The sequence below is a fragment of the uncultured Bacteroides sp. genome (assembly GCF_902491285.1).
Classification (GTDB): domain Bacteria; phylum Bacteroidota; class Bacteroidia; order Bacteroidales; family Bacteroidaceae; genus Bacteroides.
In genome coordinates this window covers 1-45043 of sequence record NZ_CABUHK010000049.1, presented here as the reverse complement: position 1 = coordinate 45043, position 45043 = coordinate 1, and the positions used below count along the sequence as shown (strand labels likewise).

Sequence of the window (45043 nt, the reverse complement as noted above, 5' to 3'; positions counted from 1 at the left end):
ATAAGAATATGGAAGAAGATTATCCGACCCTTTTTGGTGAGCATGATATGAGACGGTAATTGATAATTAAGGATTAAAAATAAAGGCTGGGATGCTGGACGATACTTATTTCATGAAACAAGCTTTGATAGAGGCGCGTAAGGCTGCCGAGCGGGGAGAAGTGCCCGTGGGAGCTGTCGTGGTTTGTAAAGAGCGGATTATCGCACGTGCCCACAATCTCACGGAAACATTGAATGATGTAACGGCACACGCTGAAATGCAGGCGATTACTGCCGCAGCCAATGTGCTTGGCGGTAAATATCTCAATGAATGTACCTTGTATGTTACGGTTGAACCTTGTGTGATGTGTGCCGGAGCTATTGCCTGGGCACAAACAGGCAAACTTGTGTTTGGCGCCGAAGATGAGAAACGCGGTTATCAGAAATATGCCGGTTCGGCCCTGCACCCTAAAACAGTTGTTGTTAAAGGTCTGATGGCTGACGAGTGCGCCACGCTCATGAAAGAGTTCTTTGCCGCTAAACGGAGATAGCCGTTATTCTTTTATTTCTTCAAAGTCCACATATTCACCGTCATCCTGCGTGAATATTTTCTTGTGTCTTCTTCCCGATACATTCTCCGAGTATATTTCCTCTTCATTATCCGCCGTATCCTGAGCGTTTTGACCGTAGCTTTGTTGCCCCGTGGCAGTACGCCCGGACTCTGTCTGGTTCGGGCGCGATGATGACGACGACGAACGGCGGCCTATCCCGAAAATGGTTCTTAACAGGAAACCTACAATAGAAAGGCCAAATACGACAATGGCAATAATAAAGATAAGTATAAATAAAAGTATATGCATCGGGCTATGATTTTTATATTGTAACTTTGATAAAACTCATAGTACAACAAACGTGCCAAGAGATTGTTTATTTACTTTTTCTTGTAAAAAGTGAAAGTAAAATATACCATACAATGATGGCTGCAAAGCTACTGATTCCCAGAAAAACAAGGAAAGGAATACAAATAATCAAGAAAATAAAACTGACTTTATTGTCACCCCATGTCAGGTTTTTGAATTTCAATGAAAACATAGGTATCTCTGATACCAGCAGCCATGAAAACAGGCAAACCAATATAAAAAGATAGACAGGATGGCAGCCTTCGGAAACCAGCAAGTCATGTGCCCCTGCCACCAAAGACCCCCAGAATAAAGCGTTGGCGGGAACTGGAAGACCGACGAATGAGCTTGTCTGCCGGGTATCATTATTGAACTTGGCCAGACGCAAAGCGGAGAATACGGAAATCAAAAATGCTGCGTAAGGCAGATAAGGAGCTATAAATTCCATACTTGCGGGATAGTACATCTCTTTAAACAAAGAGAATACAATCAGCGAAGGTGCAACGCCGAAACTGACATCATCAGCCAACGAATCCAAATCTTTTCCAATGATGGAATGGGCATTGAGCGCACGGGCCAACAGACCGTCGAAAAAATCAAAAATAGCGCTTAAGATAATGAAAAGCAGTGCCAGTTCGTATTTTGCTTCAAAAGCCATGACGCAAGCGATACAACCGGAGAAAAGGTTCAGGCAGGTTACGGTATTCGGAATACTGTTTTTAATAACGTTTGTCATTGTGACAGAATTATTTGAGTTTGGCGATAACCGTTTGGTTACCGGTCGTTAATTGACCCATGCTGACACAGACTTCCGTACCAATGGGTAAATATACATCCACGCGGGAACCGAATTTGATGAATCCCATGTGCTCGTCGATATAACATTCTTCACCTGCTTCGGCGTAGGTTACGATACGGCGTGCCACAGCACCGGCAATCTGGCGTGTAAGTATTTCCACACCTTCCGGAGTCTCAATCACTACCGTAGAACGTTCGTTCTCTGTGCTGGCTTTCGGCAGCCACGCTTTCATAAAGTTGCCGTTGTGATGAGCCACCTTCTTGATGGTACCGTCTACCGGATACCAGTTGGCATGAACATTCACAATGCTCATGAAGATAGAGATCATCAGCCGGCGGTCGTGGAAATATTCGTTTTCATCGACTTCTTCGATAACGACGATTTTTCCGTCGGCAGGTGCCACGACTATTTTCTCGGTGTCCTGTCCGAAAAGACGGATCGGACAACGGAAGAAGTTCACCATTAGCAGATAGACTGCGATACTCGCTACTGCTACCACATAAAATGGTATTTTGCAATCGATTCCCCAATAAAGAGCTGCATTAATCAGTAGCAATAGCAAAAAGCTAGCCCATAATATATGTGTTCCTTCGCGGTGAATTCGTATTTTTTTCAATTTCTTTAGTCGGCCCATGAATGCTGTTTAATGATATTGTCTGCAAAAATATACTTAATTTAAAAAATCAGCAAGTAATTCAGCATAGAAATGTGAATGTTGATAACTTTTTGAGGATTATTTTTGTTTATAACGCGGGAGGTAGTAATTTTATGCCTTCAAATTAACTACTTATCATTATGCAGGATTTCGTTCATTTACATGTCCATACTCAATATTCTTTGTTGGATGGTCAGGCTGGTGTAGCTCGTCTGGTCGATAAAGCCATGAAGAATGGGATGAAGGGTATTGCCGTGACCGATCATGGAAATATGTTCGGTATCAAGGAATTTACGAATTACGTCAATAAAAAGAATAGCGGTCCGAAAGGTGAAGTCAAAGACCTGAAGAAGCGAATAGCGGGAATTGAAGCAGGCACTATAGAATGTGAGGACAAGGAAGTGGAGATTGCCGCTTGCAAGGCCAAGATAGTAGAAGCGGAAAATAAGCTCTTCAAACCCATCATCGGTTGTGAAATGTATGTGGCCCGCCGCACGATGGAGCTGAAAGAAGGAAAACTTGACCAGAGCGGTTATCACTTGATAGTGTTGGCCAAGAACGAAAAAGGGTATCATAACCTTATTAAATTGGTATCGCACGCGTGGACGCGCGGATACTATATGCGTCCGCGTACCGATCGCAGCGAGCTCGAAAAGTATCATGAAGGACTGATTGTCTGCTCGGCCTGTCTCGGTGGTGAAATACCGAAACGGATTACTGCCGGACAATTCGAAGAAGCCGAAGAAGCTATCCAATGGTATAAGAACTTGTTCGGCGATGACTTCTATCTCGAAATGCAGCGTCATAAGGCGACTGTTCCCCGTGCCAATCATGAATGTTACCCGTTGCAGGTGAATGTGAACAAGCATTTGATGGAGTATGCCCGGAAGTTCAACATCAAGCTGATTTGTACGAACGACGTTCACTTCGTGGATGAGGAAAATGCTGAAGCGCATGACCGTCTGATCTGTTTGAGTACCGGTAAAGATCTGGATGATCCTACCCGTATGCTTTACACCAAGCAGGAGTGGATGAAGACACGTGAAGAGATGAATGAACTCTTTGCCGATGTGCCCGAAGCTTTGAGCAATACACTGGAAATCCTTGATAAAGTAGAATATTACTCCATCGACCATGCGCCTATCATGCCTACTTTCGCCATTCCCGAAGATTTCGGGACAGAAGAGGAATATAGGGCTAAATATACCGAAAAAGACCTTTACGATGAGTTTACCCAGGATGAACATGGTAATGTGGTGCTGAGCGAAGAAGACGGGAAAGCGAAAATCAAACGCTTGGGCGGTTATGATAAACTTTATCGTATCAAACTCGAAGGAGACTATCTTGCCAAGCTGGCTTTCGACGGGGCGAAGAGAATATACGGCGAACCGTTGACCGAAGAAGTAAAGGAACGCATGAACTTTGAATTGTACATCATGAAGACGATGGGTTTCCCCGGATACTTCTTGATTGTGCAGGACTTTATCAATGCGGCCCGTAAGGAACTGGGCGTATCGGTAGGGCCGGGACGTGGCTCGGCTGCCGGATCGGCAGTGGCTTACTGTCTGGGAATTACGAAAATCGACCCTATCCAGTACGACTTGCTGTTCGAGCGTTTCCTGAATCCTGACCGTATCTCATTGCCTGATATTGATGTGGATTTCGATGATGACGGTCGTGGTGAAGTGTTACGTTGGGTAACCAATAAATACGGCCAGGAAAAAGTAGCTCATATCATCACTTATGGTACAATGGCTACGAAACTGGCAATTAAAGACGTTGCCCGTGTACAGAAACTTCCTCTTTCCGAATCCGACCGTCTGGCAAAATTAGTACCGGACAAGATTCCCGACAAGAAGTTGAACCTGCGCAACGCCATCGAATATGTCCCTGAGTTGCAGGCTGCTGAAGTATCTCCCGACCCATTGGTGCGGGATACGCTCAAATATGCCAAGATGCTTGAGGGCAACGTGCGTGGTACGGGTGTGCATGCCTGCGGCACGATTATCTGCCGTGATGATATTACCGATTGGGTGCCGGTCAGCACCGCCGACGATAAGGAAACGGGTGAAAAGATGCTCGTCACCCAGTATGAAGGTTCGGTAATTGAAGATACCGGACTGATTAAGATGGACTTCCTGGGACTGAAAACATTGTCCATCATTAAGGAAGCCGTCGAAAATATCCGCCTGAGCCGTAGCATCGAAGTCGATGTAGATACGATAGATATAAACGATCCTGCTACCTATAAATTATACAGTGACGGTCGTACGATTGGTACATTCCAGTTCGAATCTGCCGGTATGCAGAAGTACCTGCGCGAGTTGCAGCCTTCTACATTCGAAGATTTGATTGCCATGAATGCCCTCTACCGTCCGGGACCGATGGATTATATTCCCGATTTCATTGACCGTAAGCACGGACGTAAGCCGATTGAGTATGATATCCCGATCATGGAGAAATACCTGAAAGATACGTATGGCATTACGGTCTATCAGGAACAGGTGATGCTTTTGTCACGCTTGCTGGCGGACTTCACCCGTGGCGAGTCCGACGCCCTTCGTAAAGCGATGGGTAAGAAACTGCGTGACAAACTGGATCACATGAAACCCAAATTTATCGAAGGCGGACGGAAGAACGGACACGACCCGAAAGTGCTCGAAAAGATTTGGACTGACTGGGAAAAGTTTGCATCCTACGCGTTCAATAAATCGCATGCCACCTGTTACTCATGGGTTGCTTATCAGACGGCTTATCTGAAAGCGAACTATCCTTCCGAATATATGGCGGCTGTCATGAGCCGAAGTTTGTCGAACATTACCGATATCACAAAACTGATGGACGAATGTAAGGCGATGGGGATTCAGACTTTGGGGCCGGATGTAAATGAGAGTAACCTGAAATTCACCGTCAACCATGACGGTAATATCCGTTTCGGACTTGGCGCAGTGAAAGGGGTTGGCGAAGCCGCCGTGCAAAGTATCATGGAAGAGCGTACAAAGAACGGGCCTTTCACCGGAATTTTCGACTTTGTGCAGCGTGTCAACCTGAATGCCTGCAACAAGAAGAATATGGAATGTCTCGCACTGGCCGGTGGCTTTGATAGTTTCCCGGAACTGAAGCGCGAACAATATTTCGCTGTAAACTCTAAAGGGGAAGTGTTTTTGGAAACTCTGATGCGTTATGGAAACCGTTATCAGGCAGATAAGATGGCTGCGGTCAACTCTCTGTTCGGTGGTGAGAACGTGATTGATGTGGCAACTCCTGAAATACCTCAGGGGGTGGAACGCTGGAGCGATCTCGACCGTCTGAACCGTGAACGCGATTTGGTGGGTATCTATCTTTCCGCTCATCCGTTGGACGAGTTTTCTATCGTGTTGGAGCATGTCTGCAACACACGTATGGCGGATTTGGAAGATAAAGCCGCACTGGCCGGTCGTGAAATAACGATGGGCGGCATTGTGACCAGTGTCCGCCGTGGAATCAGCAAGAATGGAAATCCTTACGGCATCGCCAAGATAGAAGACTATTCGGGTTCTACCGAAATCCCGTTCTGGGGAAATGACTGGGTGACTTATCAAGGATATCTCAACGAAGGTACTTTCTTATATATCAAAGCCCGTTGCCAGCCAAAACAATGGCGGCAGGATGAACTGGAGGTGAAAATTACCTCTATGGAGCTTCTGCCGGACGTCAAGGAAGAACTGGTGCAGAAGATTACAATTATTATCCCGTTGTCTGTATTGAACTCTGCGCTTGTCACGGAACTTGCTACATTGACGAAAGAACATCCGGGGAATACGGAACTTTACTTCAAGGTGACAGATGATGCCGATGTGAATCATATGTCGGTCGATTTGATTTCCCGACCGATAAAGCTTTCGGTAGGACGTGATTTAATAACCTACTTAAAAGACCGTCCCGAACTGGGATTTCATATAAATTGACCGGGGATTCGTTTGAACTTGGATATGAAAACAAAAAAAGAGTATGCCTGTGTCAAGGCATACTCTTTTTCGTTATGTCATTTCTTTTTAAACTCTTATTTTCATTGTCGACAATTGGCCGCTTGCCAGAAGAAACTCATTGTTTAATGTGCTGATCACTTCTTTGACACTGCGTATCCTTTCAGAGAGAAAGGCATTGCTTCCGGCGAATGCATATCCTCTTTTCATGTTTCCTTTGGCTGCGTTATACAATGCCTTGATAATGCAATAAGGGCTCTTCTGATAGTCGCACGTCTTGATGCAGTGGAACGGACAACACTTGGGTTTTTCCTGTCCTTTTTCTACGTTGCGGATAAATTCTCCGTTGATGGCTCTTCCGGGCATTCCTACGGGGCTTTCAATGATGAGGACATCTTCCGCTTTAGAGTCGATGTACACTTCTTTGAAGGTCTGCGAAGCATCGCATTCTAATGTGGTTACAAAAATACTTCCCATCTGCACGGCTGAGGCTCCCAATTGCATGAACCTCGCAATATCTTCGCCTGTGGAGATTCCGCCGGCGGCAATAACAGGGATATTCTTTTTTTCTTTGTAGCTCGATGCAATCGTTACTACTTCCGGTATCAGTGCTTCCAGAGCATATTTCTCATCTTGCAACTGTTCCTTCTTGAAGCCCAGATGCCCGCCGGCCTTGGGGCCTTCCACTACGATGGCGTCAGGCAGATAATCGTGGTTCTTCAGCCATTTCTCACATATAATTCTGGCAGCTCTTGAAGAAGATACGATGGGAACCAGTTTCGTTTTGCTTTCTTGTGTCAGATATAAGGGTAGGTCAAGGGGTAATCCCGCTCCGGCAAAGATTACGTCTATTTTTTCGTTTATGGCAGTACGTACCATTTCGGCATAATTGGATAAGGCCACCATGATATTCACCCCGATGATTCCTTTTGATTTCTGCCGGGCTTTGCGTATTTCTTCTTTCAGTCCGCAAATGCATTTCTCGGTGTAGCTTCCTTTCCCTTTCGGGTATAGCAAGCCTAAGCCTGCACATGAAATAACACCTATGCCGCCTTCGTTGGCTACGGCTGACGCCAAGCCGGATAATGAAATTCCGACTCCCATTCCACCTTGTATGATAGGTGTTTTTATTTCTATATTTCCAATAAAAAATGGTTTCATATAATTGATATTGTGATAAGACAGTAAGAAAAAAACAAGAGCAGAAGAATAAATCTCCTACTCTTGATGGAATATACATTAATACCGTCTGGAATTATAGCCGTTGTTGTTACGGGGCCTTTCTTCGCGGGGACGGGCAACGCTTACTGCAATCGTCTTCTGGTCAAATTCGCTTCCGTTGAGTTCGTCAATTGCTTTCTGACCTTCTGTTTCGTTGGACATTTCAACAAAACCGAATCCTCTGGATCTGCCTGTTTCTCTATCCATAATAACCTTTGATGAAGATGTTTCTCCATACGCTGAGAATAATTCGTTCAAGTCAGCATCATTTGTGCCAAAGCTTAAACCTGAAATGTAAATGTTCATTTTAAAAAATAATTAATTAAATACTAAGAAAGAATGAGGGAGATAATTAAAGGAGAGGTCTGCTTAATAATAAGGATATAAAAAGAAGAACTAAGCGATAACGATTCGTAACTCAAACAGTGGCAAAGGTAATACAATAGTCGGGAACTGCAATCATTAATTCTCGATTTATTTATAAAAAGCGATAATTGTTATTTATTAGCATTCTCTCTTTTAGGTCTGTGTCTCTTAAAAAAGTCTACGGATATGACCAAATGGAATAATTTGATTATATTTGTAGCGCAGTTGAATGCGAAACTATAATTTAATAATTAATACTTAAAGAAATGGCTTTTGAAATTACAGACAGCAACTATAAAGAGGTGCTTGCAGAAGGCAAACCGGTTGTTGTAGATTTTTGGGCTCCTTGGTGCGGCCCTTGTAAAATGGTGGCTCCTATTATCGAAGAACTGGCAACAGAGTTTGAAGGACAAGTGATCATCGGCAAATGCGATGTGGACGAAAATGGTGATATGGCTGCCGAGTATGGTATCCGTAACATTCCTACCGTATTGTTTTTCAAGAATGGTGAGATTGTAGACAAGCAGGTAGGTGCTGTAGGCAAACCGGTATTTGTCGAAAAAGTAAAGAAATTACTCTAGGTGGCAAATACCTAATACTTATCACTTAATACTTAAATTATTATGGGACTGGAAGAAGATTTTTTTATGGCAGATGCTGATGACGAAAAGACCGTCGAATTTATTAAAAACTATCTGCCTCAGGAGCTGAAGGAGAAATTCGTAGATGACGAGTTGTATTATTTTATCGACTTGATCGACGAATATTATTCTGAAAGTGGTATTCTCGACGCTCAGCCCGATGAAGACGGCTACGTTAACATCGATTTGGATGAGGTTGTGGCTTACATTGTAAAAGAAGCTAAGAGTGACGGACAAGGAGAATATGATCCTGAAGAGATCCTTTTTGTGGTTCAGGGAGAGATGGAATACGGAAACTCTCTGGGGCAGGTGGATTAAACAGGAACCAGTCTCATTAGTAGATAAAATTCTGAAAAGCCTGGAAGATGCAAATCTTTCCAGGCTTTTATTTTTTTTATTATTCGTAATCTTCGAAAGGGCATTGAATGAATATCTGACTCTCAGGTTCGGCTACCATAAAGTTTGAAAAAAGAAAAAGTATCTGCCATCTGCAACAAAACCGAAATAACGGATTGATAGATAGTTGATTATGGCGTTGCAGATACCTGTTGCAGATAGGTTGCAGATACCTTTATCTGCAACACAATATAAGCCTAAAATATTTTCCCATCGGACGGTAAGTTTTGTTCCTATATCCGAAGAGATGATTTCCAGCGTTGGAACTCCCGTTTCCAAGTGTGGAAACGGGAGTTTCTGCTTATAGATACTGTAGTTTCCAGCTAGAGATACTGTAGTTTCTTAGTATGGAAACTGTGGGACTCTCGTAGCTGTTGTTTTCTTGCAAAGGAGATTTACGAGACTACCCCCAGTTATATTCCTCCACGTAACCGTCAAAGTATTCTTGTTGAATGACACCAAGCTCTTTGGCTATGGTGATAACCCGTTGTTGCTCTGTCGGAGTAAGATTCATTTCTCCTCTGCGTTTCAAATAGTAGTTCTTTCTACCCATATACTCAATCATACGATAACGAAAAGTATCTGCCGCACGAACAGTAAGCGCATTAATCGTACGCATAAAGCCACGTGCATAACGCACTTTCTTGTCGGAGCGGTAATAATCACACGTGTCTTTCATCGTTTTCAGCCGGTTGGGATTCACCATTGACAGGAAAACACGCTCTGCCGGAGCATACTCTAAGGCAATCCGCCGCAGGCAAGTTGCGGCACGCGGGCATTCTTCGGCTGCACACATGCCGAAAGTATAGGGGACTAAGGAATAATCGAACGGTTCTTTCATTGCTTTTTATCGGTTTTGTTATTTTAAAATTCCACAAATGTACGGATAAAAAGGCAAACAGAATAAAATATCGTATTTATTTGCATGAGCAAACAAATATGGCTAACTTAGCAGAATATTATTAACAAATAAAATAATGAAGATTACACAGTTAAGAGACAAGGACAAAACTACTGCGCTGACTACAATGGATATGGAAACGTGGATAGAAAAAACACGGACTGAAACTAAAATGCAGCCAGTATCGGCTTTCAGAGAAGTGCTGCGATATTCCCTGCCCGACTCACGCTGCTACGAGGCCGACAAGTTGCCAAAGATTCTTCCGGCTGCGGAATTTCGTAGGACGGAAGGTGGAAAACAAATGAAAAGTTATAACGGAATAGTTGAGCTGACAGTCGGTCCGCTATCGGGGAGATCGGAAGTTGCGCTGGTAAAACAATTGGCTTGGGAACAGCCGCAAACCTACTGTGCTTTTACCGGCTCCAGCGGGCGGACAGTGAAAATCTGGGCGAGATTTACCCGTCCCGATAATTCGCTTCCACAGAAAAGAGAGGAAGCGGAAGTGTTTCATGCACATGCTTATCGGTTGGCCGTGAAATGTTACCAGCCCCAAATCCCGTTCAATATTTTGTCAAAAGAACCTGCCCTGGAACAATATTCACGATTATCATACGATCCGGAGCTTATGTACAGACCGGATTCCGTTCCGTTTTATCTGTCGCAGCCGGGAGGGATGCCCGAAGAACTGTCTTATCGGGAAGTAGTGCATTCGGAAAAGTCTCCGTTGACACGAGCTGTGCCGGGCTATGATACAGAACGTGCCATATTCATGCTTTTTGAAGCGGCTTTGAGAAAGACGCATGAAGAAATCTACAGAGCGGAAGATGAAGGTGCTCTCCAAAGAGATACGGACTTTCAGGCTGTAGTGACACAACTGGCTGTCAATTGCTTCCACTCGGGTATCCCCGAAGAGGAAACGGTGAAACGTACTATCTTTCACTATTACTTACACCGGGAAGAAACACTTATTCGCCAGTTGGTCAAAAATGTATATAACGAACAGGAAGGCTTCGGAAAGAAAAATAGTTTAGGAAAAGAGCAGTTTCTGTCACTTCAAACAGAGGAGTTTATGAAGCGGCGTTATGAATTCCGTTACAATACCCAAGTGGGCGAAGTGGAATATCGCGAGCGGAACTCATTCCGTTTTTATTTCAACGCTATCGACAAACGGGTGCTGAACAGTATCGCGCTGGATGCGCAAGCCGAAGGTATTCCGCTATGGGACAGGGATATCAGCCGGTATATTTACTCCAACCGCATCCCTGTATTCAATCCGTTGGAAGACTTCCTTTATCATCTTCCCGCTTGGGACGGCAAAGACCGTATCCGCGGACTGGCGCAGACTGTGCCCTGCAACAACGAACATTGGGTGGAACTGTTTCACCGCTGGTTTCTCAATATGGTTGTTCACTGGCGTGGAACAGATAAAAAATACGCAAACAATGTTTCTCCCTTACTGGTAGGTGTGCAAGGTTGCCGCAAGTCGACTTTCTGCCGCAGTATCATTCCGCCTGCTATACGTGCATATTATACGGACAGCATTGACTTCTCACAGAAGAGAGATGCCGAAGTTTATCTCAATCGCTTTGCACTCATCAACATTGATGAATTTGACCAGATTAGCGCCACCCAACAAGGTTTCCTGAAGCATATCCTCCAGAAACCGATTATAAATATGCGCAAACGTTATGGCAATGCTGTATTGGAAATGCGCCGTTATGCTTCATTTATCGCAACGAGCAACCAGAAGGATTTGCTGACCGACCCTTCGGGAAGCCGTCGTTTTATCTGTATCGAAGTGAGTGGGACGATAGACACAAACAAGGCGATAGATTACGACCAACTTTATGCACAGGCTATGTATGAACTCGATCATGGTGAACGTTACTGGTTTGACCAGGCTGAAGAACGGATTATGATGGAGAATAATCGTGAGTTTGAACAAGTTTCACTTGAAGAACAGTTGTTTTACCGGTATTTTCGTCCGGTCAAGGAAGAAGAGGACGGTGAATGGCTTTCGCCGGCAGAGATTCTGGAAGATATAAAGAAAAACAGTGCCATACCGTTATCAAACAAGCGGGTGAGTGTATTCGGACGAATACTCCGCAAACACGAAATACCGTCGAAACGTGTACGTAGCGGTACTGTCTATCATGTTGCCAGGCTTTCATAAAGCAAACGGATGTGTTGCAGATACTGCATCTGCAACACATCTGCAACAGGTATCTGCAACGCTGTAATTCGTTGTGAATAAGAAGGATACGGCGGTTTTGTTGCAGATGGCAGATAATTGCCATTTATATTTTCTTGTGTAGCTCTGAACTTTTACACTTCCCGGCATTTATAACCTTTATTCCCACATATATATACTACATAGGCTCTGACCTTATAATTCGGAAATTTCCTTTTTGTGTCCGCCGTATATCCTTTTGCTTATTCCACGAGGCGGCGGTCACTGTCATAATCGTTCTGTTTTTATTCTATACGAACAAAGGTCAGGATAAAAAACGAATTATATTTCTTCCAGTGCATAATATTGATAATCCCTCAACACTGTCTGAAGGAATTTCTCCTGATTGCCGTCTCGTGGAGTAATGGAAAGGAGTGATTGCACTTTTTTTGCAAGTGCCGTAATGCGTTGTGTCCGGTTTTTTTCACCGGATTCCAAAGTCCGAGTAATCACGTTTACCTGTTCCAGCGACAAATCGGCGGATTGCGGATAGACCGGTTGATAATTTTTGGTCAGGTAATCGAACTCGTCAAGGCTGACGTGTATCTTGCGATAATTCTTCTCTTTAATTACCATAGTACCGGCTGCGAGATCGCCCAGCCGCTGACTGTTTTTGGTAAGCAGGACGACAATAATCCCTAGACCGCTTGTCAGTGGACCGTCAACTATGAAAAGAAGCCAGCGTAGCAGGTAGGAACTGACGGTAGGAGTGGAGCCGTCCACCTTGACGACACGTATATTCATCAGTTTTTTCCCGAAGCTTTGTCCATGATTGAATGTCTCACACAAAAAAGAATATCCAAGTATTGGCAAATAGATGATGCACAGAAGAAAGATAGCCTGAAATCCCGATGGTAAACGCAACTCCATTAAAAGGGCGGCTGTAGCATATACATAAAGTACAATCAGAAAATAATCAATGACTAATGCCAGAAATCGCTCGCCGATACTGGCGGGTGTTTGGCTGATACGGACGAATTGTCCGGTGATTATTGTAGATTCTGCCATTTTGGGTTAAACATTTTTAGGATTCCGTTGCAAATATATCATAATTCTCTTACTTTTGCTTCCGGTTTCGGACAAAACTTATCCGAAAACTATTGAAAGGCATGAAGGAAGTTACATTTATCCGTCGGAACATTGAAAAATGGAAAGAGACTGAGAAGGTGGTGGAGCAGGCTGCAAACCTGTCCCCCGACCAACTTGCCGATGCCTATACGGACTTGACTGCCGACCTGGCATTTTCCCAAACACATTTTCCGACATCGCGCATTACGATTTATCTGAATAATCTGGCTTCCGCGCTGCACAATGAAATTTATCGCAATAAGCGTGAGAAGTGGACACGGATTATCACTTTCTGGACACAGGAAGTTCCCTTGACCATGTATGACGCACGCCGGGAGTTGTTGGCTTCGTTCCTCATTTTTCTGGTCAGTGTCCTGATTGGCGTATTATCTGCTGCGAACGACCCGGATTTTGTTCGTCTGATTTTAGGAAACGGCTATGTGGACATGACATTGGAGAATATAGCCAATGGGGAACCGATGGCGGTGTATAACGGTTCTCCTGAAGTTCCGATGTTCTTGGGGATTACTCTCAATAACGTAATGGTATCTTTCTACTGCTTTGTAATGGGATTATTGACCAGCTTCGGAACGGGATATATGCTTCTTTCCAATGGGATTATGGTGGGAGCTTTTCAAACTTTCTTTTATCAGCACGACTTGCTTTGGGAATCCAGCCTTGCCATCTGGCTGCACGGAACGCTTGAGATTTGGGCGATTATCGTAGCCGGCGCTGCCGGACTGGCTTTGGGTAACGGATGGCTGTTTCCCGGGACATATTCAAGACTGGAATCTTTCCGGAGAGGGGCGAAACGAGGGCTGAAAATCGTAATCGGCACTGTCCCTGTATTTATCATGGCAGGTTTTATCGAAGGCTTTCTCACCCGTCACACCGAACTTCCGGATATGTTGAGGCTGGGAGTGATCCTTACTTCTCTGGCATTTATCATTTTCTACTATATTTATTTACCAAATAGAAAAAAACATGGAATCACAGAAACCTAAGATTGCGATGTACGTGAAACGTCCTTTCGGCGAAAAGTTGAACGCTTCTTTTGACTTTATAAAAGAGAATTGGAAACAGTTGTTTAAGTACTCAACGTATCTGGTACTCCCAGTTTGTTTACTCCAGGCTGCAAACTTTAGCGGACTGATGGGAGGTATGACAGACCTTACCGCCATGCAGGCATCAGGAAGTACGGGTGACAATCCTTTCGCACTTTTGGGACCTGCGTTTGTATTGAACTATGCGGGAGTTATCTTCTTTTCGTGTTTGGGGGCCTTGCTGCTGACTTCCTTGATTTATGGAATGGTTCGATTGTATAATGAGCGTGAAGAGCGTCTGAACGGTATTGTATTCAGTGACATAAAACCGTTGTTGCTTCGCAATGTCAAGAGATTGTTTCTCATGGGGGTGGCTGTCAGTTTCTTGTTCCTGTTTGTCATTGTTATCATGGTGCTATTGGCTGTATTGACTCCTTTTACATTGCTGCTCACTTTCCCGTTGTTGTTTGCATTTATGATACCTATGGCTTTGATGGCTCCTATCTATTTGTTTGAAGATATTTCGCTGATGGAGGCGTTCAAGAAGACATTCCGGCTGGGATTTGCCACTTGGGGAGGCGTTTTCCTGATTTTGATTGTGATGGGAATCATTGCCAGCGTATTGCAGGGGATTGTTTCCATACCGTGGTATGTTATTTATATCGTGAAAATGGTTTTTGCCATGAGTGACGGTGGTGAAGTCTCTTCGTCTGTCGGATTGAATTTTGCACAATATCTGTTTTCTATTCTGATGTTGTACGGCTCTTACCTGTCGGCTATATTCAGTATTGTAGGGCTGGTATATCAGTACGGGCATGCCTCGGAAGTGGTGGATAGCATTACGGTAGAAAGTGATATTGACAACTTTGATAAACTCTAAAATAAATCCCGAATAGATGAATCTCACTTCTCCGGCTGATACATTGGTGTGTGATACGGCGAAGATTGCTCTTTGGCAGTCTGATCCGGCATACGACTATAACCGTGAACTGATTACTCCGGAGCTTAATCTCTTCGAGTGGATCAGTAGACAGTTCGGAGAATTTCTGCGTAAAATATTCGGCAGCCGTTTTGCGGAAGAGTATTCGGGGCTCATCCTGATATGTATTGCCATTATTCTGCTGCTTCTGATTATCTGGTTCGTTTATAAAAAGCGTCCTGAACTGTTCATGCGTTCACCTAAGAATGCATTGCCTTATACCGTAGGGGAAGATACGATTTATGGCGTAGATTTTCCGGGAGGAATTGCCGAAGCGCTTTCCCGCCAGGATTATCGGGAAGCGGTACGTTTGCTTTATTTGCAGACATTAAAACAGCTCAGCGATGCGGAACGCATCGACTGGCAACTTTATAAAACGCCTACACAGTATCTGAATGAAGTCCGTTTGCCGGCTTTCCGCCAACTGACCAATCATTTTTTGCGGGTACGTTACGGAAATTTTGAGGCGACGGAAGAACTTTTCCGTACCATGCAAGCGTTGCAGGAGGAAATAGGGAAAGGAGGCGTCTCATGAAAGGAAGCCGCTGGTTTATAATCTTTATTGTAGCTTTTCTGCTGGTTATGTTTGCGGTAGAGTATCATTTGCCTAAAAAGTTTGTGTGGACACCTACTTTCAGCCATTACGATGAGCAGCCGCTCGGTTGTGCGGTGTTCGACAGCCTGCTGTCTTCTTCTTTGCCAAATGGCTATTCCATATCTAAGGAGACGTTCTATCAGATGGAGGGGGATACGACGGACAATGGCAATAAGGGCATACTTGTGATAGCCAACAATTTGTCTATGGTAGAGGCAGACGTGAATGCTTTATTGAAAATGGCGAAACGGGGGAATAAGATTATGCTGGTAAGCAATAACTATCCTAAGTATTTGGAAGATACTTTGCGGTTTTATTGTACATATTCTCATTTTAGTGCGGCTGCTTTCAAGAAGTACGCTTCTTCTATCTTCAGGAAAGACAGTATTTATTGGATTGCCGATTCTGTCTATTCCCGGCAGCTATACCGTTGTTATCCGCAATTCTGTAATTCCTATTTCAGGAGTTATGATTCATTGCCGGTACGGAAGTTGGCGGAGAAAGATATGGGCAGTGGTGCGCTGGCAATAGTTCGTCCGTGGGGAAAGGGAGAAATCATACTCGTCTCTACTCCTTTGTTGTTTACGAATTATGGCGCGTTGGACGGGAATAACGCAAATTATATCTTCCGTTTACTGTCGCAGATGGGGGAACTCCCTATCGTTCGTAGTGAAGGATATGTGAAAGCGACGGCACAGGTGCAACAGTCGCCTTTCCGTTATCTGCTTGCGCACCAGCCGCTCCGTTGGGCTCTGTACCTGACGATGATTACTATCCTGCTTTTTATGATATTCACGGCAAAAAGACGGCAACGTGCCATTCCTGTTGTTCGAGAGCCGGCAAACAAGTCTCTTGAATTTACAGAATTGATTGGTACTCTTTATTTCCAGAAGAAAGACCATGTTGACTTGGTTCGTAAGAAGTTTGCGTATTTGGCGGAAGTGTTGCGAAGGGAAATTCAGGTGGATATTGAAGAAGTGGCGGATGACAAGCGTTCTTTCGAGAGGATTGCCCGGAAAACGGGAATGGATGCTGAAGATATAGCGAAGTTTATCCATGAAGTCAGACCGGTGCTTTATGGTGGGCGAACTATCGACTCTGAACAAATGAAAGTGTTTGTTGATAAAATGAATGAAATAATCAATCATATCTAAAGAAGAAATTTATGGAAGAGAATACAGAACAGCGAGTGGATTTAACTCTCTTTTCCGAGAAGATACAAGAGTTGAAAGACCGGATTGCTTCCGTCATTGTCGGACAGGAACAGACGGTGGATTTGGTGCTGACAGCCATTCTGGCTAATGGTCATGTGCTGATAGAAGGAGTGCCGGGAGTGGCAAAGACACTGTTGGCACGTTTGACGGCTCGCCTGATTGATGCTGACTTCAGCCGTATCCAGTTTACGCCGGACTTGATGCCGAGTGATGTATTGGGTACGACGGTATTTAATATGAAAACCAATGGCTTTGACTTTCATCAGGGGCCGATTTTCGCGGATATCGTATTGGTGGACGAAATCAACCGTGCGCCTGCCAAAACGCAGGCTGCCTTGTTTGAGGTGATGGAAGAACGTCAAATCAGTATCGACGGAACTACACACCGGATGGGCGAACTATATACAATTCTTGCCACACAGAATCCTGTGGAACAGGAAGGAACGTACAAACTTCCCGAAGCGCAACTCGACCGTTTCTTGATGAAGATTACGATGGATTATCCTTCCCTTGAAGAGGAAGTGAATATTCTTGAGCGCCATCATACTAATGCCACATTGGTGAAACTGGATAACATCACGCCTTCCATTAAAAAAGAAGAACTTCTGTCGCTTCGTGCTTTTATGAATCAGGTATTTGTAGATCGTACACTGCTTCAATATATCGCATTGATTGTGCAACAGACGCGTACCAGTAAGGCTGTGTATCTGGGAGCTTCTCCGCGTGCATCCGTAGCCATGCTGCAATCTTCAAAGGCCTATGCACTCTTGCAGGGACGGGATTTTGTGACGCCGGAAGATATTAAGTTCGTAGCTCCTTACGTACTTCAGCACCGCCTTATCTTGACGGCGGAAGCGGAAATGGAAGGATATTCTCCGGTGAAGGTGACTCAACGCTTGATTGATAAGGTCGAAGTTCCTAAATAATGGACAGTCGATTATCACCTGTCTACGGTCTTTAGTTTTTAATCTTTAATATCTGATTGATAAGTTGTATTTAACCCGTCGTTTCTATATTGCCCTTGTCGTAATTATCCTCTTGTTGGGTAGTGGATATGCCTTTGCTCCGCTCTTTGTTATCGGACAGTGGGTGCTTTTTGCCTTTTTCCTGACTGTGTTGGCGGATGGCTATCTGCTTTATAGTGTTCGTGGAATTCAGGCATTCCGCCAATGTGCCGACCGTTTCTCCAATGGGGACGAGAATGAGGTAAGCATCCGGGTAGAGAGTAGTTATTCCCGTCCTGTCGCTTTGGAAATCATTGACGAAATCCCTTTTATATTTCAGAAGCGTGATATTGGCTTTTGCGTCAGTCTTCGGGCAAACGAAGGGAAAACGGTTAGTTACCGGCTTCGTCCTACGCGTCGGGGCGTTTATTCTTTCGGACATATCCAGGTTTTCGTTACCGGGCGGATAGGTTTGGTTTCCCGTCGATACACTTGCGGCGAACCGACGGATATCAAAGTATATCCGTCTTATCTGATGCTTCATCAATATGAATTGCTGGCTATCAGTGATAATCTTACCGAACTGGGAATAAAGCGTATACGCCGTATAGGTCACCACACAGAGTTTGAGCAGATAAAAGAGTATGTGAAGGGTGATGATTACCGTACGATAAACTGGAAAGCGAGTGCCCGCCGACATGAACTTATGGTGAATGTTTATCAGGATGAACGTTCACAACAGATTTATAATGTGATAGACAAGGGGAGAGTGATGCAGCAGGCTTTTCGTGGAATGACTTTGCTCGATTATGCAATAAACGCTTCGCTGGTACTTTCGTATGTGGCGATGCAGAAAGAGGACAAGGCGGGATTGGTGACTTTTGATGAGCATTTCGATACGTTTGTCCCTGCTTCCAAACAACCGGGACATATGCAGACTTTGCTTGAGAAACTTTACAGCCAGAAGACTACTTTCGGGGAAACGGATTTCTCGGCTCTTTGTGTGCATCTGAATAAGCATGTCAGCAAACGGAGTCTGTTGGTATTATATACAAATTTCTCCGGTATATCCAGCATGAATCGTCAGTTGGCTTATCTGAAGCAATTGAACCGTCAACACCGTCTGCTTGTTGTCTTTTTCGAGGATGCCGAATTGAAGGAATACATTGCTACTCCTGCCAAAGATACGGAAGGCTATTACCGCCATGTGATTGCGGAAAAGTTCGCTTACGAAAAGCGGTTGGTTGTTTCTACCTTGAAACAGCATGGAATCTATTCCTTGTTAACTACACCGGAGAATCTTTCGATAGATGTGATTAATAAGTATTTGGAGATGAAAGCACGGCAGTTGCTATGATAAGTCTTTAATGATTTGTTTAACTGTCTCTTTTAAAGGAGGAAGATGTTTTTGTATGACTACCCAAATGATTTCGTAGTCAATATTAGCATATTCATGGGAAATAATATTTCTTAATCCAATGACTTTCACCCACGGGATTTGAGGATAATCTTTAAGAAAATTCTTTTGTGTTTTATCATCAATCGCCTTGATTGTTTCTCCTATCACTTGAATTCTCATGATACATGCATCTAAGATGGTCATTCCCCAGGGTGATAATAGAAAATCATCTACCTGCTGAATATTCTTACACCTTTCTTCAATGATAGATATTGATTCTGATATTTGAAGAAACTTGTCTTGAATTTCTTCTTTAAGCGTATATTCCATCTTTTTCTATTCTTTGGGAAATGAGTGAACGGAGATTTTTACGTAATCGGAGAAGATCTATTTTGCAGTTACATATCTGTTCCAACTCTTCTTTTATATCGAACATAATAAAAGGATCCGGCTCTTTTAACTCAACAAAAACATCCAAATCGCTCTCTTCATGCTGTTCTCCACGAGCCACAGAACCGAAGATTCCGATAGAAATAATTCCATATTTCTCGGCAAACTGTTGCTTGAACTGGCGAATCTTTGCAAGATATTCGTTGGTTGTTTTCATTCTTATATTCTCCTTCCAATACAAAAATAGTAAAAAAAGAGAAGATAGCAAATGTATTTCTTCAAAAAGAGATTATACTCCTAAAGCTTTCCGTGTTTCCACAAAGAAGAAGATAGCCATGCTGATGATGATAATCCCTAGTATGCCGTAGAATAACCGTGCCCGGTTTCGTCCTACGTTCCGGATAATGGTCTGTGCATTGCGCGTTGTGAAGAACCAGTCCCAGTTGAGCAATGACGCCAGCAGGGAGACAGTCCCTGCCAACGCAAAGATTCCTTGTACGATATATTGTCCGGTCATAGCTTGATAACTCTGCTTCCGTCTTCCAATTCTTCAATCGTCACTTTAACGGCATCACCCGGCAACAGTTCTTCTACAAGTTCCGGCCATTCGATGAAACAAAGGGCACCGCTGTAGAAATAATCTTCGTATCCCATGTCATATACTTCACTCAGCTTTTTGATACGGTAAAAGTCGAAGTGATAAATCAATTCTCCTGTCTCGTCCGAACGATATTCATTGACGATGGCAAAGGTGGGAGAGCTGATAACGTCTTCTACGCCCAATTCTTCGCAGAGTGCTTTGACGAATGTCGTTTTGCCGGCACCCATCTTTCCGTACAAAGCAAATACAGTGTTGTCGCCCATGGCAGCAATGAATTCGCGGGCTGCTTCATGGATATTTTCCAGTGATTGAATTTTGATTTCCATATACTAATCTATTATGATGACTATTTCCTGCAACAACTCTTTCCTATTTTGCAAACAGCATAAATCAGGATAGAGAAGAATATAATGGAAGCTCCCGAAGGAACTTTCCAATGATAAGAAATGAACAGTCCGCCCAGACATCCCAAGAAACCGATACCAATGGACAGCCAGATGATTTTCTTGAAATTATATGTGAATAAGTTGGCAGTCATCTGTGGAATGGTGAGAAGGGAAATTGCGAGTACGATACCCACCATGCGCAGACAGGCTACAATCGTCAGTGCGATGAACATCATCAGCACATATTCGAATATCTCTACCGGAATCTTCTGTGAACGTGCGAACTCGCGGTCGAAGGCGATATATACAATGGGGCGGATAAACAGGTAGAAGAATCCGGTCAGCAGCAGTGCCAGTATGCCGAGCATCCATAAGTCGGCCTGATTGATAGTCAGGATATTCCCGAACAGATAAGCGGAGAGGTCGGGAGCGAATCCTGGTGACAGAAAGCTGAACATGATACCTAATGCCATGCCCAACGTCCAGAATACGGCAATGGCGGAATCTTCGCGCATATCTTTCCGTCTGCTAAGCCATTCGACGCCAAAGGCGGACAGTACGGAAAAGACGGCGGCGGAAAGTATCGGGGAAATTCCTGCAAACAATCCTAAGCCTATCCCGCCGAAGGAAGCATGTGTGATTCCACCGCTGATAAATACCAGGCGGCGGGTAACGATGTATGTTCCTATGATCCCGCAGGCGATACTTGCCAGCAGGCTCCCTAGCAGGGCATGTTGAAAGAATGTATATTGTAGTAGATTCATGTTCTTCTTTCTCCGATAATCAGGAACACTTCATCTTTAAGCTCGTCCGGCAATTCGATGCCGCGAAGTTGTAGGCTACGTACCCATCCGGCCACTTCATCATCTTTGGTGGTATACAGTACATCCCGAAACATATCTGTCTCTTCTTCCGTGTACGCATTCCCTTCACGTCCGATGAATTGGTCCAGTTCTTCATCATCATAATATTCTATCTTCTTGCTGACAGCAGCCAGCAGACTGTCTTTTTCGCATACTTCGTGTTGTCCGCAGCATTCGGTATCCACTTCCTTCACTTCCGGCATACGGTCCAGTTCGCCTCTCTCTATTTTCTTTTGCAGTCTCTTGTTGCGGATGATTCCGGCTATCAGTGCGATAACACCCAGCAATACCAGACTTATAATGAGTATCCACATAATCGTACTAAATCAAATTTCTGCAAAGTTACTTATAAATTTGCATTCTATAGGCGTATGATATCTATTTCTTTTCTTACTTTTGTGTGTTGCTAACTTAAATATAAAGCCATGAAATTTAATAAATTGTTCTCCGGTCTGTTAGGTATATGCTTATTTTTCGGATTTATATCTTGTGCTGAAGAGAAAAGAATCTTCGGAGATGATATTGAGATTCCCGAATTGACAGACGATAATACGGTTCGGTTTACAGTAGAGGTTGCCAGTGACTGGAAACAGATAGAAGTGATTGCCGGCGGAGGAAGAATGGCTATTGAATGGGGAGACGGGCGTTTGCAAAAGATAGAAAATCCGGGAGCAACAGGACCTGTAAATTATAAATATGGCAACAGGAAAAGTTATCAGGTAAGGATATGGGCGGAAGAATTGGACTTCCTCAGTGTGAGCGGATTGCTTCTTCCTATAACGGATCTCCGTATGGGATATTTGCCTAGAATAAGGAGTTTGAATCTAAACAGCTTTTCGGGCACTACTGAACTTGACTTGAGCAGTTCTTGCCCTAATGTGGAAGATATAAATATCGGCAACTGGTCTGACTTGGAACGTCTTGATATAAACCAGTGCAAGCAACTGGAAAGAGCGGATATCTACACCAATCCCCGATTGGCATCTTTGAGTATTGTAAACTTGCCAAAGCTGAAGGACTTGAATTGTGCCGGAAACGGATTAACCACTCTTTCTTTGAAAGGAACGCCTGCGTTACGTACTTTATATTGTAATAGTAATCCTCTGACTGCCATTGAACTTGAAGAGGATATGGCTATTTCCGGATTATTTATACAAGACTGTACCTTTAGCTCATTAGCTTTCTTGGAAAAATTGCCTGTGCTCTCGGAATTTAGCTGCCGCTCTAATAAACTGACAACGTTAGATTTATCCAATCATCGGTCGATTCGTTTTTTGGATTGCAGTTTCAATAGAAACCTGAACCATTTATCAATCCCGGCAAATAATCAGGTGCAAATATTACGTTGCCATTCTTGTAATCTGAAAGCAAATGTATTAAATGAAATATTTGATGCACTGATTCCACTTCCCAAGCCATCTACTCCTGAACACGAAAAGGATTATCGAATATCTTTCTATGACAATCCGGGAGAGGACACTTGTGATGTGAGCATACTTAAAAATTGGTATATAGACACAGATAAAAACTGAATATAAACATGAACTTGAATCTAATGAAAAGAAGATTTTATTTACTCATTTCTTTTTTGTTGGGCGGAACGGTATTTATCTCTGCCCAGTCTCCCGTAGACAAAGCTTTGAATACTATCAACCGTTCTTCTGCTGAAGCTACTATCGGCTTTCTTGCAGCAGACGAACTTCAAGGACGCGAAGCGGGATTTCATGGCTCGTATGTATCCTCAGAGTACATTGCTTCTTTATTACAATGGATGGGTGTACAACCTTTAAATGGAAACTATTTCCAACCTTTCGATGCCTATCGAAAAGAACGCCAGAAGAAAGGGCGTCTGGAAGTTCATCCCGATTCTATTGCCAAACTTAAAAAGGAAGTTCACCAGAAGCTGTCCATGAGGAATGTTTTAGGAATGATTCCCGGCAAAAATACTAAGGAGTATGTGATAGTAGGTGCTCATTTTGATCATCTGGGAATAGACCCTGCACTCGACGGCGACCAGATTTATAATGGTGCGGACGATAATGCGTCCGGTGTATCGGCTGTACTACAAATAGCAAGAGCGTTTGTTGCCAGTGGACAGCAGCCGGAAAGAAATGTAATTTTCGCTTTTTGGGACGGAGAAGAAAAAGGATTGCTTGGCTCTAAATATTTTGTGCAGACTTGTCCTTTTGTCTCTCAAATCAAAGGCTATCTGAACTTTGATATGATTGGCCGTAATAGCAAACCTCAGCAACCCCGCCATGTGGTTTATTTCTATACGGCTGCCCATCCTGCTTTTGGTGATTGGCTGAAAGAAGATATCAAGAAATACGGCTTGCGGTTGGAACCGGATTACCGTGCATGGGACAACCCGATAGGCGGAAGTGATAACGGAACATTCGCTAAAGTTGGCGTTCCTATCATTTGGTATCATACGGACGGACATCCTGATTATCACCAGCCGTCCGATCATGCCGATCGGCTGAACTGGGATAAGGTTGTGGAAATCACGAAAGCGTCTTTCCTTAATATGTGGAAGATGGCGAATGAGAAGTCATTTTAAAATTATCTGTCGTCCTAAACGCAGTAGAAGAACTCTCCTTTATTTATCAGGAGTGGGGGATTCTTCACTGTGTTCAGAATGACAGATAATCATGTGATATATTTATAATACTAAGGTCGATTTTATTGGTATAACATAACCAAAAGGTCAGACTTTAATCATTTCTTGGTTATTCTACAGGTTGTGCACCGGTATCTCCTTCAATCTTCCATCCCGGATTTTGATAAACCACCGAACTTGCAAAGTCATTCTTGTCCAAAGCTGTCTGGCGGAATACTGCCATACCTATCGGATTCAAATAGTGGGCGGGTGTAAAGAGGAATCCTTTCTGCCCTGCAATCAGATTGTTCTTCGTAATCTTTTCGTACGGAAGGATATAGTTACTTAAATCGGATGAGGACATATTGCCTTCTGCTGGGTCTACTTTGCATAAATCTGCCAGTTGTGCTTCATATTTACTTCCCCAATATAGCATACCTTCCACACGGTAAGGTTGGGATATTAATTGGTCACATGCACGCCAACGTTTCAAGTCTTCCCAACGCAAGGCTTCTGCGCAAAGTTCGTTGCGGCGTTCGCGACGGATATTATATAATGTAGCATCTATCAGTTGTCCGTGAGAATAAGCTCCGAAGTCACCTTTGGCTTCCTCACTCATTATTGTTGCAGTGATTGTTTTATCATAGTCTTCATCCACTTTGGCACGTCGGCGTAAAGCTGTCCAATATCCATCGGCTGTTCCGTCGATTTTACCGTTTTTCTCATACGAAGCTTCCATATAAATCAGCATAGCTTCTGCTGCGCGGAAAACAATACCGCCTGATGTGCCGGCACTATGGTCATTGGCCATATGGCTGGAATAATGTTTGCCTTTCTTGATGATGAAACCTGTTGTTGCCAAACTTCCCTTGTCGCCATAGATGAAACGGATAGTACAATAGCTGGGAGTACCGTCGTTACCGTAGTAGTTTACATCACCTTCGTTTTCAGTGTTAGCGTCACCCGGCTTCTTGGTAAAGATGACAATACGTGAATCACGATTCTGTAAAGTAGAGTTTACTCCTTCTTTTTCCCATTCGGTTTTATAGCCCGAGCCGTCTGCATAGATAGGAAGTCCGTTACGCATAAGGAAAGAGTTGACCATACCTCGCGTCCACCCGGAACCACCGCCGTTACGTTCCAGCTCCATCTGCAGGTTACTGGTCACCAGTCCTTCCTTGAATTGTTTCCACATCAATATTTCATCATATCCTTCCATGTTTTCATCGCAGAACATGGTGTAATAAGGATTGATAGAAACCAGACTGGCATTCATACCTTCGGGGGTATCGGTATTATCTGCCAGTTTTCCGACGATGTAGTCACCTACTACTTTGGAAGATTTCATGGCTTCATCAAGGAAATAAGCTATTTCAGTGTCAATGTTGAAGCCGCTTACGTCTGCGGAATTGCCCGGCCATCCTTTTCCACCGGGTACGAATGCGGTTCCTTTATGATACTTTTCCCAAGTTGCTTCGAATAGAGCAACACGGGCTCGCAACAAATGTGCTACGTTTCTGCTGATGCGATTCTTGCCGCCCGGAGCTTTATCAAGCAGTAACTCTGTCGCTTTATGCAAGTCGTCCAGAATGAAACGTGCCACCTTATTACGTGGTTGGCGTTTGCTGGCTTCAATCAAAGTCTCTTCCACATCGGGCAATGCAGTAGTGATGATAGGCAAATCTCCCAGAGAAACCAGCAGTTTATAATAATTGTATGCCCGAATCACGTACATTTCACCGATATAATGTTTTACATTGTCTTGATTGCCGGTGATAGTTCCCGCTTCAAAGTTAGGCAAGGTGTTGTCAAAGAAATAGTTGCAGGCACGTATCTTCTTCCAGTCCCAGTCTCCTTCGCCCGATGGCACTTTCTTCTGTCCGGGTATCCAGAATTCCGGAGCGTCACCGCTGGCTTGGTTGTCAGTATCGTTATCTTTGCCGAAGAAATTGATGCCATATGCATCCGTCACTGTTTCAAACGGGTAAGCATTGATGGTATAGGCGGCTAAATCGCTTTCGGATGCGAAGTATTTTTCGGGAATAACCTTGTCCAGTGGTTCCCTGTCCAGAAAATCATTGCAACCGGTCAGTCCGCCCAACAGCAATGTCCCTATTGTCAAAAGTTTGATATGTCTTTTCATAATCGTCTGTCATTTAAAATGTTGCACTTAAACCGAATGATACAGTCTTGGATAGCGGATAGGTACATCCGTCCCAGTTGCCGATACCGACAGTTTCGGGGTCGAACGTGTCAGCCAGGCTGGTAATAGTAAACAAGTTCTCTGCTGAAACAAAGAAACGCAGGTTATTCACACAGAATTTTTCCGTCAGTGATTTCGGTAATGTATAACCTAAAGTTACATTCTTCAGACGGCAATAAGCTGCATTCTGTAAATAACGGGTTTGCGGATTACGGTTTCTGCCGTCTTCAAGAGGACGAGGATAATAACCGCCCAAGTTGGGACCCAACGGATTGGTGGTACTTTCTCCACGGAAGTAGTCCAGATGTTGCTTGAAGAAGTTGGTTTGCCAGTAACCTACTGCTCCCCAGAACATGGTGGAGCCGCTGTCCGGCATATAATCACGCTTCATGGTTCCCTGGAAGAACAGTTTCAGGTCGAAGCCTTTCCAGGCGGCATCCAGATTCAAGCCAAAGTTGTAACGTGGCGTGCTGTTGCCGATCTTTTTCAAGTCACCATGGTCTGCAAGGGTCTTGTTTCCTCTGCTTATCTGACCGTCACCATTCAAGTCGGCATACATGACATCACCGGCTCCCCAACCTGACCCCAGTACGTCTTGTGCGCCATTGGGCATGCTGGCAAGATGATCTTTCATCTCCTGGTCGGTTTTTGCGATACCGATTGTCTGGAATCCCCATATGTCACCTACGTGAGCACCTGCGTAATATGTATTATTGTTGTCTTTATCAAGAATCGTGTTTGACGGGTTGGGGTATTTGTCGATAACTACTTGGTTGTCTGACAAAGACAAGGTAACTCCATATTTGAAGTCGCGGATCTGGTCGCGCCAGTTTACTTGTATCTCCCAACCTTTGGAAGTCATATCAAGGTTGTTTACTTTGGGGACATCAATACCCAGAAGATTGGGAAGCTCGGGGGCAGGGCCTACCATATCTTTCGATTTACGTTGGAAGTAGTCGAAGGTTACGTTCAAGCGGTTGTTGAGCATCGACAGGTCGAAACCTAGATCCAGTGTTTGTGTCTTTTCCCAGGTCAGCAAAGAAGATACCAGAGCGGATTCTTTGGAAATATTGGGTTTCACACCGTTTACCAGCCAGCTACCTAATGCATAATTACCCCATTGGTTTTTGTTAATGTCGATGGTGCGATAGAACGGATACCAGTTGTCGGTATTCTGGTTACCCAGTTCACCCCATGAACCGCGTATTTTGAGTGTGCTGATTAAGTCGGTAAAATCCTCGAAGAATGCTTCACGGGCAATGTTCCATCCCAAAGAGAAGGACGGGAACAGATTCCAGCGGTTATCCCGAAGGAAACGTGATGTTCCGTCGTAACGCATATTGACTTCAGCCAGATAACGTCCTTTGTAATCATAGTTGAGACGTCCGAAAAATCCGGCGGTTGCCCATTCACTGTATCCACCCCTGTTCTGCGCATTCGTTTGGGTAGTATTCAGTGTGGCGACTCCCGACATGATGCCATCTTGTGAAGCAGTAATATCCCGTTGTTTGAACAATTCGCTTTGAAAGCCCAGCATTACTTTGAAGTTGTGTCCGCTTTCCAGTGATTTGCTGTATTCGGTAAAGATGTTCGGATTGAAGAAGTTGCTTTTATAAGCATATTCTGTCACGCTTGATGTTTGATTGGCAATTATATAAGGATCTTTGTTCACATCATAGCCGTAAACGGTCTGGTAGTCGGTGTGGTCGAAGTTATAGTTGGAGCGGTAGTTCAACTCCACATTGATTCTCCAGTCTTTGATGGGTTCCATGATGAAAGCGAGCTGGTGTGCCATCATGTCTTTTTGCGATTTGTAGCGTCCGCCTTCTGTCAATTGATAAATCTTGGATTCAACAGTGTAGAATCCATTCGGATCTACCACCGGAATGACAGGCCAATAACGGCATACATCGAAATAGAATACATTGCTCTTAATATCTCCACCGGCAAATGAAGGAGCTTCATAGTCTGTACGGTTGAAACGCATACTGTAACTAATCTTTAACCATTTGGTCAGGTCGGCATTGATTTTTGCTGTAAAAGCGTATCGTTGTTTGTTGTCATCGCCAAACTTCAATAGACCGCCCTGGTCGAGATAATTGGCTGAAAGATAATACTGTATCTTATCCGTACCACCGTTTACGCTTAATGAATGTTCGTGAGTGAAACTGTTGCCGAATAATGTTTTCAGCCAGTCGGTGTTGCCGGTAGGCATCACGTCCTTACGTTGAGGGTCGTCGAATGAGTTCCATCTTCCTGCATCGGTCGGCCACATATACTGTGTGCCTTTTCCTGCTTGAAAATCCTGGATTTGTTGAAGTTTTGTGGCACTGTACATTGGAGTTTGCCCGCCATTGGTCAACTGGTCGTTGATAGCTAGGGCAAAGTTATAAGAATCAGCCATTTCCGGCATATTCAACGGAGATACGAAACGGAAGTTGTTGTTATAGTTGACTACCGTCTTTCCCGATTTACCTTTTTTTGTTGTAATCAGGATAACTCCACCTGGTGCACGGGAACCATAAATGGAAGAAGCGGCCGCATCTTTTAGTACAGAAATATTCTCAATATCCTGTGGGTTGATAGCGTTCATGTCTCCTTCCATGCCGTCAATAAGTACCAATGGTTCTACCTTCGAACCGGCACCGATTGTTCCGACACCACGAATGTTGAATTTTTTATCCGAACCTAAGGAGCCGCCACCGTCACCGGTAGAGATGTTCATGCCCGGAACTACACCTTGCAAAGCCTCGATAGTAGAATTGACGGGACGTGCCGCGATTTCTTTTGCTCCTACAGTGGATACGGCTCCTGTCACATTTACTTTCTTTTGTGTACCGAAAGCAACAACAACGACCTCATCCAACTTCTGGGTATCATCTTTCAGAATGATATTTAATGATTGTCCGGTGAATTTGACTTCTTGGGTCTGATAACCAACAAAAGAGATGACAATAATGTCTCCTGTTTTTACATTGCTTAGAGAGAAATCACCGTCAAGTCCGGTGATTGTACCGTTCGTTGTGCCTTTGACAACAACGGATGCGCCGATAATGGTTTCACCTGTTGCGTCTTTTACGACACCTTTGCAAGTAGTACCCTGCTGTACAACGGAAACATTCAAGGTGTTTCCACCAGTCTCCGAATAAACGGTTCCTGCTGACGCTGTCAGTAGAAACAACAACATGCTGACTGACTTTAGTTGTTTTAACATAGCATTGAATTTAAAGTTTTTTCCTAGAGTCCGGAATTACTTTTTAATAAGTCCTTTCAGAACTAGGATGATTTATAAATTAGAATTAACAATACAAATATATAATATATTTTAATATATTGCACTCATTTATAGAAAAAACTTCAAATTAAAGTGCATTATTTCTTTTTAAAAGCACAACAATGCTTATTTTATACTCAATTCTAATATAAGCACATATTTATTTCCTTAAATATCATTATTCTATCAAGTAAAAAACAGTCATCTAACAAATATGAAAACGGTAGATAATAAGTAGAAAATACAACGTTCCAAAAGAGTAGATTCCCGACTTTAAAGTTTTAAACCAAGCATTATATGTCAAGAATAAGTTCTGAAAGAACTTATTTTTCTATCATTAATTATTGAGTCTTAAAATCCGTTCCCATTGCGCTTATCCTGTATATTTGTGAGTCTATCGTCATTATTGTGGGAATATGTTTAAGAAGGATTACAGACATGGCTGAAATCCGGTAGATACCAATATTCGTATAAACTATTATCAGTTGCTACATCCGGCAATAAATAGCTGACGGTATCAAGCGAAATAGTATGGCTATGTATTTCCATCTTTTTGAGATAAATGCTACTTTTTTCTTCTTATGAATAGCTTCTTTTATTTGTTTCACGGCTTTATCAACAGGAGTTACCCAAAACAGTCCCTCTCCTTTAGCCATTGCTGTATCTACAAACCCCGGACGGATATCTGTCGTATGAATAGGATAAGGGGATTTGGTGGCTCTCTGCCGTAGTCCTTCCATATAGTTGATTTGATAGGCTTTTGATGCATTGTAGGCAGGTGCGAGGCCGCTACCACGTGTACCGCCTACGGAAGAAATGATGACTAAATGCCCGCTCTTTTGCTGTTCAAAGTAACGGAATCCCCAATCGGCTATGTTGGTGAATCCTATTACGTTGGTCAATAAAGTCGGTTCTTCCAGTTGATAAGAAAGTTCGGGATTGAGCTCTCCCGTGCCGGCACAGATTGTCAGTATATCCATTCCACCCATTTCTTGTACGAGTGTTTCCAAACATTGGATACTGGTTTGCACATCGGTGATGTCGCATACTTGATAGAATAGTTTATTTTTGTCTTGGGTGTATATTTCTTGTAACAGGTTCTCTCTGCGACCGATAATGCCGATGAGACAATCTTCTTGAATATACGCTTCTGCCAAACCGCGACCAATGCCGGAAGTTGCACCTATAATTATTATTTTCTGCATGATTTTCATTCTATTTGGTTCCAAAAGTAGGGAGTGGGCGTAGATAATTTCTTGATTGAAATCAAGAAATTACTTTTGTACCACTTTTCTTCGGATGCGGCTTAGTGTTTCCGGGCGAATCAAGAGATAAGATGCCAGTTCTTTTAATGTAATCAGTTTCAGTAAGTCGGGGCAACGGTTGATAATTTCAAGATACCGTTCTTCCGCTGTCAGGCTGTACATTGAAATCATACGGTCGTAGACTTCCCATAGCAGAGTTTCTGCAATGCGGCGTCCTAGCTTTTGGTTGTCGTTGTTAGCTTCATAGAAATCGGTCATTTGCTGATGATTAATCACATATACCGAACAGTCACACAGGGCTTGTATGTCCACATTCGATTTGTCTTGTAATTGAAAAGCTGGATAATTACCGACAAAGGAATTGTCGAAAGTATATCCTACGATATTACTTTCTCCCAGATTGTTGATACAACAGTACCGGAAAGAGCCGGAACTGACAAAGCCCATCGTCCTGCAGATTTCTCCCTGTCGGGAAAAATAGTCTCCTTTCTCATAATAGGTCTGTTTCCCCTGTTGTAATACAAAATCTACAATAGGGGAATAGTTGATATGGGAAGTGTATTTATTGAAATCTTCCACTGTATCAGGGCGGTTAGTCTTCGTTTATAATCTGAAATCCGGCTTGTTTCAGGTCTTTCCAATATCCGGGATATGATTTGGTAACGACTTGCGGGTCGGCGATTTGCATAGTAGGGTGGCTGATTATTGCCGGAGCAAACGCCATTGCCATCCGGTGGTCTTCGTATGTTGCAATCACAGGAGTTTCTTCCGGTTCACACCGTTCGCCATTCCACATCAGTACGCTGTCATTCTCTTCTTTGATAACGTATCCCAGCTTTTTGAGTTCGTTTTTTAAAGCGGCAATACGGTCGGTTTCTTTTATCTTCAGACTTTGCAGCCCTGTGAAGCGGAAAGGAATGTTCATCAAGGCACAAGTGACGACAAAGGTCTGTGCCAAATCAGGTATGTCAATGAAATCTTCTTCCAGTCTTTCCGGTGCTTTCCCTGTCTTTTTGAGTTTAACTCCTTTGGTGGTAAACTCTGTGGTTATTCCTAACCGCGAGAATACTTCCGCTCCACGGCTGTCTCCCTGATAACTGTTACGGAATAATCCCAATAACTCAATTTCAGTTTTTGGGGATAATGCTGCAATTTGATACCAGTAAGAAGCTGCGCTCCAATCACTCTCCACTGTAAACGGAATGCTTGTATAAGGTTGTGGAGCTACGGAGATGCTGTCTGAAGAAGTCCATGCTGCTTTTGCACCGAAGTCCTGCATTAACTGTAATGTAAGGTTGATGTAAGGACGTGAGATAATCTCACCGCTCAGATGCAGCGTCAGCCCGTTTTTAAGTGCTGGACCTATCATCAGCAAAGCTGAAATGTATTGGGAGCTGACATTTCCTTTCAGCGTAATCTCGTTCCCTTTCAGTTCTACACCTTTTATGTGTAAAGGGGGGAATCCCTCATTATTGGTATAGCTTATTTCCGCTCCCAGTTCACGAAGGGCATTGACCAATATTTGTATGGGGCGTTGTTGCATGCGTGTTGTGCCTGTGATTATCCGTTCTCCCGGTGTGACACTCAAATAGGCCGTCAGAAAGCGCATGGCGGTTCCGGCAGCCATGATGTCAATTGTTTCTTCATCTTGGGTGAGGGCTTTTATCATCACGCGTGTATCATCGCAATCGGATAGATTGTTAGGAGTACAGTTGCTTTCTGCCAATGCATTGATAATGAGTGCACGGTTACTGATACTCTTGGAAGCCGGCAATTGAATTGTGGCTTTGATTGCGGAAGGAGCTGAAAGTCTATAACGCATTATTTTATAATCTTAGGTTTGCGATGACAAAAATAGGCATTTTTCTTTGATTCTCCTTTCCTGAAGTTCAAGATTCTGTAGTTTATGATGATTTGTGGCAAGGAATTTTTATATTTGTGCTATAAAATTTGTTTATATGAAAATACCGGATATCCGTTTACAGAATCAGCAGTTGCTGAATCCGGACAGAATTATTTTGTGTTATCCTTATTTATCCTGTTGCTTCTTTGCCCATTCCAGTCTTCGCTGATCCGCTAGCGGAGTCACTTTGAACTCTTCGAATATAGCGGTAAATCCCTTTCCGTCCGGGCAAGCTCCCATCAGACCTACCATGACAGGACAATTATCTTGCAACCAGCAAGTGCGCATCATGGTATATTCTTTGTCATCACGCGAGAAGAATATTTCCACTGCATCCAGTCGGCGGATTGCTTTTATCCATAGAGAACGGGGAGCATCCGGTAATTGTACTACGCTCCAGTCGCTCGTGTGGTGTGTTACCACGGCACTTACGTTCTGTTTGCCATCAACATATTCAACTCCCGCCTTTATCCAGTTTTCATGGTCAATGCGCAGCATTAGTCCCATTTGGTCGAAAGTGGTCACGTAGTTGCCGGTAATCTTTACTTTCACTTCGAATTCTCCGCCATAGGTAGCATAGTAGAAAGGGCCGTCATCTACGGTAAATCCATAGTGGGAGATTCGCCAGAAGTCGGTTTTTGCCGGTACGTCCATAACTAAGGTTTTACCTTCTTTTATCTCCCATTGTTGAGGCTCGTTCAGCCAGTTCATTTTATTCAGACTTTGTCCCATTGAAGAAGTTGCTATCGCCATCAAGGCAATCGACATGATTTTGATTTTTAAATGTTGCATGATAGTTTCTTATTTGATTATCTTTGTGGTGCAAAGATAGGCCATGCCCTGATATGCAGCAATACTGAATAATAACCATTTTACAGGATGGACGTATTACAAAAGGAAATTGATGAGGTGTATGCTACGCAACCGATAACTAATGAGGTATTAGATAAAGGTATTGTGGAGCAACATCGGCATTTTGTCCGTTCATTGACGGAGATTAACGGTGGATGCGCTGTCATTTCTGACCTTTCGAACCGGAAAAGTTATGTAACGGTTCATCGGTGGGCGCATTTTCTGGGACTGACTCAGGAAGAGGCTGCTTTAAGCGTCATTGATTCGATGGATGAAGATTGCATCTACCGGAGGATTCATCCGGAGGACTTGGTGGAAAAACGTTTATTGGAATATAAATTTTTTCAAAAAACATTTTCGTTGTCGTCCGAGGAACGGTTGAAGTATAGGGGAAGATGCAGGCTGCGAATGAAGAATGAGAAAGGAGAATATCAGTATATAGACAATTTAGTCCAAATCATGGAAAATACTCCTTCGGGAAGTGTGTGGCTGATTTTTTGCCTTTACACATTGTCGGCAGACCAGAGGGCGGAGCAAGGGATATATCCTACCATTACCCACATGGAACATGGGGAAGTGGAAACACTGTTTCTGTCGGAAGAACATTGCAATATCTTGTCTGAACGTGAAAAGGAGATACTCCGTTGCATACGCAAAGGACTGTCAAGTAAAGAGATAGCCGCTACTCTCTATATTAGCGTGAACACAGTCAACCGGCATCGGCAGAATATCCTGGAGAAACTTTCTGTCAGTAATTCAATCGAAGCGTGCCGGGCGGCTGAGTTGATGAAATTATTATAGATATGCAGATGGGAGAAATATTTTAGCCTGAATTGGGGATAGGCTTATCCGAACAGGGCAAGCAATTCATCGAATCTTTCTATCTGCTTCAAATGGGTATGTGTGAATGTATCTGCCACTTCATGTTTCCACATAACTTCGAAAGGAATATGCACTCCGTATCCACCTAATGATAAAACAGGTTGAATATCTGATTTCAAAGAATTGCCGACCATGACGAGTTCTGAAGGAGTGACTTGCAAGATATTCAGCATTCGGAGATATTCTTTCTCGGTTTTGTCGGACATTACTTCAATGTGGTCGAAATAGGGGGCTAATCCGGAGCGTTCCAGTTTGTTTTCCTGATCGAGCAAATCTCCTTTTGTAGCGACAACTAACTTGTACTGTCCTTTTTCTTTTAATGCTTTCAGCGTTTCTTTTACTCCGGGTAATAGCTCAATTGGTATTTTCAGTAATGATTTCCCTAAATCAATAATGTGTTGAATGTCTGTGGCTGGAATCTTTTGTCCACTGATTTGCAAAGCGGTCTCAACCATGGAGATGGTAAAAGCTTTGGCACCGTATCCGAGATGTTTCAGATTATTCATTTCTGTCTGAAATAAGGCGGCTGAAATATCTTTGGGAGTGCCATAAGGCTGTAACAGGCTTGTATATTGCTTTTCTATTTCTTGGAAAAAAGGTTCGTTGCTCCACAGGGTGTCATCTGCGTCGAAGGCGATGACTTTAATAAATTCTTTCATAGGTTTTTATCGTTAATAGGGAATTTCAAATAATATGTTTGGTATTTCGTGTGGCAAAGTTACAATAAAAAGGGTGAATAAAAGCAGGTTCCTTGTTTTTAGAACCAAATCCCGGTTTAATTTCATAGAAATATCTATCTTTGTTACTCGCTTTTGAGTTTGAACTTTAATTGGAATATACAACAATGAAAATAGGAGATAAAGTACGCTTCCTCAGTGAGGTAGGCGGTGGAATCGTAACTGGATTCCAAGGAAAGGATTTTGTTTTGGTGGAAGATGCGGACGGCTTCGACATTCCTATGCCGATACGTGAGTGTGTGGTGATTGAAACAGATGACTACAATATAAAGCATAAATCGAAATCGTCGGCTCCGAAACCGGAAGAACCGGTGAAACCGTCAAAACCGGAAATGCCTGTTATTCAACGTCAGCCGGAAGTGCGTGGGGGAGATACGTTGAACGTATTTCTTGCTTACGTGCCTGAAGATGCAAAGGCTATGATGACTACCCCTTTCGAAACTTATTTGGTAAATGATAGTAATTATTATCTGTATTATACCTATTTGAGTGCGGAAGGAAAAACTTGGAAAAACCGTTCACATGGTTTAGTGGAACCGAATACAAAATTGTTGTTGGAAGAGTTTACGAAAGATCTGTTGAATGAAATGGAACGGGTGGCTGTGCAACTGATAGCTTTCAAAGATGGTAAGCCGGCAGCTATCAAACCGGCTGTCAGCGTAGAGATACGGATCGATACTGTGAAGTTCTATAAACTGCATACGTTCAGCAGTTCCGATTTCTTTGAAGAACCGGCTTTGATTTATGATATTGTGAAGAATGATATGCCTGCAAAGCAAGTCTATGTTTCGGCTGAAGAAATTCAGGTTGCTTTGTTGCAGAAGAAGTCGGCAGATAAACCGAAGTCACAACCTATCGTTAAACCTAACCATGCTCATGGTGGAAAAAATGGTATTGTTGAAATAGACCTTCATATTGATTCTTTGTTGGATGATACTCAGGGGATGGGGAATGCCGAAATCCTAACTTATCAATTGGATAAGTTTCGTGAAGTGATGGAAAACTATAAGAATAAGCGTGAACAGAAGATTGTATTTATTCATGGCAAGGGGGATGGAGTGCTTCGGAAAGCTATCCTTGATGAACTGAAGCGGAAGTATAGCAATTGCCGTTATCAGGATGCCTCTTTCCAGGAATATGGATTCGGGGCTACAATGGTGACTATTAAATAACGCTTGTCGATAAAATGGTACTTGCCGTGAATAAAAATAAGAAGGGTGGAAGCCGATTATCAGCTTCCACCCTTTCTCTCTCTCTTTTACATATTTAATCGTTTTACTTATTCAGTTCAATACCTTTGTTCATCAAGGTAATGTTCATCAAAGCAGCATATTTGGCATACTGTTCGGTGCTGAGTGTCTTTCTCATCAGTTTCAAGTTACCATAAACAGCGTTACGCAATTTTGCTTCTTTATCTTTCTTCGCTGTTGTGGCTTTTGACATCTGTGTAGAGAAGTAATCGCAAATGTTTGCTACTTCTTCGCTCTGAACGGAATTTAAATTCAAATATTTACCTAATTTACTTACGTTGATGTTACCTTCCCATTTTGCAGTTGTAGGCTGGTTTCCTGCTGCAAAAGTCGTAGCAGTCAGACAGAGTGCTGCCACTAATGTTAATCCTATACGTTTCATAATACCTACTTTTTTAATTGTTATTCCTAAAAACTATTCCTAAAAACAAATCTAATACCTATTGAAAATATTGTCTAAGCGCTTAGCTTTTTCTTTTTACCTATGCAAATGTAGGAATATGTTTTATAACACAAAAATAAAGAAAGGGAAAAGAAACTATTTAGGTTGATTTCTTGATGTAAATCAAGTGGTGGTATGCTTTTTGATACAAAAACACTTCTTTATGAAATGTTTTTGTAATACGTGTGCGGAAACGATAGTGAAAATTTGCTGTATTTTAGGGAGTGTTGCTGTTAAAATGATATTGAACAAAGGAACGTGACCAGGAATGGAACACTGAAATCGACTACAAAACCGTGAAAGATGGAAATGATTACAAATTCCTTTCCTGAGTATCGGGTAATGATAGGAAGAGTGGTATCCATAGTCGTAGCTCCTCCCACAGAGATAGGGGCTAACTTTCCGAAATACTTTACTAGCAATGGAGCACACAGCAGAGCAATGATTTCACGCATGATATTGGAAAGCAGTGCGATAGTTCCCAGTTCGGGGCCTTTGTATTCGGTGATAAAAATGCTGGAGAGCGAATAATAACCAAATCCGGCTCCGACAGCCATGCAATCCAAGGATCCTCGTTGGCTCATAAAGATTCCTGCTACGGCACATCCTGCCAGTGTGCCGAGTATTGTCAGAATGGGAAGAAACACGAGTCGGGGATTCAGAGAACGGAAACTTTTCAGCGTGTTCGGGTCGTTACCGATACTGATCCCTACGCAGAACATCAAGCCGCAAAGGGCATAGTAGCTGAGTTTACTGTCGGTGAAATCGTATGGGATGAGATGATATACTCCGCAGAGGGTACCGATAATGAAGAAAGAGACAATAATCAGACTGCCTTTCATGCTTTCGTCTCCTTTCCTTTATTCCTTATATATAATAGGTACCAAAGTCCCCATGCGCATAGGGTACTTCCTATGACAGCGGCGAGAGTGATGATGACGGCTTCCAGTCCAAGTGTGGGCAGTCCCTTGATGATCGTTTCGTTTCCGCCTACGTCAATTCCAAGCAGGAATAGAAGACTCCATATAAGCAAGGTGATTATTTTATATATCCACGTGAGACGTTTGCTGCGTAATAGATATCCCAACAGCATTCCCGTCAGCATAATTCCAATGATGATAAACATAGTCGGTGCCTGTTTTTGGCTGCAAAGATAGTTGAAAAAGAGTTTCGTTCCTAATCTAACCTGTCGGTAACTTTCATTCTTTTACAATTCTAATGCTGGGGAGTGAAGATGGTAATAACTTTACTTACTTCCGTACTGATCCCTACTATCCCCGTACCACCGTGCACATTACCGGGATATTTGATTGGTTCGTCGATTGTCTCGTCATAGACGTCGGAATCCACAGAGTTAAGAGCTTTCAGATAATAATATTCTACTTCTGTGATACTTCTCAAGCGGATAATGACATCCATCCCATTAAAAAATCCTTCTTCGTTACCTGTTTCGATGTGGGTGCTGTTGTAGACCGTCATTGTATATGATGTATTTTTAAACCGGGAGTCGTCAAATACCCCATAGATATTCCTTGCCGTATCGAACATGCCGTTATCTTCATCGTCTCCGGTAGAGGGTTGCCCGTCTGTCAATACGATGTCTTCGCGCCCGATAAATGAGTAACTGTGTTTTGTCCAAAAGATATAGTCTCCTTTTCCCTCTTCGTAGTTATATCCCCATAATGTGGTCTGCTTGTCTACTACAAGGCGGTAATAATTCGTTTCGTCGGGGCGGTCTTTGAAGGTTATCCGGTAACGAAGATATTTGTTGGTATGCCCGTATTCTTGCATCGGGACGGTGAGCGTGTCGATATTCTCTATTCCGGCAGGACGTTGGGGTACAGCTACTTCTGCCCAGGCATGATACCGTCCGTCATCGGTCAGTGCGTCTATACGAACCGCATCTCCGGGGGTGAATTTACTTGTAATGTTGAAACGGCATTGCGGGTTTGCTTCTGTTTCCGGTGGAAGCGGGCGCAGGCTTTCTGTCAGTTGTCCGTTGACACGTACCTCTACCGTCGCATCTTGGATATGAGTGGCAGTTTCCTTTCCGGTGAAGTTAAGGAAAAGGATATTGGTCTGATTGTCGGCGTTGATTAATGCATTCATCACCAGTTTAGGGGGATTGTCCTTGATGTTGAAAGGAAGTTCATTCTCGCAAGAAACAGTGGTAAGCGTTGCAATCAGTATGAATAATATGTATGTATAAGTTTTCATTGCTGGACTAGAATTTATAAGTATAAGTAAAAGAAGGAATGATAGGTAATAATGTATATTTTTTGATGACACTTTTTCCTTCCTGGTTGTGTGCCCGATAAACCCATGCCGGATTCATGGCGTTGTACACATTGTATAAACTGATGTTCCAGGTGCGCATTCCATGCTTGGTCTTTTTATTGAAATTGACGCCAATATTCAGCCGGTGGCTTGCCGGCAGACGGAAGTTGTTCCGGTGTTCAACGTAGTTGGCTTCTCCTATAGTGGGTGATGTATTGGTAAACACGGGTTCGTAAGGAATCACCCAACCTCCTCCCGAACCATTGTTTGTACCGTCATTAGGACGGATAATCACCGTTTTTTCTTCGGGAATAGTGCTTGTCCCTCCTGTGTAGAATACCCAGGAGGCTCCGATATCGATGCGGTCGTTGAATCGGTGGTTAACCGTCAGGTTGATGTTATGGCGACGGTCATACTTGTACGGGAACCGTTCTCCGTTGTTTATGCTGCCTTTGGCGAATTTACGGTCGCTTTTTGAAAGGGTATAGGATAGCCATCCCGTAGTCTTGCCGATCGTTTTTTGTGCCATAAATTCAATCCCCATTGAACGTCCTTTTCCCATTTCCACTTTGTTTTCCCAACCGGAGGAAGAACCGAAAAAGCTGACTCCGTCTTTATATTCCAGTACATTGCGCATATCCTTATAATAACTTTCTACTGAAAATTCCCAACCCTTGATTCTCGTATAATATCCTCCTAAAGAGAATTGGTGGGATTGCATAGGTCTGATTTTCTTTGTTACGGGAACCCATAAATCTGTCGGCATACTGATAGGCATGGACGAAAGCAGATGCACATATTGGTTCATTTTTGTATAAGACGTTTTCAGAGCGACATTCCTGCTCAGTTGATATCGGGCGGATAGGCGGGGCTGGAGGGAGAAATAGTTTTTCTTCTGCACACGGAATAAAGAAAGATGCAGTCCGAGATTCAGTCGGAGATGTGGGCTGATTTTGAAATTATCTTCTGCGTAGGCTGATATTTCATGTGCGTAAATCCGGCTGTTATTTATGCTATGATAGATACTGTCCCGTTCTGTGTGGTTGTCGGTTTGCTCTGAAATCCGGGATGTCATGACTTCCGGGCGGAAGCTGTGATACATATATTCTGTTCCGAACTTAATGCGGTGTGTGGGAGTAGGATTGTAGTCGAAGTCTATCTTATAACTCCAGTCCTGGATGCCGGAACGGTAATCGGCAGAATACTTGTTAACCATATCTTCGGATGAACCGGCAAACTTGTTGGTGGTATATGAATTGATGTCAAACCGGTAGTTGTTGAAAGCGACGGTTGTGTTGCTGAACAGTTGGTTGTTGAAGATATAATTCCACCGGGCGGAAATGATTGTATTTCCCCAGTTCATTGTAGTCCCGTCTTCGTAATTAGTGTCAGCGTCGAAACGGGTCTTAAAGTGGTCTTTTCCATTGTAGGCACTTAGATAGATGCGGCTCCGGTCGGAGAATTTATGGTTGATTTTGGCATTTACGTCATAAAAGTAGTAACTATATTTTTCATCATCAGGCATAAAGGGTTTTGCCAATAGATCCAGAAAGGAGCGGCGCGCTGAAATATTGAATGATGTTTTTCCCTTAATGATAGGACCTTCCAGATTAATTTTGCTGGTTAACAGGCCGATACTGAACGTACCATGGTATTTTTGCATATTTCCGTCATTGGTACGTACGTCGATGACCGAAGAGAGCCGTCCGCCGAAGCGGGCAGGGAAGGAACTTTTGAACAGCGTTACCTTCTTCACCGCTTCAGGAGTAAAGACAGAGAAGAATCCGAACATATGGTCTACATTATACACGGGAACCCCGTCGAGTAGAATCAAGTTCTGGTCCGGGCTACCGCCGCGTATATACAGTCCGGCGGAGCCGTCCACCCCTGCCTGTACTCCGGGCATAAGTTGTATGGTCTTCATAACGTCCGCCTCTCCCAATACGCTGGGAGTATTTCTGATTTGGGCGATGGGAATGTCGGTAGCTCCCATTTGGGTGGCCAGTGCTCCGGTTTCCGACCTCTCGGATACCACTACTACCTCTTCGAGTTGGTTATCGCTTTTCATTCTGATGTTCAATACCGTATCCTGTCCGAGCATGAAAGTATGTTTGGAAATTCCATACCCCAGGTAGGAGAAACGTAAGTCGGTTTCTCCTTCGGGCAGAGTGATACTGTAAAAACCGTAAGGATTGGTAGTAGTTCCCTGATTCTGATGACTCTCAAAGATGTTCGTTCCAATCAACGTCTCAGAGGACGTTCCGTCAGTGACATATCCGCTGATAGTAAACTTGCGGCTTACGTTTTTGGGGCTTTTCTTTTTTTGCAGCAGGATATAGCGGCCGGAAAACTCGTAGCCGACCGCTTCATTCTTGAATACAATATCAAGAATTTCCTGCAAAGGCTTTTCTTTAACTTTCAGGTTGATTTTATGTTTGATACTGATTTCTTCGCTGTATATGAATGAATAACCGGTTGAATTTTCAATCATTTTGGTAAACTCCTTCAATGTAGCGTTTCGTAGTGACAGTGTGAGCCGGGCGTTTGCGTTTTGTGCGTATGCCTGGGTGGTGATAAAGAGCGCCATACCTATCAGGACAATTGTTCTGACAGGCAGGCGACTCTGGTGAATAGTTCTCATTTTAAGTCTGGTTTAGCGGTGATAATAATCTGTTCATTGTCTTGTGAATAGTTGAAATAACCGGCATTGTGTAATACAGATAAGATAGTCTCCAAATCTTCCCCGTTGCGGAACCGGGCTGTAATCCGGTAATTTTGTAAAGCCGTGTCGGATATGCGGATGCTTGTCCCGAATGAGTTGGATAGTTCGCGGGCAATGTCCTGCAAAGGCAAATCATCGAATATAAACTCCCCATGCCGCCAGGAGATTTCATCCTTCGCATTTTCCAGGATTTTGCGGGTGAGCTTTTGTCCCACCTTATTATATATGGCAATTTCATTCGGCTTTAATACCATGCGGATTGAGTTGCTTTTATTGCTGACTGCCACCGAACCTGTTAATAACGTTGTTCTTACATCCGGATTGTCACGATAGGCATCCACATTGAAATGAGTTCCCAATACCTGAACGTCAATTGTCTCAGTTTGCACAATGAACGGATGTTTCTTATCTTTGCTTACCTCAAAATAAGCCTCTCCGTTCAATCTTACTTTCCGGTTGCCCGATTTGAATTTCTCAGGATAAGAAATCGAAGAATAGTGGTTCAGGATGACAATGCTGCTGTCGGGGAGATGAACCGTTCGTGTTTCCGCTAATGTAGAAACTGTCTGTATGGAGACAGGCTGTGTATATAGGTAAACTGTCCATGCTGATAGACAGAATAGGAGTACTGCCGCTGCTACCGAAAACGTGCGTGTCAGAGTCAGACGCCGAGTGTGGGACTTCAATCTTTTTTCTAACTTAGGATAGCCGGTTGCCGCTGAGAAACGTCCCCGTGGTGAACGCGTAGAGACGGCGAGCTTGTCCAGTATTTCTTCTAATTCTCTATCGGCGTATTTCATTCCTTTTTCTGTCTTTTTAGTGATTAATCGGGTTGTTTGCTGATAAAGACAGCAGGTTGACAGAAACTCCCTACGCCCTTAGTGCGAATAAATGTTAATCAAATTCAGATCGGCTAATCATTTCCTTTAGCCGTGTTATCGCTTTCTGAAGTTGTGCGTCTACTGTATTTGTGCTGATACCCAACTCTTCCGCTACCTGCGCATAACTCTGTTTTTCTTCGCGGATGCGGATAAATATCTCTCTGCAACGTTCGGGAAGTCGGTCAAGTGCCTTCACGTAGAGGGCAAACAGTTCTTCGCTGATTAATGATTCTTCCGGTGAGAAACTTTGTTCCTGAGGTTCCGGCAGTGAGTCGGCATGAATAAACGTATGCTTGGATTCTTTTTCCAAATAATTGAGTGAAGCATTCTTGACCAGGATAAAGCAGTAATCTTCAATATTTCTCACGTCAAGTAGCGTGCTGCGCTGTTTCCAGAGTTTCAGGAATACATCGAGTACGATTTCCTGCGACCATTCTTCTTGCTTTACATAGTAGTAAGCAATGCGGAAAAGGCGGTCGTAGGTCATGTTGTAAAAGTCCCGGAAGGCAGTTTGCGAATCCAGTTCCTTCATTTGCCGTAATAACTTTCTTACTTCTGATTCGGTCATCGGCTTGCCGTTTATTTTATTAATCTACCCAAAGCAAATCACTCATTATACTGTCGGAAATGAAAATACCTTCACGGGTCAGGCGCAGAGCGCCATCGTGCTCTTCCAGTTTTCCATTTTCCAAATAGGGCGCAGCCATCTTCCGGCAGTACTCCCATAGTTCATTGCCAAATGTCTGTTTCAGCTTTTCTATGGGTGTGCCCCACACTGTGCGTATGGTAGTGATGATAAATTCATTGTAACGGGTGGCTTGATCCAGATACTCGATTTCAAAAGCACGGCGGTTCTCCTCTATACCTTTTATATATAGGTCAATGGATGAGACATTCCATTCTCGTGTCATTCCGTCGAAAGAGTGTGCTGATGGTCCGCAGCCGAGGTAGGGAATCCCTTGCCAATACGAAGTGTTGTGGCGGGAGTGTTTGCCGGGTCGGCAGAAATTAGAGATCTCATAATGCTCGAATCCTGCTTTTTGCAGACGTTCTATCAGCAACGTAAAAAACTCCAGGCTGGAATCTTCGTCCACTTCGGATACCTGGTGTTGCTTCAACATCTTATATATAGGTGTATCTTCTTCGTAAATCAAGTGATAGGCAGAAATATGCTCCACATTCAGGTCGATAGCCTGCCGGAGATCGTTCTCCCAGCGCTCTTTCGTTTCTCCCGGCAGTCCATATATAAGGTCGATGCTGATATTGCTGAATCCGGCTTGCCGGCATCTGTCGACAACTTCAATGGCAGTCCGGGCATCATGGCGGCGTTTCAGCAATTTGAGGGTAGCGTCATCGAAAGTCTGTATTCCCATGCTGAGGCGGTTGAACGGGAGAGTAGACAACATTTGCAGATACTCCTTTGATAAGTCGTCCGGATTGGCTTCCAGAGTGATTTCGTGGCAAGATTCCATTCCATAAGACTTCTGTATGGTTTCGAACAGTTGTCTGAAATCTCCTTCTTCCAGTTGCGACGGCGTTCCGCCGCCGAAATAAATAGTTTCTACCCGTTCTTCCTTCAAATATTCTTTCCGCATTTCCAGTTCACTGCAAAGGGCGCGTACATAGCGTGTTTTTAGTTCACTACGGGTAGTCGAATAAAAATCACAATAGATGCAACGGGTCTTGCAGAAAGGAATATGAAGATAAATACCTGCCATAGCTATGCTGTTTGAGTTTTGTGGATACAAAAGTAAAACTATTATCGGATAATATATCAAAGATTTGTTTTCTCTTAACAGAAAACAGTGTACGTGCCTGAATAAAACAATATTTATTTCAGCCGAAACTATTTGTACATGTACTACTCGATTATCGTTCAACAGTTGTTGAACGAACGCTCCACGAATATAGAACTGTCGTCCAACAACCGTTGAACGATAATTCAGCCGGCAATAAATTATTTCCGAATAAGCGATGGATGGCTTGTTTGTTTCTAACGGGAAAACAATTTTATACTAAGCAGAATTGTTCACGATAAAGATGTGTTACATAACATTGTTTAGTAACACTACCACAAGTGTTGCTTTTCCCCCAATTAATCCCTAATTTGCGCATCACAAAATTAATGGTATGTGAGAAACATACTGAGTAATTACTAAAATCTTATATATTATGAAAGTATATCAGACTAATGAAATCAAGAACATTGCCTTGTTGGGAAGT

General features: G+C 43.3%; 43 protein-coding genes. 15 read left to right on the top strand and 28 right to left on the bottom strand.

The genetic code is table 11. The features are described from left to right. The first annotated feature begins 91 nt into the window (after positions 1-91). Complete coding sequence (locus RDN93_RS13465; RefSeq protein ID WP_308746006.1) at positions 92-529, top strand: nucleoside deaminase; 438 nt, start codon at positions 92-94, stop codon at positions 527-529. Positions 530-532: 3 nt separating this feature from the next. On the opposite strand, the gene RDN93_RS13460 is transcribed toward RDN93_RS13465, so the two are convergent. The 3 genes from RDN93_RS13460 to RDN93_RS13450 all read right to left on the bottom strand — a co-directional run bounded on the left by RDN93_RS13460 (position 533) and on the right by RDN93_RS13450 (position 2310). Beyond that, positions 533-838, bottom strand: a complete 306-nt coding sequence (locus RDN93_RS13460; protein ID WP_308746005.1) for a DUF4834 family protein — start codon at positions 836-838, stop codon at positions 533-535. 67 nt (positions 839-905) lie between these two features. Further along, positions 906-1613, bottom strand: a complete 708-nt coding sequence (pssA, locus tag RDN93_RS13455; RefSeq protein ID WP_308746004.1) for a CDP-diacylglycerol--serine O-phosphatidyltransferase — start codon at positions 1611-1613, stop codon at positions 906-908. Positions 1614-1623: 10 nt separating this feature from the next. Continuing rightward, positions 1624-2310 carry a phosphatidylserine decarboxylase family protein gene (locus tag RDN93_RS13450; RefSeq protein ID WP_308746003.1) on the bottom strand — a complete coding sequence of 229 codons (687 nt, stop codon included), beginning with the start codon at positions 2308-2310 and terminating at the stop codon, positions 1624-1626. 161 nt (positions 2311-2471) lie between these two features. Here RDN93_RS13450 and dnaE point away from each other — a divergent pair, with 161 nt between their 5' ends. Then, positions 2472-6278 carry a DNA polymerase III subunit alpha gene (dnaE, locus tag RDN93_RS13445; RefSeq protein ID WP_308746002.1) on the top strand — a complete coding sequence of 1269 codons (3807 nt, stop codon included), beginning with the start codon at positions 2472-2474 and terminating at the stop codon, positions 6276-6278. An 87-nt stretch (positions 6279-6365) separates the two neighbouring features. On the opposite strand, the gene RDN93_RS13440 is transcribed toward dnaE, so the two are convergent. Together RDN93_RS13440 and RDN93_RS13435 are read right to left on the bottom strand one after the other, a co-directional pair. Next, positions 6366-7457, bottom strand: coding sequence for a nitronate monooxygenase (locus RDN93_RS13440; protein ID WP_308746001.1), 1092 nt, complete (start codon positions 7455-7457; stop codon positions 6366-6368). Positions 7458-7535: 78 nt separating this feature from the next. Further along, positions 7536-7823: an RNA-binding protein gene (locus RDN93_RS13435; RefSeq protein ID WP_308746000.1), complete on the bottom strand. Its 288-nt coding sequence runs from the start codon at positions 7821-7823 to the stop codon at positions 7536-7538. A 326-nt stretch (positions 7824-8149) separates the two neighbouring features. Here RDN93_RS13435 and trxA point away from each other — a divergent pair, with 326 nt between their 5' ends. Both trxA and RDN93_RS13425 read left to right on the top strand, forming a co-directional pair. Beyond that, positions 8150-8464 (top strand): thioredoxin, encoded by a 315-nt coding sequence (trxA, locus tag RDN93_RS13430; RefSeq protein WP_308745999.1) that lies wholly within the window; start codon positions 8150-8152, stop codon positions 8462-8464. A gap of 42 nt (positions 8465-8506) precedes the next feature. After that, positions 8507-8842 (top strand): hypothetical protein, encoded by a 336-nt coding sequence (locus RDN93_RS13425; protein WP_308745998.1) that lies wholly within the window; start codon positions 8507-8509, stop codon positions 8840-8842. Between the two features lie 481 nt (positions 8843-9323). Here the strand turns inward: RDN93_RS13425 and RDN93_RS13420 are convergent, their stop codons facing one another. After that, positions 9324-9761 (bottom strand): DUF6078 family protein, encoded by a 438-nt coding sequence (locus RDN93_RS13420; RefSeq protein WP_308745997.1) that lies wholly within the window; start codon positions 9759-9761, stop codon positions 9324-9326. A 136-nt stretch (positions 9762-9897) separates the two neighbouring features. Here RDN93_RS13420 and RDN93_RS13415 point away from each other — a divergent pair, with 136 nt between their 5' ends. Then, the gene (locus RDN93_RS13415) at positions 9898-11994 is read left to right on the top strand and encodes a BT4734/BF3469 family protein (protein ID WP_308745996.1); all 2097 of its coding nucleotides are present in this window, start codon (positions 9898-9900) and stop codon (positions 11992-11994) included. A 339-nt stretch (positions 11995-12333) separates the two neighbouring features. Here RDN93_RS13415 and RDN93_RS13410 read toward each other — a convergent pair whose 3' ends face one another. After that, the gene (locus RDN93_RS13410; protein ID WP_308745995.1) at positions 12334-13059 is read right to left on the bottom strand and encodes an RDD family protein; all 726 of its coding nucleotides are present in this window, start codon (positions 13057-13059) and stop codon (positions 12334-12336) included. 101 nt (positions 13060-13160) lie between these two features. Here RDN93_RS13410 and RDN93_RS13405 point away from each other — a divergent pair, with 101 nt between their 5' ends. The 6 genes from RDN93_RS13405 to RDN93_RS13380 all read left to right on the top strand — a co-directional run bounded on the left by RDN93_RS13405 (position 13161) and on the right by RDN93_RS13380 (position 19251). Further along, a complete protein-coding gene (locus tag RDN93_RS13405) occupies positions 13161-14123 on the top strand; it encodes a stage II sporulation protein M (RefSeq protein WP_308745994.1) in 963 nt (320 codons plus the stop codon). Continuing rightward, positions 14104-15042, top strand: a complete 939-nt coding sequence (locus tag RDN93_RS13400) for a hypothetical protein (RefSeq protein ID WP_308745993.1) — start codon at positions 14104-14106, stop codon at positions 15040-15042. The genes RDN93_RS13405 and RDN93_RS13400 overlap by 20 nt, the downstream gene beginning before the upstream one ends. A gap of 16 nt (positions 15043-15058) precedes the next feature. Next, the gene (locus RDN93_RS13395) at positions 15059-15676 is read left to right on the top strand and encodes a DUF4129 domain-containing protein (protein WP_308745992.1); all 618 of its coding nucleotides are present in this window, start codon (positions 15059-15061) and stop codon (positions 15674-15676) included. Continuing rightward, complete coding sequence (locus tag RDN93_RS13390) at positions 15673-16890, top strand: DUF4350 domain-containing protein (RefSeq protein ID WP_308745991.1); 1218 nt, start codon at positions 15673-15675, stop codon at positions 16888-16890. The genes RDN93_RS13395 and RDN93_RS13390 overlap by 4 nt, the downstream gene beginning before the upstream one ends. A gap of 11 nt (positions 16891-16901) precedes the next feature. Beyond that, positions 16902-17876: a MoxR family ATPase gene (locus tag RDN93_RS13385; protein WP_308745990.1), complete on the top strand. Its 975-nt coding sequence runs from the start codon at positions 16902-16904 to the stop codon at positions 17874-17876. Between the two features lie 64 nt (positions 17877-17940). After that, positions 17941-19251, top strand: coding sequence for a DUF58 domain-containing protein (locus RDN93_RS13380; protein ID WP_308745989.1), 1311 nt, complete (start codon positions 17941-17943; stop codon positions 19249-19251). Here the strand turns inward: RDN93_RS13380 and RDN93_RS13375 are convergent. The 6 genes from RDN93_RS13375 to RDN93_RS13350 all read right to left on the bottom strand — a co-directional run bounded on the left by RDN93_RS13375 (position 19246) and on the right by RDN93_RS13350 (position 21847). Further along, positions 19246-19623: a HepT-like ribonuclease domain-containing protein gene (locus RDN93_RS13375; RefSeq protein ID WP_308745988.1), complete on the bottom strand. Its 378-nt coding sequence runs from the start codon at positions 19621-19623 to the stop codon at positions 19246-19248. The two genes, RDN93_RS13380 and RDN93_RS13375, sit on opposite strands and share 6 nt — an antisense overlap. After that, positions 19607-19900, bottom strand: coding sequence for a nucleotidyltransferase family protein (locus RDN93_RS13370; RefSeq protein WP_308745987.1), 294 nt, complete (start codon positions 19898-19900; stop codon positions 19607-19609). The genes RDN93_RS13375 and RDN93_RS13370 overlap by 17 nt, the downstream gene beginning before the upstream one ends. Before the next feature lie 72 nt (positions 19901-19972). After that, positions 19973-20200: an immunity 17 family protein gene (locus RDN93_RS13365; protein WP_308745986.1), complete on the bottom strand. Its 228-nt coding sequence runs from the start codon at positions 20198-20200 to the stop codon at positions 19973-19975. Beyond that, positions 20197-20610, bottom strand: a complete 414-nt coding sequence (gene tsaE / locus RDN93_RS13360) for a tRNA (adenosine(37)-N6)-threonylcarbamoyltransferase complex ATPase subunit type 1 TsaE (RefSeq protein WP_308745985.1) — start codon at positions 20608-20610, stop codon at positions 20197-20199. The genes RDN93_RS13365 and tsaE overlap by 4 nt, the downstream gene beginning before the upstream one ends. A 20-nt stretch (positions 20611-20630) precedes the next feature. Then, positions 20631-21434 (bottom strand): metal ABC transporter permease, encoded by an 804-nt coding sequence (locus RDN93_RS13355; RefSeq protein ID WP_308745984.1) that lies wholly within the window; start codon positions 21432-21434, stop codon positions 20631-20633. Next, entirely contained in the window at positions 21431-21847 is a 417-nt protein-coding gene (locus RDN93_RS13350) for a phospholipase (protein ID WP_308745983.1), read from the bottom strand. Before RDN93_RS13350 ends, RDN93_RS13355 begins: the two co-directional genes overlap by 4 nt. A 111-nt stretch (positions 21848-21958) precedes the next feature. On the opposite strand from RDN93_RS13350, the gene RDN93_RS13345 reads away from it, so the two are divergent. Both RDN93_RS13345 and RDN93_RS13340 read left to right on the top strand, forming a co-directional pair. After that, complete coding sequence (locus RDN93_RS13345; protein WP_308745982.1) at positions 21959-23065, top strand: leucine-rich repeat domain-containing protein; 1107 nt, start codon at positions 21959-21961, stop codon at positions 23063-23065. 23 nt (positions 23066-23088) lie between these two features. Next, entirely contained in the window at positions 23089-24093 is a 1005-nt protein-coding gene (locus RDN93_RS13340; RefSeq protein WP_308745981.1) for a M20/M25/M40 family metallo-hydrolase, read from the top strand. A gap of 169 nt (positions 24094-24262) precedes the next feature. Here the strand turns inward: RDN93_RS13340 and RDN93_RS13335 are convergent, their stop codons facing one another. The 6 genes from RDN93_RS13335 to RDN93_RS13310 form a co-directional block, all read right to left on the bottom strand. Continuing rightward, on the bottom strand, positions 24263-26275 hold the full coding sequence (locus RDN93_RS13335) for a RagB/SusD family nutrient uptake outer membrane protein (RefSeq protein WP_308745980.1): 2013 nt from the start codon (positions 26273-26275) through the stop codon (positions 24263-24265). Between the two features lie 13 nt (positions 26276-26288). Then, a complete protein-coding gene (locus RDN93_RS13330; RefSeq protein WP_308746008.1) occupies positions 26289-29522 on the bottom strand; it encodes a TonB-dependent receptor in 3234 nt (1077 codons plus the stop codon). Positions 29523-30097: 575 nt separating this feature from the next. Continuing rightward, a complete protein-coding gene (locus RDN93_RS13325) occupies positions 30098-30814 on the bottom strand; it encodes an SDR family NAD(P)-dependent oxidoreductase (protein WP_308745979.1) in 717 nt (238 codons plus the stop codon). A gap of 69 nt (positions 30815-30883) precedes the next feature. Further along, the gene (locus RDN93_RS13320) at positions 30884-31453 is read right to left on the bottom strand and encodes a Crp/Fnr family transcriptional regulator (protein ID WP_308745978.1); all 570 of its coding nucleotides are present in this window, start codon (positions 31451-31453) and stop codon (positions 30884-30886) included. Between the two features lie 13 nt (positions 31454-31466). Further along, the gene (locus tag RDN93_RS13315) at positions 31467-32696 is read right to left on the bottom strand and encodes a 3-phosphoshikimate 1-carboxyvinyltransferase (protein WP_308745977.1); all 1230 of its coding nucleotides are present in this window, start codon (positions 32694-32696) and stop codon (positions 31467-31469) included. Between the two features lie 207 nt (positions 32697-32903). Then, positions 32904-33545, bottom strand: a complete 642-nt coding sequence (locus RDN93_RS13310; protein ID WP_308746007.1) for a DUF1349 domain-containing protein — start codon at positions 33543-33545, stop codon at positions 32904-32906. A 111-nt stretch (positions 33546-33656) separates the two neighbouring features. On the opposite strand from RDN93_RS13310, the gene RDN93_RS13305 reads away from it, so the two are divergent. After that, entirely contained in the window at positions 33657-34430 is a 774-nt protein-coding gene (locus tag RDN93_RS13305) for a LuxR C-terminal-related transcriptional regulator (RefSeq protein ID WP_308745976.1), read from the top strand. A gap of 44 nt (positions 34431-34474) precedes the next feature. Here the strand turns inward: RDN93_RS13305 and RDN93_RS13300 are convergent, their stop codons facing one another. After that, positions 34475-35170: an HAD family hydrolase gene (locus tag RDN93_RS13300; RefSeq protein ID WP_308745975.1), complete on the bottom strand. Its 696-nt coding sequence runs from the start codon at positions 35168-35170 to the stop codon at positions 34475-34477. Between the two features lie 185 nt (positions 35171-35355). Between RDN93_RS13300 and RDN93_RS13295 the strand changes: the two genes are divergently transcribed. Then, positions 35356-36420, top strand: coding sequence for a DUF2027 domain-containing protein (locus RDN93_RS13295; protein WP_308745974.1), 1065 nt, complete (start codon positions 35356-35358; stop codon positions 36418-36420). 103 nt (positions 36421-36523) lie between these two features. Here RDN93_RS13295 and RDN93_RS13290 read toward each other — a convergent pair whose 3' ends face one another. From RDN93_RS13290 to hemW, 8 genes are all read right to left on the bottom strand, one after another. Beyond that, positions 36524-36880 carry a hypothetical protein gene (locus RDN93_RS13290; protein ID WP_308745973.1) on the bottom strand — a complete coding sequence of 119 codons (357 nt, stop codon included), beginning with the start codon at positions 36878-36880 and terminating at the stop codon, positions 36524-36526. 293 nt (positions 36881-37173) lie between these two features. Beyond that, positions 37174-37782, bottom strand: a complete 609-nt coding sequence (locus RDN93_RS13285) for a lysine exporter LysO family protein (protein ID WP_308745972.1) — start codon at positions 37780-37782, stop codon at positions 37174-37176. Further along, positions 37779-38066 (bottom strand): LysO family transporter, encoded by a 288-nt coding sequence (locus tag RDN93_RS13280; RefSeq protein WP_308745971.1) that lies wholly within the window; start codon positions 38064-38066, stop codon positions 37779-37781. Before RDN93_RS13280 ends, RDN93_RS13285 begins: the two co-directional genes overlap by 4 nt. An 89-nt stretch (positions 38067-38155) precedes the next feature. After that, entirely contained in the window at positions 38156-39157 is a 1002-nt protein-coding gene (locus RDN93_RS13275) for a DUF4249 domain-containing protein (protein ID WP_308745970.1), read from the bottom strand. Positions 39158-39164: 7 nt separating this feature from the next. Then, entirely contained in the window at positions 39165-41858 is a 2694-nt protein-coding gene (locus RDN93_RS13270) for a TonB-dependent receptor (protein WP_308745969.1), read from the bottom strand. Next, positions 41855-42739, bottom strand: a complete 885-nt coding sequence (locus tag RDN93_RS13265) for a FecR domain-containing protein (protein WP_308745968.1) — start codon at positions 42737-42739, stop codon at positions 41855-41857. The genes RDN93_RS13270 and RDN93_RS13265 overlap by 4 nt, the downstream gene beginning before the upstream one ends. Positions 42740-42833: 94 nt before the next feature. Further along, a complete protein-coding gene (locus tag RDN93_RS13260; protein ID WP_308745967.1) occupies positions 42834-43388 on the bottom strand; it encodes an RNA polymerase sigma-70 factor in 555 nt (184 codons plus the stop codon). Positions 43389-43407: 19 nt separating this feature from the next. Continuing rightward, positions 43408-44538 carry a radical SAM family heme chaperone HemW gene (gene hemW / locus RDN93_RS13255; protein WP_308745966.1) on the bottom strand — a complete coding sequence of 377 codons (1131 nt, stop codon included), beginning with the start codon at positions 44536-44538 and terminating at the stop codon, positions 43408-43410. Positions 44539-45043: the final 505 nt, after the last annotated feature.

Excerpts from the sequence above, each read along its gene's own strand:
- RDN93_RS13465 (WP_308746006.1), top strand. The coding sequence starts at position 92 with ATGCTGGACGATACTTATTTCATGAAACAAGCTTTGATAGAGGCGCGT.
- RDN93_RS13460 (WP_308746005.1), bottom strand. The coding sequence starts at position 838 with ATGCATATACTTTTATTTATACTTATCTTTATTATTGCCATTGTCGTA.
- pssA (WP_308746004.1), bottom strand. The coding sequence starts at position 1,613 with ATGACAAACGTTATTAAAAACAGTATTCCGAATACCGTAACCTGCCTG.
- RDN93_RS13450 (WP_308746003.1), bottom strand. The coding sequence starts at position 2,310 with ATGGGCCGACTAAAGAAATTGAAAAAAATACGAATTCACCGCGAAGGA.
- dnaE (WP_308746002.1), top strand. The coding sequence starts at position 2,472 with ATGCAGGATTTCGTTCATTTACATGTCCATACTCAATATTCTTTGTTG.
- RDN93_RS13440 (WP_308746001.1), bottom strand. The coding sequence starts at position 7,457 with ATGAAACCATTTTTTATTGGAAATATAGAAATAAAAACACCTATCATA.
- RDN93_RS13435 (WP_308746000.1), bottom strand. The coding sequence starts at position 7,823 with ATGAACATTTACATTTCAGGTTTAAGCTTTGGCACAAATGATGCTGAC.
- trxA (WP_308745999.1), top strand. The coding sequence starts at position 8,150 with ATGGCTTTTGAAATTACAGACAGCAACTATAAAGAGGTGCTTGCAGAA.
- RDN93_RS13425 (WP_308745998.1), top strand. The coding sequence starts at position 8,507 with ATGGGACTGGAAGAAGATTTTTTTATGGCAGATGCTGATGACGAAAAG.
- RDN93_RS13420 (WP_308745997.1), bottom strand. The coding sequence starts at position 9,761 with ATGAAAGAACCGTTCGATTATTCCTTAGTCCCCTATACTTTCGGCATG.
- RDN93_RS13415 (WP_308745996.1), top strand. The coding sequence starts at position 9,898 with ATGAAGATTACACAGTTAAGAGACAAGGACAAAACTACTGCGCTGACT.
- RDN93_RS13410 (WP_308745995.1), bottom strand. The coding sequence starts at position 13,059 with ATGGCAGAATCTACAATAATCACCGGACAATTCGTCCGTATCAGCCAA.
- RDN93_RS13405 (WP_308745994.1), top strand. The coding sequence starts at position 13,161 with ATGAAGGAAGTTACATTTATCCGTCGGAACATTGAAAAATGGAAAGAG.
- RDN93_RS13400 (WP_308745993.1), top strand. The coding sequence starts at position 14,104 with ATGGAATCACAGAAACCTAAGATTGCGATGTACGTGAAACGTCCTTTC.
- RDN93_RS13395 (WP_308745992.1), top strand. The coding sequence starts at position 15,059 with ATGAATCTCACTTCTCCGGCTGATACATTGGTGTGTGATACGGCGAAG.
- RDN93_RS13390 (WP_308745991.1), top strand. The coding sequence starts at position 15,673 with ATGAAAGGAAGCCGCTGGTTTATAATCTTTATTGTAGCTTTTCTGCTG.
- RDN93_RS13385 (WP_308745990.1), top strand. The coding sequence starts at position 16,902 with ATGGAAGAGAATACAGAACAGCGAGTGGATTTAACTCTCTTTTCCGAG.
- RDN93_RS13375 (WP_308745988.1), bottom strand. The coding sequence starts at position 19,623 with ATGGAATATACGCTTAAAGAAGAAATTCAAGACAAGTTTCTTCAAATA.
- RDN93_RS13370 (WP_308745987.1), bottom strand. The coding sequence starts at position 19,900 with ATGAAAACAACCAACGAATATCTTGCAAAGATTCGCCAGTTCAAGCAA.
- RDN93_RS13365 (WP_308745986.1), bottom strand. The coding sequence starts at position 20,200 with ATGACCGGACAATATATCGTACAAGGAATCTTTGCGTTGGCAGGGACT.
- tsaE (WP_308745985.1), bottom strand. The coding sequence starts at position 20,610 with ATGGAAATCAAAATTCAATCACTGGAAAATATCCATGAAGCAGCCCGC.
- RDN93_RS13355 (WP_308745984.1), bottom strand. The coding sequence starts at position 21,434 with ATGAATCTACTACAATATACATTCTTTCAACATGCCCTGCTAGGGAGC.
- RDN93_RS13350 (WP_308745983.1), bottom strand. The coding sequence starts at position 21,847 with ATGTGGATACTCATTATAAGTCTGGTATTGCTGGGTGTTATCGCACTG.
- RDN93_RS13345 (WP_308745982.1), top strand. The coding sequence starts at position 21,959 with ATGAAATTTAATAAATTGTTCTCCGGTCTGTTAGGTATATGCTTATTT.
- RDN93_RS13340 (WP_308745981.1), top strand. The coding sequence starts at position 23,089 with ATGAAAAGAAGATTTTATTTACTCATTTCTTTTTTGTTGGGCGGAACG.
- RDN93_RS13335 (WP_308745980.1), bottom strand. The coding sequence starts at position 26,275 with ATGAAAAGACATATCAAACTTTTGACAATAGGGACATTGCTGTTGGGC.
- RDN93_RS13330 (WP_308746008.1), bottom strand. The coding sequence starts at position 29,522 with ATGTTGTTGTTTCTACTGACAGCGTCAGCAGGAACCGTTTATTCGGAG.
- RDN93_RS13325 (WP_308745979.1), bottom strand. The coding sequence starts at position 30,814 with ATGCAGAAAATAATAATTATAGGTGCAACTTCCGGCATTGGTCGCGGT.
- RDN93_RS13315 (WP_308745977.1), bottom strand. The coding sequence starts at position 32,696 with ATGCGTTATAGACTTTCAGCTCCTTCCGCAATCAAAGCCACAATTCAA.
- RDN93_RS13310 (WP_308746007.1), bottom strand. The coding sequence starts at position 33,545 with ATGTCGATTGCCTTGATGGCGATAGCAACTTCTTCAATGGGACAAAGT.
- RDN93_RS13305 (WP_308745976.1), top strand. The coding sequence starts at position 33,657 with ATGGACGTATTACAAAAGGAAATTGATGAGGTGTATGCTACGCAACCG.
- RDN93_RS13300 (WP_308745975.1), bottom strand. The coding sequence starts at position 35,170 with ATGAAAGAATTTATTAAAGTCATCGCCTTCGACGCAGATGACACCCTG.
- RDN93_RS13295 (WP_308745974.1), top strand. The coding sequence starts at position 35,356 with ATGAAAATAGGAGATAAAGTACGCTTCCTCAGTGAGGTAGGCGGTGGA.
- RDN93_RS13290 (WP_308745973.1), bottom strand. The coding sequence starts at position 36,880 with ATGAAACGTATAGGATTAACATTAGTGGCAGCACTCTGTCTGACTGCT.
- RDN93_RS13285 (WP_308745972.1), bottom strand. The coding sequence starts at position 37,782 with ATGAAAGGCAGTCTGATTATTGTCTCTTTCTTCATTATCGGTACCCTC.
- RDN93_RS13280 (WP_308745971.1), bottom strand. The coding sequence starts at position 38,066 with ATGTTTATCATCATTGGAATTATGCTGACGGGAATGCTGTTGGGATAT.
- RDN93_RS13275 (WP_308745970.1), bottom strand. The coding sequence starts at position 39,157 with ATGAAAACTTATACATACATATTATTCATACTGATTGCAACGCTTACC.
- RDN93_RS13270 (WP_308745969.1), bottom strand. The coding sequence starts at position 41,858 with ATGAGAACTATTCACCAGAGTCGCCTGCCTGTCAGAACAATTGTCCTG.
- RDN93_RS13265 (WP_308745968.1), bottom strand. The coding sequence starts at position 42,739 with ATGAAATACGCCGATAGAGAATTAGAAGAAATACTGGACAAGCTCGCC.
- RDN93_RS13260 (WP_308745967.1), bottom strand. The coding sequence starts at position 43,388 with ATGACCGAATCAGAAGTAAGAAAGTTATTACGGCAAATGAAGGAACTG.
- hemW (WP_308745966.1), bottom strand. The coding sequence starts at position 44,538 with ATGGCAGGTATTTATCTTCATATTCCTTTCTGCAAGACCCGTTGCATC.